29 protein-coding genes, 1 tRNA gene and 2 pseudogenes (1 of these 32 cut by a window edge) are annotated in these 42,768 nt (G+C 48.3%); 19 read left to right on the top strand and 13 right to left on the bottom strand.

Going from position 1 to position 42,768, the window contains the following annotated elements; translation table 11 throughout:
• Both AC2215_RS01865 and AC2215_RS01860 read right to left on the bottom strand, forming a co-directional pair.
• A pseudogene (locus tag AC2215_RS01865) lies at nucleotides 1-130 on the bottom strand (photosystem II q(b) protein); the annotation flags it as partial.
• A 174-nt stretch (nucleotides 131-304) separates the two neighbouring features.
• Nucleotides 305-652, bottom strand: a complete 348-nt coding sequence (locus tag AC2215_RS01860) for a histidine triad nucleotide-binding protein (protein ID WP_486808248.1) — start codon at nucleotides 650-652, stop codon at nucleotides 305-307.
• A gap of 255 nt (nucleotides 653-907) precedes the next feature.
• Between AC2215_RS01860 and AC2215_RS01855 the strand changes: the two genes are divergently transcribed.
• Nucleotides 908-1,438 carry a single-stranded DNA-binding protein gene (locus tag AC2215_RS01855; protein WP_486808247.1) on the top strand — a complete coding sequence of 177 codons (531 nt, stop codon included), beginning with the start codon at nucleotides 908-910 and terminating at the stop codon, nucleotides 1,436-1,438.
• 52 nt (nucleotides 1,439-1,490) lie between these two features.
• Here AC2215_RS01855 and AC2215_RS01850 read toward each other — a convergent pair whose 3' ends face one another.
• Nucleotides 1,491-1,934, bottom strand: coding sequence for a hypothetical protein (locus AC2215_RS01850; protein WP_486808246.1), 444 nt, complete (start codon nucleotides 1,932-1,934; stop codon nucleotides 1,491-1,493).
• Between the two features lie 904 nt (nucleotides 1,935-2,838).
• On the opposite strand from AC2215_RS01850, the gene AC2215_RS01845 reads away from it, so the two are divergent.
• Nucleotides 2,839-2,912 (top strand) — tRNA-Val (locus AC2215_RS01845).
• Between the two features lie 95 nt (nucleotides 2,913-3,007).
• On the opposite strand, the gene AC2215_RS01840 is transcribed toward AC2215_RS01845, so the two are convergent.
• The 6 genes and pseudogenes from AC2215_RS01840 to AC2215_RS01815 all read right to left on the bottom strand — a co-directional run bounded on the left by AC2215_RS01840 (nucleotide 3,008) and on the right by AC2215_RS01815 (nucleotide 11,032).
• On the bottom strand, nucleotides 3,008-3,793 hold the full coding sequence (locus AC2215_RS01840; protein WP_486808245.1) for a helix-turn-helix domain-containing protein: 786 nt from the start codon (nucleotides 3,791-3,793) through the stop codon (nucleotides 3,008-3,010).
• A 102-nt stretch (nucleotides 3,794-3,895) separates the two neighbouring features.
• A pseudogene (locus AC2215_RS01835) lies at nucleotides 3,896-4,084 on the bottom strand (TniQ family protein); the annotation flags it as partial.
• A gap of 55 nt (nucleotides 4,085-4,139) precedes the next feature.
• On the bottom strand, nucleotides 4,140-5,126 hold the full coding sequence (locus tag AC2215_RS01830) for an ATP-binding protein (RefSeq protein WP_486808244.1): 987 nt from the start codon (nucleotides 5,124-5,126) through the stop codon (nucleotides 4,140-4,142).
• A gap of 2 nt (nucleotides 5,127-5,128) precedes the next feature.
• Nucleotides 5,129-7,825 (bottom strand): TnsA endonuclease N-terminal domain-containing protein, encoded by a 2,697-nt coding sequence (locus AC2215_RS01825; RefSeq protein ID WP_486808243.1) that lies wholly within the window; start codon nucleotides 7,823-7,825, stop codon nucleotides 5,129-5,131.
• Nucleotides 7,803-9,119 carry a hypothetical protein gene (locus AC2215_RS01820; RefSeq protein ID WP_486808242.1) on the bottom strand — a complete coding sequence of 439 codons (1,317 nt, stop codon included), beginning with the start codon at nucleotides 9,117-9,119 and terminating at the stop codon, nucleotides 7,803-7,805. Before AC2215_RS01820 ends, AC2215_RS01825 begins: the two co-directional genes overlap by 23 nt.
• Nucleotides 9,119-11,032 carry a DEAD/DEAH box helicase gene (locus tag AC2215_RS01815; RefSeq protein ID WP_486808241.1) on the bottom strand — a complete coding sequence of 638 codons (1,914 nt, stop codon included), beginning with the start codon at nucleotides 11,030-11,032 and terminating at the stop codon, nucleotides 9,119-9,121. Before AC2215_RS01815 ends, AC2215_RS01820 begins: the two co-directional genes overlap by 1 nt.
• A gap of 98 nt (nucleotides 11,033-11,130) precedes the next feature.
• Here AC2215_RS01815 and AC2215_RS01810 point away from each other — a divergent pair, with 98 nt between their 5' ends.
• Complete coding sequence (locus AC2215_RS01810; RefSeq protein WP_486808240.1) at nucleotides 11,131-11,451, top strand: ribbon-helix-helix protein, CopG family; 321 nt, start codon at nucleotides 11,131-11,133, stop codon at nucleotides 11,449-11,451.
• Nucleotides 11,452-11,673: 222 nt separating this feature from the next.
• Here the strand turns inward: AC2215_RS01810 and AC2215_RS01805 are convergent, their stop codons facing one another.
• Nucleotides 11,674-13,212 (bottom strand): DGQHR domain-containing protein, encoded by a 1,539-nt coding sequence (locus AC2215_RS01805; RefSeq protein ID WP_486808239.1) that lies wholly within the window; start codon nucleotides 13,210-13,212, stop codon nucleotides 11,674-11,676.
• A 362-nt stretch (nucleotides 13,213-13,574) separates the two neighbouring features.
• Between AC2215_RS01805 and AC2215_RS01800 the strand changes: the two genes are divergently transcribed.
• The 6 genes from AC2215_RS01800 (at nucleotide 13,575) to AC2215_RS01775 (ending at nucleotide 24,355) form a co-directional block, all read left to right on the top strand.
• Nucleotides 13,575-15,320 (top strand): ParB N-terminal domain-containing protein, encoded by a 1,746-nt coding sequence (locus AC2215_RS01800; RefSeq protein ID WP_486808238.1) that lies wholly within the window; start codon nucleotides 13,575-13,577, stop codon nucleotides 15,318-15,320.
• A gap of 17 nt (nucleotides 15,321-15,337) precedes the next feature.
• Nucleotides 15,338-16,291, top strand: a complete 954-nt coding sequence (locus tag AC2215_RS01795) for an HNH endonuclease (RefSeq protein ID WP_486808237.1) — start codon at nucleotides 15,338-15,340, stop codon at nucleotides 16,289-16,291.
• An 8-nt stretch (nucleotides 16,292-16,299) separates the two neighbouring features.
• Entirely contained in the window at nucleotides 16,300-17,865 is a 1,566-nt protein-coding gene (dndC, locus tag AC2215_RS01790; RefSeq protein WP_486808236.1) for a DNA phosphorothioation system sulfurtransferase DndC, read from the top strand.
• A 60-nt stretch (nucleotides 17,866-17,925) separates the two neighbouring features.
• The gene (dndD, locus tag AC2215_RS01785; RefSeq protein WP_486808235.1) at nucleotides 17,926-19,911 is read left to right on the top strand and encodes a DNA sulfur modification protein DndD; all 1,986 of its coding nucleotides are present in this window, start codon (nucleotides 17,926-17,928) and stop codon (nucleotides 19,909-19,911) included.
• A gap of 521 nt (nucleotides 19,912-20,432) precedes the next feature.
• Nucleotides 20,433-23,321: a SpoIIE family protein phosphatase gene (locus AC2215_RS01780; protein WP_486808234.1), complete on the top strand. Its 2,889-nt coding sequence runs from the start codon at nucleotides 20,433-20,435 to the stop codon at nucleotides 23,319-23,321.
• A gap of 617 nt (nucleotides 23,322-23,938) precedes the next feature.
• Nucleotides 23,939-24,355 carry an acyl-CoA thioesterase gene (locus AC2215_RS01775; RefSeq protein WP_486808233.1) on the top strand — a complete coding sequence of 139 codons (417 nt, stop codon included), beginning with the start codon at nucleotides 23,939-23,941 and terminating at the stop codon, nucleotides 24,353-24,355.
• A gap of 158 nt (nucleotides 24,356-24,513) precedes the next feature.
• Here the strand turns inward: AC2215_RS01775 and AC2215_RS01770 are convergent, their stop codons facing one another.
• On the bottom strand, nucleotides 24,514-24,996 hold the full coding sequence (locus AC2215_RS01770) for a CRR6 family NdhI maturation factor (protein ID WP_486808232.1): 483 nt from the start codon (nucleotides 24,994-24,996) through the stop codon (nucleotides 24,514-24,516).
• 259 nt (nucleotides 24,997-25,255) lie between these two features.
• Between AC2215_RS01770 and AC2215_RS01765 the strand changes: the two genes are divergently transcribed.
• Both AC2215_RS01765 and AC2215_RS01760 read left to right on the top strand, forming a co-directional pair.
• Entirely contained in the window at nucleotides 25,256-25,723 is a 468-nt protein-coding gene (locus AC2215_RS01765) for a Fur family transcriptional regulator (RefSeq protein ID WP_486808231.1), read from the top strand.
• Between the two features lie 75 nt (nucleotides 25,724-25,798).
• Entirely contained in the window at nucleotides 25,799-26,683 is an 885-nt protein-coding gene (locus tag AC2215_RS01760; protein WP_486808230.1) for an ABC transporter permease, read from the top strand.
• Between the two features lie 294 nt (nucleotides 26,684-26,977).
• Here the strand turns inward: AC2215_RS01760 and AC2215_RS01755 are convergent, their stop codons facing one another.
• Nucleotides 26,978-27,607 carry an alpha/beta hydrolase gene (locus AC2215_RS01755; RefSeq protein ID WP_486808229.1) on the bottom strand — a complete coding sequence of 210 codons (630 nt, stop codon included), beginning with the start codon at nucleotides 27,605-27,607 and terminating at the stop codon, nucleotides 26,978-26,980.
• A gap of 477 nt (nucleotides 27,608-28,084) precedes the next feature.
• Here AC2215_RS01755 and AC2215_RS01750 point away from each other — a divergent pair, with 477 nt between their 5' ends.
• Nucleotides 28,085-28,408, top strand: a complete 324-nt coding sequence (locus tag AC2215_RS01750; RefSeq protein ID WP_486808228.1) for a phasin family protein — start codon at nucleotides 28,085-28,087, stop codon at nucleotides 28,406-28,408.
• A 161-nt stretch (nucleotides 28,409-28,569) separates the two neighbouring features.
• A complete protein-coding gene (locus AC2215_RS01745) occupies nucleotides 28,570-29,130 on the top strand; it encodes an FKBP-type peptidyl-prolyl cis-trans isomerase (RefSeq protein WP_486808227.1) in 561 nt (186 codons plus the stop codon).
• 93 nt (nucleotides 29,131-29,223) lie between these two features.
• Here the strand turns inward: AC2215_RS01745 and AC2215_RS01740 are convergent, their stop codons facing one another.
• Nucleotides 29,224-30,813, bottom strand: a complete 1,590-nt coding sequence (locus AC2215_RS01740; protein ID WP_486808226.1) for a GMC family oxidoreductase — start codon at nucleotides 30,811-30,813, stop codon at nucleotides 29,224-29,226.
• Nucleotides 30,814-31,414: 601 nt separating this feature from the next.
• Between AC2215_RS01740 and AC2215_RS01735 the strand changes: the two genes are divergently transcribed.
• The 6 genes from AC2215_RS01735 to AC2215_RS01710 form a co-directional block, all read left to right on the top strand.
• Nucleotides 31,415-32,065, top strand: coding sequence for a response regulator transcription factor (locus tag AC2215_RS01735; protein WP_486808225.1), 651 nt, complete (start codon nucleotides 31,415-31,417; stop codon nucleotides 32,063-32,065).
• Between the two features lie 296 nt (nucleotides 32,066-32,361).
• Complete coding sequence (locus AC2215_RS01730; protein WP_486808224.1) at nucleotides 32,362-32,883, top strand: LabA-like NYN domain-containing protein; 522 nt, start codon at nucleotides 32,362-32,364, stop codon at nucleotides 32,881-32,883.
• A gap of 419 nt (nucleotides 32,884-33,302) precedes the next feature.
• Nucleotides 33,303-34,910: a 2-isopropylmalate synthase gene (locus tag AC2215_RS01725; RefSeq protein WP_486808223.1), complete on the top strand. Its 1,608-nt coding sequence runs from the start codon at nucleotides 33,303-33,305 to the stop codon at nucleotides 34,908-34,910.
• A gap of 375 nt (nucleotides 34,911-35,285) precedes the next feature.
• A complete protein-coding gene (locus AC2215_RS01720) occupies nucleotides 35,286-39,680 on the top strand; it encodes a TIR domain-containing protein (protein WP_486808222.1) in 4,395 nt (1,464 codons plus the stop codon).
• Between the two features lie 433 nt (nucleotides 39,681-40,113).
• Complete coding sequence (locus AC2215_RS01715) at nucleotides 40,114-41,541, top strand: hypothetical protein (protein ID WP_486808221.1); 1,428 nt, start codon at nucleotides 40,114-40,116, stop codon at nucleotides 41,539-41,541.
• 68 nt (nucleotides 41,542-41,609) lie between these two features.
• On the top strand, nucleotides 41,610-42,768 hold the 5' portion of the coding sequence (locus AC2215_RS01710) for a DUF1822 family protein (RefSeq protein ID WP_486808220.1). It continues 179 nt past the right edge of the window; only the first 1,159 of its 1,338 coding nucleotides appear in the window; it begins with the start codon at nucleotides 41,610-41,612; its stop codon lies beyond the right edge, outside the window.

Genomic DNA, 42,768 nt, shown 5'->3' with positions numbered 1-42,768 from the left:
CGGTTAGCAAGCAAGGAATCATCAACACGCCGAACCAACCGACGTAAATCCGGTTTTCGGTGGAGGTGATCCAGTTGCAGAACCGATCCCACACGGAAGCGCTTTCGCGCTGCTGAATGGTGGTGGTCATGATTGCAGGATGATTGCTATGTAGTTTTCAAGGTTCGTTAAGAACAGAGGTAGAAGCAATAAATAAATAAATCTGTTTCCGACCTCATATCTTTACATTAACACAAATATTTCGAGTTGTAAAGTATTTCAACATTTGGCCGGCAAATCTCATCTGGCTCTCTCTGGCTCCGATTTAGCCGGGAGGCCAGGTCATCGATCGTCCGCCGAGCAGGTGGAAGTGCATGTGATAAACGCTCTGTCCGCCCTCTTCACCGGTATTGAGCACCACTCGATACCCATTGCTCAAGCCTTCTTGCACGGCAACCTGCTGGAGAACGATTAATAGATGTCCGAGTAAATCTCGATCGTTCTCTGAAGCCGTGGCGAGGTTGACAATGGGCTTTTTGGGGATGACGAGAATATGAACCGGGGCTTGGGGAGATACGTCTCGAAAGGCAAGTGCCAAGTCATCTTCGTAAACAATATCCGCCGGAATTTCTTTGCGAATAATTTTACTAAAAATTGTTTCTGTTTCGCTCACGATCTTTCAATTTATAATAATTTAAGTACGACAATCGACTCAACCTTCTTTTCAACTCCAAGCGCGACGGTCGCAGCCTTTGAAAACCAACGGAGATAGGAGCCACAGACCTGAGACTCGCGCTTTGGGAACGCACTGATAAAATAGTCAAATTGCAGGGGTTGAATAGCAGGTTCGACTGCACGATTTTTGGCATTCTCGTCTGCTCGGATTGGCAGACGATCTTCAAAAAGTTTACAGCACTCGTCGGAACATATGAATAATTGCATCTTAGTCGCTCAAATCCTTCAAGATCCCCAACTGCGATACACCAGCGATACTCAAATTGAAATTGCGGAAATGCTGGTTCAGTTCGAAGGAACGCGGGAGGGAGAGCCGCCCTCTCGCTTGAAGGTGGTGGCGTGGCGAAATCTGGCTCTTGAGGTTCAAAAACGCTTCCGCCAGGGCGATCGCGTTGCCATCGAAGGGCGTTTGAGCATGAGTACCATCGATCGTCCCGAAGGTTTCAAGGAAAAGCGGGCGGAATTGGTCGCCCAGAGAATTTTTGCCTGGGGCAGCAACGAAGCGCCTTTGAGCAACGAGCCAGCGATGGGAGCCACGGCACCGGCTCCAGTTTCTGCCCCCGCACCCGCCGCCTACGCACCGGCTCCAGCCTCTGTGGGTGTGGCTGCCACTCCAGCGCCTCCCGTTGCTGCGCCCGTACCGCAAGTGCCGACCGCCCCCCCCGCACCACCGATGACCCCTCCACCCCCCAACGAACCATTAGAAGACGATATCCCGTTTTAGCCAGCGAATCGGGCTAGTTTCTTTAGCGCTGGGTTCGTGAGGTTGGCATGGATTATTTGCGAGCCTGTAACACCTCCAAATCTTGACGAATCCGGCGAATGCCCCCTTCGTTGTTACCTTCGGCGTAAAGTTCTCCAGCTTTCACTAAGTTTTCGACAGCCTCGCGATCTTGGTATAGGTTGGCAAATGCTAACCCTCGATTGTGGTAGGCTTCGGCGAGAGAGCCCATTCCCTCGATGCAAGTACTAAAATCTTCGATGGCTTGACGGTACTTCTGCTGTTTGTAAGCATTCATCCCCCGATCGAACTGGCTGACGACGGTAGCATCGATGGTATCTCCTGGAGAACTGTCTTCTCGATCTCGAACGGGCAGGGGATCGGGAAACAGAATCGAAGTACTCCCCGAACCGACATATGCCCAAGTCATCGTTCCAACTCCGATGCCCAGCACCAAAAGCAAGACGATCGAGCCAATAAGAATATCTGCGATCTCCATAATTGTTGAGGAAAAATTCCGTGCGCGTTCGAGTATAGCGCGAGCTGCGATCGCACTTCGATCGGCTCGGGCAACGATCGCATCAAATACCGATGAGGATAAAAACTTTGTGCAGAAAAATCGATCGGCCAGTCTCTTCGTTACTTCAGTTCGCTGGAAACAGATTGAAAATCGATCGAAAATCTCGATTTAAATAACGCTCGATCGAAATGAAGAGATGTAATGAGTTGAAAGGCGATTCCTTTCCTTTATGATGAGTCGTTATCGTTATAGAGCCATAAAGTAAAGTAGGGCAGACGCTAAGCAGCTTTTCTCAAAACCCCAATGGGGACAGAGATATAATGCTGCCAAACGAGCTACCCTGCAACTCATTGACTGTTACCCCTACACCCAATTTGTTAACCCAAAAATAGGGAACTAAAAAAGGGTGCAGATTACCGAGAGTGTAGAAAACGACATATAGTCGTTTCTGGGCCTATGCGAGATTCAAATGAACAAGAAATGCAACCCTGATGGCTCTCAGGAGTCTTAACTCCGTAAACTCACTTAGAGTATAGCATCACTTTCGAGAAATATGCAAGCTTTTTTCGGTGTTTTTACGTAAATCGCTTCAAAGCGCTGTGGTGAGGGTCGATCGAGCGCAATAAATACCTAGTATTTCATACCTCGTTCCCTTTTTAACACTCGAGGATACAAAATGTAGAAGAATTGTGGAGATTTCCGAGTCAAACCACCGATCGGACTTCGCGCGCGCAGGTCTTGGGGCATGAGGCAAGTGTTTCAAACACAAGCGGGCTGGGGACGTGCGAGACTTTATCCCATTGCTAAATCTGTAACGAGACGGCTTTTTTCTCAAAAAGTTTGCCAACCGCGATCGACCCGTGCTACGATAAGAAGTCGTTGCGGACGCATAGCTCAGTTGGTTAGAGCACTACGTTGACATCGTAGGGGTCACTGGTTCGAGTCCAGTTGTGTCCATTTAAATCTCAGGCAAAACAAACCCAGGTAAATGTGACTTTACCCATAAGCCTGCCGTCTTGGTAAGGTTATGCTTCCATTTAAGGCTGGCAAAGTTATGATTCTAGCCCAAGTTCGCACCTAGCAGCATGCAAGCAATCCCTAACACGCCGATAACGGAAAAATCCAGGATGGGACATTAAGCGTGAAACGCGAGCCTCGCTAGGATATTGTCTTTGGGCATATAGGGTAAGAACGGCCTGTCGAATTTCCGTGCAGCAATCTTGAATCGTTTGCTCCAAATTTGATTTTTGCCAATTGCGGCGTTTAAGCACAACAGCACGGCATAGATCGGGAAAATGCTTGGAAATCAGTCTGCGATCGCAACCGAGGCTCTCCGAAATTTGTTTAATAGTCGGAACATCACTTTCCGGTTGAGCTAGGGCGTTGAGCAATGCTTGCTGTACCCGCCAAGAATCAAAGCTTCTCGGGGATAAACGCTTAGGTTTTGCGTGACCGGGGAGAGCTTGGCAGGATATCGTTTTTAAACTCGAAAGTTCAATTTTCTGAGTCACTAAATCAAACAGAGATGTATTGAGTCTCCAAGCAATCTCTAACAAGGAGTCTATCGTAGGGAAGGATTTCCCGGTATACCAACCCCAAAAAGTATTTTTCGGGATTCCAAGAGAGGAAGCCAAGGCAGCCATATTACCATCTGTGAGGATATCTACTGCCAGAACAAGGTTATCCCGAACGATGCTTTTAGATGGTAAAGAATTAAGAACTGGAGATTGAGCTAGCAAATATCCGAAGGAATTAGCTGTCCAGGAATATTTTTCTAATTCGTTTTCTGAATAGCGCTGAATTCCTCCTTGATTCAGGGTGATCTGCGATAAATCCACAAGGAGCTGGTGACATTCAGAGCAAAATCCAGAACGCGAACGCCAACTGAGAAAAAATAGACGTTGCTGACAGTGGGGGCATTGTTCTAGCAAGGTTACACGATGTCTTGGGCAAACCTTGACAGTCTTAATCGACCAAAGCAAAGGCTCATAAATCACACTGCCTGATTCTAGCCATTCATGATAGCAGGCGGAACACCAAGCTTTATGGGTACGTAGCAACCCCTGCCAAGCAAAAACCTTAGACCATGTGAGTAGTGTGAGAAGTCGTAAATTCTGGGAGCAAGTCAGAACTTCAACTGCATCAACAAAGTCTTGAGCAATATCTCCACTTCCATTAATGGTGTTAGCGCGCTTGAATTTCTTTGAGCATTCTTTGACATTGGGAAACTGACCAAGCCCGTCTTTTGAGGTGTTTCAGGGTTACGGTAGTAGCTTCCTCATCTAAAACATCTTTCAGGGCGCGGGTAAGCCAGTTTTTAAGAATTCCCACACAACCAAGAGTCCGTTCATAGAAATACTCCCAGTGAGGAACTAAATCTGGTGTTTCGTGAAGTGGCATTTGGCATTGAAAAGTGAGTAATATACTCTTAAAGGCTTGAACATCATCAGATTCATGAATTTGATAGCGAGGGAAATGAATATCAACACTGCGGCGAGATAATTGACCACTCAGATTACGGAAAGTTAACAGTTCGTACGTTCCTAATAAACAATGTAGGATACCTGTCATATTAGCCAAAGACTTGAGGCAATCCAATTGGTCTTGAAGCTTATGTCCACTAGACATTTTGCCTAAGTGTTGCCCCTCATCAATGAAGAAGACATCAGGATGGCGATGACGAAGCGTACTTTCAAGAGCGCGACGCAGCGCAGGTGCAACAACTTTGGACTCAATGACGATATGACCCAAAGTATCTTGATAGATGCCTCTCACTCCGTAGTCAAATTTTTGTTCGATCGACGGTTCTTCTAGTGCGATAAGCGCGCGGGTATAGTAGTCTTTCCAGTTAAAATTTCTTGATTCTGGTGCTACAGCTTCAATACCTACGACGGGAATACGCCCACGGTCTTTTCCTAACTGAGGTAATGCTTGCTCAATCAGCTTTTGCTCTACTCTCTTACGAAGAGTGGTTTTACCAACTCCACTTGCACCATAAACAAAAATGAAGGATGCTCCTGCGGGTTCTGCTATAGTTCGCATGAGTACTTCATACACTTCACGAAGTTTGGGATGGGCAACAGTAAAAGACTCAAAATAAGCTAATCTATCACTGATAGGAGATTTGAGGAGTTCGATCGGGAAAATAAAAGTATTACTCGTATTACTCATGGTTAAAACTCCTCATAGACAACAAGTTGCTCTGGTGAATTATGTCTAGGTTGTTGTCGTTCAGAGTCGCTCTGGTTATCAGTTTTAGTAGGGTCAAGATTTTGGAATTGATTGAGAACTGTTTTTGAGCTTGACTTTCCTCCTTCAATTAATTGAAAAATATCTGCTGATTCCGTGTCATGTAATCGCTGTTCGAGTAAAATTTCCTCTGCTTCCACAGAGGCGAGGAAATCTGCTAGCTTTTTTGCAGAAATTTTTGATTGCTTATTTTTCCTATAACGGTTACGCAATTCGCTAGTAGCTAGCTTTAATTCTTTCTCAGAACGCCCTTGAAATTCAGCATAGTATTGAGAAATACACTCTACCCATTGACCTTGAACAAAAGCGTAGGCAATTCCAGCATTAAAAGGATCGTATCTCACCGGAACAGAAGTATTTTCCACATCTGGGTTTCTAAACAGATTAGACCAGTAGTAGATATAGTTTATTTTCACTCCTCGACTGGCTTGTACTTTAGCTTTCCCACTACTTGTTGTGGGGAAAGTGAGGATCTTAAAGTTCTCATCATAGGGAATTAAACGGTGAGTTCTTCCACCACTCTGTATAACTCCTGCGGTAAAAGCGTCTCGTGGCGTTTGTCCTAATGCTGGATGATCTTCCGTATCGTAAACGTCATAAGCCCATTGAAAAAGATATTCGCACAAGATTTCTAATGTCCACACTGCCTGATTTTTAGGATTGACTGATTTAGTCACCTGTCTAACATTACGGGTGATTTGGGTATTCCCCATCAGATTGTGAATGAATTGTGTATTGCTCGTTCCGAATAACCGTTCACAAACCGAGCCAAATCTCCCTTTAGCTGCTGGACGGTGCTTTTTGGTGCATTCAAAGGTTGCCAATAATGTCTCAAAATAAGTACTGTGAAACTCTGCACCGTTATCCACAACAATCGTCTGTGGTAAACGTCCGTAGCGTTGCACGCAGAGTCTCAGTACCATCAAACAGGAACGATAAGAAGGCGAGTCAAAAGTGAGATATATCGCAAGGAAACGTCGGGAATAAGCATCAATTAAAAAGGTCGCCCAAGGTCTTCCTAATAGACGACCAGTACGAGAACAAACCAGCTCTACGTCCATCTGAGTATGGTCAATATGACCAATCTCAAAGGGGCGATCGCCATGTCTCGGGGTTGTTCTCTTCAGTTCCCAGTAAAAGGTGCTTTGTTGGTATGCAGCTCTGCGACCCTTGCGTTTCAAGGTTTGTTTGTACCCAGAGCGTCTCTTGATTTCTTTGCTGAAAGTTTTATAACTCGGGGCGATGATACCTTTCCGTTCGCAAGCGTCTACCAAAGAGCAATACACTGACCATTTGGTTTTCTGTTTGAGATTTTCGTAGTCCTCCGTAATGAACTGTTCCATCATTTCCAGCGTTGCGTCAGGTAGCTTGCGCTGACGATTACCTTTTGCTTGACGATGAGATAATAAGCCCAGGTAACCACAGCTATATTTTTGTTGTGCTGCCAGATACTTAGCTTTCCAATCCCTGATTGTACGGGCTGAAGTGGTTTCCTTGTCTCGCGTCTGTCCTTCTAAGTAAGGCTTGATAATTTCATAGCGGCGGAGAGCTTCTGTTTGGTCTTCGGGGCTAGCTTGATAAAATCTGTCCCAGGCTTCCGTGGTAACGATGCTTGAAGTTTTCAGTTCTGTGCTAATGATTTTGCCTTGCCTCACCAAAGCCTCAAACTCGTGTCGTTTTAGCTCAATTAACTCTTCCTGTTCCCCTCGCAGGACAATTTCTGTGGTTCCTACATGAATAATCATCCAAGTTTTCCCATCCCAAGTAATTGATGTTCCCATCGTTAAATTCACTACAGGAGAAACCATTGCTTCTGTAGAAGGGGTAGAACTTACCATCAGGGAATAAGCTTTTGCCGTTTGGCTATTGGGGAAGATAGAACATTGATTGGGTTCAGCTAAAAGGCTATTGCTTAGATCGACATAAATTTGTTCCTTGGCAACGAGGATGTAGATGTAGTCGGCAGTGAAAGAATTTAACAATTCAGTCAACTTTATTCCCGGTCTTTCGGAGATAGCTTTAAGAATTCTGTCTAATTGGTATTTATCTACTTGTAGAGATTCTTCTCGGAGATAATCTTCCAAGAACACTAGATTCCGTTGCAGATTCCAATTAATCTCAGCGTCAGAACGTAAGTGGTAATAGAGTCCAAATTTACTTGCGTAATTCTCTCCTGGCGGGCAGTACCATCTTTTATTTTCAGAAAGAATGTAGCGATGGGGACTCTTTTTGGCAAGTTTTTCAAGTTGTTCTTCGGGTTTACATTCTTCCCAACCCGCAGAGCCTTGTCGAAGAACAAAGAAGTCAGGAGTGTGCAATACACCTAATTTCCGATCGTTCTTACTTTGATAATCGAGCTTAATTGACGGTGGTTGATCGTAGAACTCTAAAACATTTTTATCATGTTCGAGTTGAAAGATAAAAGGGAGTTCAACTTTGTGAGATTCAAACTGGATAGTTACTCCCATCTTACGGCTGGGATAACGACCAAAAACATTTTGACTCCCACCACTCACACTACGAGATGGTTCTGAAGAGCGAATCCGTTCTATGACTTCCTGGGTTTGATGAGATATACCAAGATTCTTACACCAAGCATCAAACTCCGTTCTTGATAGCATCAGAATTTTCCTCCTGATTGTTGTCTGAAACCGGACTAAAGAGTGTCAATTTGCCCTTCTTGTCTCCAGTTCGCTGCCAAGCTATATGATCTGGATCTCGCTGTTTTGACCATTTTGGAAATTGCTTTGGCTGGTTGTACATCACGTTCAAGACTGTTTGTGGCTTAAGTCCTAAGCGTTCTGCAAGCTTTTCAACATTTAATGGATTATTATAAGAATTCAGTTTTTGCAGTCCCTCGGTTTGAACCTCTGGTATATTCGTCACTTCTGCTGAGAAGTCCGAATCCTGGCTTGTATCTTCTGGATGCATGTCATTAGTTTCAGCAGAAATTTCAGCCTCATGCTCGTCCACTGATTTTTCTGGCTGTTCTGTGAGAGGTTCTAACCCTTGTCTCAAATGCTCAACTAACTCTTTGAGTTTCTCCCCTTGATAGAACTTAAGTAGTTTCTCTGCTGCTTTCTTGGGATGATCCATCCGCACGGACTTAGAACGGTCTTTAATCCCCAACAGGTCTTTAACAAAGTGATTTAGCTCTCGACTATAGGCAGGTTCCTTATCCTCGTCTTCAGGAATTGGATTAGTATTTATATACTGTCTGAGTCGGATACCGATTAAGTCTCGCTTATCGACATACTCCCGCTCTTCGGCGGTAAGATTCTCAGGATCTCTGATGTCGCAACCTAATCGAGCAGCAACATCTATGGAGATTAATCCTCTATCAAGTAAGTCCCCGATCTCTGGAATGGCTTCTGCTGCTCGGTTTGCAGCCCGGATACGTTTTTGTTGTGCAGATTTTAGGGCATTTCCTAACTTCGGATAGTCGCTATCCGAAGTTAAAGCATCAAGATCCGTGCGTTCTCCCTGGTGAGACTCATAAATAACTGCCCGAAATTTCCTCTGCACCTCCAAATCTGCTTGTAATACCCTGTCTAACGTTCCCACGCTAGTTTCCAAGCCATTAGGACGTTTTGCAGTGATATAAGATCGAAAGTTCTCAGAATCAGTCCCTTTGGTGTAGCGACAATAAAAGGGAGTTACCACCCCCTTCGCGACATATAGACATTCCCAGGACTTATTCTCAATGATTTCATTGATAAACTGAGGAATTTTGTCAACAAATGCTAAATCTTTACCAATGCCAGAAGCTATGCCGTCAGAGACAAAAAAAGCCCTCACTGCATTGTCATGTTCTTCGTTAGGCAATCGGTCTTTTTCTGAAGTGACCTTCTCGATTATTGCTGTTTCAGGTAACTTACCTTGAGTGGGGTCAATTGTTTTGAATTGTCCTTCCATTACAAATCCTCTGTACCTTTAAGTTGGGCAGCATGAGCAATGCGATCGCAAAGCCATAGATAGATTTTCTCCCACCCTTCATGACCAATAAAGCCATCTAATGGTAATCCATTTCTCTGTTTGGCTTTGTTGTGGATTTTTCCGACTTCTTCCTCTTTGCCTTTCTCACTATCATTGGGGTGTAAAAGGCAAGCTAATCGGAAAACCTTTTTGTTAGCTTCCTTTCGAGCATATTGAGCTTTTTGATCCGGTAACCAACTTGAATATTCAGAAGGAAATCCTTGAGGAACATCTTTTGTAGAGGGAGGACTATGACTACTGCTCGTTTGATTAATGTTTTTTTGATACTCTTGATGCAGTAAATCAAAGATTGCTGGTTCCTGCTGAAGCATTTGTGCTAAATGAGCTGGAGTTTTTCCCCAATGTTTCCAAATCTCTTTGTTCGCTACTGCCCATTCTGCAACATTAGTATATTTATCAGAAATTTCCTCGCCCTCTACAATCTGCATGGCCAACTTCCCAGTAGAAGCGAGTGGTTCAAATGAAGAGGGGAGTGTTTCTCTGTCTTTGTCTACCTCATTATCACTATTCTCATCCCTCAATTTTTCGTCCTCTCTTTCCCGAATCACATGAGCAACTTCATTCATCACGCTTATTGCCAAATCAATGAGTGTGGGGTGTGCAGGAATAAGCGTTTCCACCGCTTCTGGTGAATCTTCTGGAAATTTGCGTAACAAACGCCCCAAATCTTGCATAAAAGATAGAGGGGCGCGAATATTAGTAGCATGGATGCGATATTTGAGGCGATGAATTGAAACGCCTTCACCCAACATTCCCACGCCAACTATCCACGATCTTGCTGTTGTACCTATTTCTGCTGCGAATTGTTCAATACGTTCGCTAGAGTTCTGATTCGAGGAAAAACTAGAGTTTGGGTTGGGGTCATCATCTTTGGAAACAACAACTAAGGCTTCTTCGCCAGTAAGACGACTAATGCGCTCTTTCATCTGGCGAGCAGCTTGAATTGTCGGAACACGAATGTAGGTTGCACACTCTGGTAGTCCTTTAGCACGATCTCGCTTCATGCGCTCATGTGCCCATTCAATTGCTGTTCTGACCCAATCACCTTCAACATAAATTGCTGTATTCAGTGCATCTTTCAGCTCATCTTCGTTTTGAGCATTGGTAAAAGTTTTGCCCTCGTAAATAGCACGACCTCGACGATAGGTGAATTCTCCAGCCATTGTCACAAATGAGAAAGGAGGAATGATTTCCTCATTTAAAGCGTCCGCTAAGGTGTATCGAAAATCTGGTAGACATTCGTAAACATTTTCTTCTACAGAAATATAATTCACCCAATTCCCCAAAATTCTATTATTATCAGAGCGGAAAGGGGTTCCAGAAGTCATTAAACGATGAGAGACAACATGGTTCGGGAAAGCCACTTCACAAGCTTGACCAAATGCAAGGTCTGAACTCGCATGATGCACCTCATCAAGAATGACAAATACTTTCCCCGTCAAAGTTTGATTGAAGCTGTGTTTTAAAGACTCAGCATTACCTGATTTGGTAAGCCAGTGATAGCTGATAACAACACCCTGATAACTCTGCTGGAGTAATTCTTCAGGGGTAGGTAGCCTGCGTAATCTTGTATCTGTTCCAGAGTAATAAAGATTGAGTCCAAAAAGATTAGCAGCGTCTTGAGCATATTGTCTTTTTAAATGTTCGGCAGGAACAACGACAACGACAAAACGCCAGTCAAAACCATCTTTGAGAGAGTCATAAGCGTATAAAGCTCCTCCAGTTTTCCCAGATGAGGTGCAAGCCTCTACCAAAAAGTCTTTCTTTGGGTTGGTCTGATACTCCCGGACAAATCGGTCTTGCCAGTCTCTAGGGACAAATTTCTGGGGCATAGTCATCCTCCATTCGTTACAATTGGTTGGTTGTGCATCTCGTTCGTAGTGCAATCGTATCTCGTATCTCAAACATATCACATCTGTATCTCAAAAGTATGGCGAAAACTGGCAAAGGTAAAACCATATCAATACGTTTGTCTCAGTCAATGCTTGAGGCACTTGATGCTCGCGCTGTACTGGATGAGAAAGACAGAACTCAGGTCATCAGGGAAGCGCTCGCTCAGCACTTAGACCTACCAGAAGAATCTGTTGAAGATAAATTGGTCGTGCTCGAAAGAAAACAACATTCTCTCGAGCGACTTCTCAGCAAGCTTCGCCAAGAACTTCAATGTGAAACCCAAAGAACAGATGCGCTAGAAATTCGTCTAGAGGAACTCAGTCGCATCATGTCTGCTTTTTTAGAGCGCGTAAAATAGAATCATCATTGTACCCATGGCAGACTTATGATTCTATTTTAGCCAGAAGGCAATCTTATGGTTCCGATCGCGCTGATATTCCTTAATGAATCTGACGGAATTATCGGTACTACGCGCTAGGGATTGGCAAGCTTATGGTTCAGCTCGCGGCAAAGTTATGGGTAAAGTTACAGTAAAAAGTGGCCACGGATTTTCCAAATCATTGGCCACTTTCGATCGACTTCACAATATTTCTGGTAATCCCACTTCCTTCGGCTGTACGAATCGCCCTTGGAAACTAATTGCTTTATTCTCAAAGGTTCTGACCTGAGCGAGTGCCTTCCGCAGTTTTGCCCGTTCCATGCGGTCTTCTATGCCACCGAGAAGGTATGCTAACAGGAAAGCTGCCAAATCCCGACCCGCAACCCGTACTCGCCGCTTGTTGGGGTCGTACAGCACACCGTACCACAGCGATTCGGGATACTCCATGCCATCAAATCCACCGGCCTTGTCGTAGCGCCGCAACTTCTCGAAGATCGTCTCCAGGGAACACCCAGAACCCGCCACCAAACTGCCCAACGCCTGGGCGACCGAAATTTGCCCCACAGGACGGAATAAGAGATTGCCTCGACCCTCTTCTTCCTCGAAGCTAAACCGACGCAAGGCTGGGGTTTCTTCCCGTTCTAATGCCCGGTAGCTGGGAAGGCTGGCGAATGCATCGAGTAACTCGCCAAATGCGACGACACCCGCTTGTAACTCTTCATCCTCGGGTCGTCGGGGAATCAAACCCTTGCGGCGATCGCCTTTCCAGTGAGGGTACTGGGGTTCGAGATATCGCGCTGCCATTTCTTTGAGGGCTTGCAGGGTGGTTAAGACCGTGGATTTTGCTGCCACCGTCGCGCTATCCCAATTCACGCGCGGATTGCGTCCTTCTTCTTCTCGCAACAGGGGATGGGTGGCGGCCACCTGCCGGGTGACGATCGAAAACCCATCATCTTCATCCAGCAGCGCCAGTTGTCCTTTACTCAGGGGAACCGCCATCAGGTTGACGTGGACGAAAATCGATCGTACCCGCCGTCTGGCCTCTTCTCGGGTTTCTCCAGGCAAGACGGCTGGGATAAATTCAACCCCGATGGTTTCCTGGGCGAGACGTTGCAGGGACTCGGCATCAATGCCGTATTTTTCGACGATATCTGCCAGGGCGATCGGTTTGCCGACGGGTTTTTTAGACTTGTTGTAGGCTTGGAGTTCTCCCGATCGCAGCAACTGCATCAATCCCTGCACCCCCATCAATCGATGCTGTCCGTCTAGGGCGTAGATTTGCACTTCCGGGGAAACCTCCAGCCAACCGATGCGATCGCCGTCGTCTAGAGGCAGAAACTCTGCTGCCGACTGAGTTGCCCGTCCCTCCCAATTCCATTCCGGCGCGTCCGGTTCGTCCACCCAGGCTGGAGAGAGAACCACCAGTAGGGGGGGAAACTTATGGGCGGTTCGAGTGGCGAGGTATTGGGCAAGGGGGGCTTGGCGAGACCAATCCAGGGGACGCTGGACGATGGATTCGAGGGTGTTTGCACTCCGTTCCACGTTCTGGGTTTGGCGATCGAGGTGGGGTTGGAACAGGGGAAGTTCCGAGGCGAAACCCACGCGGAGATCGAGCCATTCTAGGGTGACGGAACTGAGATAGGCTGCGGTTCCCCCCATTTGCGTCGTTTGGACGAAGAGGCGATTTTCGTCGGCTTGGCGCGGGAGAGTAGCAACGGTCGAGCGGGTTTTGGCGTTCATGGATTCGAGTCAAAGCGCTGGCATCCTTGACTATACCCAGATGTGGCCGGGGCGAGGGCAAGTTTTTAAAAACCTTTAGAATCCGAGGTGGCTTTCCCCACATGTCTCTAATCGAATTCGTGTTCGTTGCGGCATATTCATAGTCACTGGGAAAACCTGCAAATTATAGCACTACGCACATACGTTAGGACACTGTCATCTCCGTCTTCCCCTCTGGGTAATGGACCATTTTTCTGAACGTCCTAACCTAAGCGCGTAGCGCTATATCACAAAATTACCCTTCCCTGGGTTTATGGTGTTAGAATCATAGCTTTGATATTAATTTTTATCTAAAAAATTCGTATTTGACTGGGGAGGGTAAGATGAATCAAGAAAATCTTTCAAACCAAAAACAAAAAATCTTCAAATATAAAGCTGTCCGTATCAAACAAACGAATGCAGGAGATTACTTAGTTCTTTTTGCAGCTTCTGCTCTTGAGATTGAAATGTGGGCTGGAGTTCCACAAAAAAAGAAAATTGGTGAGCAAGAAACTACAGGATTTCAGCGTGAAGAAAATAAAAAAAGAATAAAAGAAATAAAAAGCTTTTATCAAAACGAAAAAAATATCATTCAAAATCCACTACTTTGTGCTTTGAGGAATCCTAACCAAGTGAATGTCGATTTTGAAGCCATTCAACCTTTCGAAACAGATACGGTACAATACGGCTGGCTGAAAATATACTCAGAACCTCTTGAAGATTTAAGCTTGCTGGAACTTATCAAAAAAGTGAAAAGTGATTTAGAGATGCGAGTCCCAGACCTTGCTAGTGGTCAAGTTCCAGATAGTGTGATTCGCAATCTAAAACAGCGTGCTAGATTTTCGTATAACTTTTCTAGTAACGATCTAGAAATTGAAGAAGATTTATTAGAAGAAGAAGACTCTAATTCAGAGACTATAGCATCTTCACTGATTGACGAGTCACATATTGTAGATTTCTGGGAGGAAATAGCAGCTTATAGTGCCATTTTAGAAGACATAAAAAATGATTTTAATGACGATCGATTTTTAGATTATTCCAAAGAAGCTTTAATTTCTTTCCTGCAACCTGTAGTCGTGGTAGATGGACAACACAGATTACGTGCTGCGATCGCATCGGCAAAAGAAATTGTAAGAGAAGATCCCTATAGGGAAAGTTTGGAGAATGAAATTATCAAGAATGATTTAGCTTCAGAAGAGGCTGAGCAAAAGATAGAAGCTGAAGCAGCTCGTCAGCTTCCAGTCTCTCTGCTAATGAATACCGATCCCGCCGAACATGTTTTTCAGTTTGTTGTGGTCAATCAGAAAGCCACACCAATTAAGCCTGCATTGTTAGGAACAATTGTATCGACAAGCTTATCCGATCGAGAACTAGAAAGAGTTGCCGATAGATTAGAATCGGCGGGAATTAATTTAGAAGAATCGAGAGCTGTAACTTTCCTGACACGATATACAAACAGTCCATTTTTCAACTTAGTTGAGAGAGGATTGACCTCAGACACAAAAGATCGTCTCAAATGGAATGTTTTAGCCTCTATTGTCAAAATTTTCAGAGATTTAAAGGGAGGAAAACTTTTTCACGATAATGTAGACTATGCTGATACATGGCGGCGTAAGCATTTGGAGAAGTCCAAAATTCTGACTGGCTGGAGTGACATAGAAGGCTGCGACAGTGAATTTGACTACTGGCATAAGCGGGACGGTGTTTGGCGAGATGTCTTTATTTCGTTCTGGACTGTTGTTAGGGATAAATTTTCCGATCCTGATAATGATGATGCATGGCATTATTGGGGAAATCCAAAGAAATCAAATATTTTCAACCAGACTTCATTAAAAATTATGTCTTCAGATTTTTTTCAATATTTATGTGAACGCAGAATAGGCATCGATAGTATTGAGAAAATTCCTGTATTAGTTAGTGAATGGTTAGAAGATGTAAATACGGATTATTTCAATCGAGACTGGAATTTGCATGGCGTCAAAAAAGATGTGCCTGGAATTCGTAAGCGGTGGTCAAAGCTGTGGGTCGAATATAGAAAAGATCCACAAAGACTACCAAAATCAACCTTATATCGAGATCCATTAGGCTAGGTAAGCTGAGTATATATATGGAAATTGAAGAAATATACTCTTTTTTAAATACCACAGCTGATAAACACACAGCTTGTTGGAATCTAGAGCAGCTCAGTAAAATAGCTAATCAGAGATTTCCTGACTTTATAATGGGGAATCGTAGTACTTTAATAAGAGCTGATACCCATTTACTTTGGACGGAGTGGTTTCTTGATTCAATTTGCGATCCAGAGATTTTTTCTACCAACGAAGATTCAAGTTATGCTCTAATACTTGAGATAGTCAAAGAACGAATATCAACAATTTTTTTCGATATATCTAAGAATCATCGTCAAGAATTAATTAGAGATATTGCAAGATTAATAGACAAAAAAGTTCAACTTCGTAAAAATCGAGAAAGATCTACTTTAAGTAGAGATGAAAAGAAAGAATTATGGGATCTCTCTGGACCAGATCAAAGGTGTTGGATTTGTGGATATAAGTTTACAAATTGGGCAGAACATAAGTTCTTAGGCTCTAAAGGAAATATCACAGTTCCACCTTTACCTAAATTTGTTGATTATATGACTTTCCATGGTTTAAAAGCACGAGATATTGTTATAGATATCGATCATGCTATTCCATTTTCTCAAGGTGGTCGTGACGGAGACAATCTTCGACTAGCTTGTGGGTGGTGTAACTCTCGTAAAAGTAATCGTATATCTTTATATGATGTTTCTGCCAAGCCTCGCACTGTAAAACATCCAAAACTAGGGAGCAAGAGTATACCTCAACCTTTTTGGGTTGTTCGACTTTTATCTGTACGTAGATGCTGCGAACACGAAGAGGGTTGCGATCGAGTCGTTGAAAACTCACAGTTAACCGTTGTGCCAAAGCATCCTCAAGGTGCAATGAATCCAAGTAATGTTAAAGTAACCTGTCTAGACCACGATCCGTTAGGTTCGGATCGCTTTGTAAGTCGGCAAGTCGCAGAAAGGATGCAGACATAGGAAAAGCTATGGCTACAACACAAGTAACGTTAAATACTCAAGAGAAGCGACCTCTCGCAGAACTTCTTGACTCTATTGAGTTTTTAAAAAGAGAAATCAAAGAGCTTTACTGTTTAGATGAAGTGCCATGGGTAATTGGATACTCAGGTGGAAAAGATAGTACGACAGTTCTTCAGCTTATTTGGAATGCAGTTGCCGAACTTCCAGAAGATAAGCGAACGAAAATTATACATGTAATAACAACGGATACTCTTGTAGAAAACCCAATAGTCTCAACTTGGGTCAATAATTCGTTGAAGCAGATGAAGCTGGCTGCTCAAAAGCAAGAAATCCCCATCGAAACACATTTACTACATCCAGAAATCAAAAATACCTTCTGGGTGAATCTTATGGGTAAAGGATATCCTGCACCGCGCGTTCGCTTTCGTTGGTGTACGGAACGCCTAAAGATTAAGCCAGCTAACCATTTTATTCGTAGTATGGTTCGAGATAATGGTGAAGTAATCTTAGTGTTGGGAATGCGTAAGGCGGAAAGTACCAAACGTGCCATAGTTATGGCAAAACATGAGGTAAAAAGAGTTCGAGATCGCCTCAGTCCCAGGTCTAGTCTAATTAACTCTTTAGTGTATACGCCAATCGAAGACTGGCGCGATGACGAAGTGTGGCTATATCTAAATCAGTACGAAAACCCATGGGGACAAAGCAATAAAGACCTCTTCACCATGTATCGGGGGGCAACTGCCGATAACGAATGTCCCCTCGTTGTGGATACCTCTACCCCCAGTTGCGGTGACTCTCGCTTCGGTTGTTGGGTTTGCACGATGGTGAGTCAAGATAAATCCATGGAGGCGATGATTCAGAACGACGAAGAGAAAGAATGGATGCAGCCGCTACTGGATATTCGCAACGAACTCGATAAAAAAGACGATCGCGATCGCCGGGATTTTCGTCGAATATATGGTAGAGTCGAACTCTTCGAGCGGGATGTGGATGGCGAAAAAGAAGTCAAAACCATTCCCGGTCCCTATACTAAAGAGTGGCGGGAACGATGGCTGACGAAAGTCCTCGAAGCGCAAACCCATATCCGCAAAACCGGACCGGAAATGGTGCGGGATCTTGTCTTAATTACTCCGGAAGAACTCAGCGAGATTCGCCGAATTTGGCTGGAAGAAAAACACGAATTTGATGATAGTTTACCGAGGATTTATCGAGAGGTGACCGGAGTTCCTTTTATCGATCCCCGTCCCGGCGCGGGAACTACCTTGCTCGGACTCGACGAGTGGAATGTCTTAGAAGAAATTAGCGATGGGGATGCCATGCATCTGGAGTTGATGGCAAAACTGCTGGATACGGAACGGCAATATCAAACTAAATCTCGTCGGGTGGGAATTTACGAAGAACTGGAAAAGTGTTTTAAAACCAGTTCTCATTCCCAGGAAGAAGCGATTCAAAATGCTCGCGATAAACGAGATTTGAAGAAAGCGGTGGAAGATGGCGATGTAGATACGGTGAAACAGTTAAGTTGGGCAAATTTAAAGTTTGGTTCGGAGGATGGAGATTCGGAAGAAGAATAATCGATCGCAGTTTCTCCCACTCATAAAAGACGTATACCCAAAATTCCCTCAGAATAGAACTTGAAACTCCTCGAACTTCACCTGGAAAATTTTGGTCCCTATGCCGGGAAGCAGGTCATCAATTTACGCCCGCAAACCGATCCGCAAACCCAACCGATTATCTTATTTGGCGGCATGAACGGTGGTGGAAAAACCACCCTAATGGATGCCATTCGTCTCGCCTTATACGGCGCTCGCGCTCAATGTTCGACTCGGGGAACTCTAGGGTATGCTGACTTTTTAACCCAATGCGTTAATCGCCGTACCAAACCGAACGAACAAACGCGCGTCGAACTTTCATTCGAGCATATTGTTTCGGATAGACTCGTAGAATATCGTATTGTTCGGAGTTGGTATCGCAATCCGAAAGATGGGAAAGATACATTAGGAATTTTGGAGACAGGTTTTCACGGTGAGTGGACAGAAGATGCTTTAACAAAAAATTGGGATGAGTATATCGAAAATTTGCTCCCTTTAGGAATTTCGAACTTATTTCTATTTGACGGCGAACAAGTTAAAGAACTTGCCGAACTCGAAACGCCACCGCCACTCGTCTACGAAGCGATTCAATCTTTACTGGGATTGGAGTTAGCCAAGCGCTTATCAGCAGATTTAGACATTTTAGTGCAGCGCAAGCGAAAAGAACTTGCTAGCACCCAGCAACTAGCTAGTATTGAAGAGATTGAAGCTAAATTAAAACAACAAGAACGAGAGTTGCAAGAGGTCACGAAAAAACTAGAAAAGCTTGAACCCAAACTCGATCGCGCCGAACAAAAAGCCAAGCGAACCGCCGATAAATTCCTCTCAGAAGGAGGGAAAATAGCTGCCGAACGCGCCCAACTCGATCTCGAACTCAAAACCGCTCAAGATAATACCGCTCTCATGCGCCACAATCTGCGGGAACTCGCAGCCAATTCAATTCCTCTGACTCTCATCGAACCGCTGCTTACTCAAGCACATCAGCAAGGAGAAAAAGAGCGAAAAATTGCCCGATCGAATATTATTCGAGATGAGGTACTCGATCGAGATCGCCGCTTGTTAGAACATCTGAAAACTCTCAAACTCTCTACCAAAAAAGTCGAGCAAATTCAAGCATTTCTCGAGGCTGAAAACAAAACCCTAGAAACCGGCGACGATCCCCCCATTTTGGGCATGGATGACGAAACCCTCGATCGCCTTGTATTTCTCCTCAAACACGAACTTCCCAACCAATGCCAACTGGCGATCGAACATCGCGAACAGCTGGAAAACTGCTCGCAAGACGCGGAAACCAAGGAACGACTCCTGGCGGCTGCCGCCCCCCCCGAAGCCTATGAAAAGTTAAAAGATGCCGTCACGAAAGCCCAGCAAGAACTCGCCCGAGTGCAAGCAGAATACGAAGCCATCCAACACCGCCAAGCAGAACTCGATCGCACCATCGCCCAAACCAAAAAAGAACTTTCCCGCTACGGCGAAAAAACCATCGACCTGAAAAATGCCAACCACATCATTCAAGCTTCGGCAAAAGTCCAAGAGACGCTGAAACTGTTTCGAGAAAAACTAACCCTCAAAAAACTCAACAAACTCGAAATTGAAGTCACCGAATGCTTTCGGTATCTTCTCCACAAATCTGACTTAGTGCATCGGGTGGTTATCGATACCCATACCTTCCGCCTTTCTCTCTACGATAGCCAAGCCCAACCCGTTCCCAAACACCGTCTCTCTGCCGGAGAAAAGCAACTGCTGGCGATCGCCTTTTTATGGGGACTCGCCCGCGTTTCCGGTCGCCATCTCCCCGTCGCCATCGATACTCCCTTGGGACGTTTAGATTCTTCCCACCGCCAAAACCTGGTAGAACGCTATTTCCCGGCTGCCAGCCATCAAGTGATTTTACTCTCCACCGATACGGAAATTGGCAAAGTGGAATACCAGCAGCTACTCGAACAAAATGCGATCGCCCGGGAATATTGTCTCAAGTACGATGCCAAGGAAGGACAAACCACGGTTACACCCGGATACTTTTGGTAAAGAGTCGGACTGTCGCGATCTAGGTCGTGACAAAATTGAAATTTTAATATTGACTTTTTTTCAATTTCGTGAGTTGAATAGCACCCGATCGACAGACATACACCAATCGATCGCCCCAGAATGTCGTTCTTTACACCATCAGTTTAAATCTATGTTAAATTTTTAACATAATTTTCCGAGCAAGCACATTTCATAGAGTATTATTACCTAAAATTTTCATATCGCTAAGCGCATAGCGTTTAGGACCTATTGAAAACACAGAAGCTAGACACGGCAAGGCTTTTGCTGACAGCCCACAGCTGACAGCTGATTGCTATCCAACTTTTTTCTGAGTAGCCCCTCGGGCGATCTCCTTTTGTCCCATTGAATGGATCCCGATGGGACCCGATTGTCATCGATAAGGAAAGCGCTTCTCATCTCTTTGCGAGAATGAGTCATCTCGTTTACCCCTACGGAGACAATGGAACGGAGACAGCAAAGGGGCAACCCGTGCATCGCGGGCATATCTGGCGAGTCGCAAAATGTTGAGAAAACTTTTTAATTACTTGGGCAACAAGCTGTCTTGCCTCGTTTCCCTGCAAACCTTTTTAATCGTACCCTTTATCATCCAAATTTTTGCTGGAGTTGGAGTGACGGGATGGTTGCTGCTGTACAACGAACAGCAATCGGTGAATGAGATTGCCGCTCACCTGAGTCGAGAAACTGCAGCGCTGATCGAGCAGGAAGTTCAAAGCAATTTGAGAACACCTCACTTGATTGCACGAGCGACGTTTTCTCCCTCTCAACCTCTCTTGTATGCCAGCCCTCCGGTGCCGATTTATACTCAAGCAGGTAGTCCCCTGGGGTTACTCGGGATCGAACTGACTCTACCGCAACTGCGAGATTTTCTCAAAAGTTTAGAAATTAGCCGGTCTGGTCAGGCGCTTATTATAGATCGCTCCGGTCAAATTGTCGCCAGTGCCATCCCCCTACCCGCAGAAGGATGCGATCGCGCATCTGGTCTCATCAATGCCACCACTCAATTTCTGGTTGCCAAATTCGGTAATATCGGTCAACTCGACTCGCCAGTGGACTTATCCTTCGAGTTAGATGGGGCGCGGCAACTGGTTCGGGTGGCCCCGTTAAAAAATACGCGCGGTCTCGATTGGATGACAGTGGTGGTGATTCCCGAGGCGGATTTTATCGAACCCCTGAACGCCGAAACCCACCCCACGCTGTTGCTGGCCCTCAATGCCTTGGGTATGGCGCTATTATTTAGTACGATCGCCTCGCGATGGGTCATCGAACCGATTCGGCAGTTGAATACCGCTGCCAAAGCCCTGACGCGGGGAGAATGGCGACCCACCGAAGATATTTATCGCGCTGACGAACTGGGGGAACTAGCAAAAACTTTCAATAGCATGGCCGAGAGATTGCAAGATTCCTTAGCCACCCTGGAAGCCCAGAATGCCGACTTACAGCGACTTGATGCCCTCAAAGACGAGTTTCTCGCCAATACCTCTCACGAACTGCGCACCCCTCTCAACGGGGCGATCGGGATTGTCGAATCGATGCTCGATGGGGCAACGGGCCCTCTAACCCCCCTGCAGCGCGCCAACCTGTTGATGGTTGCCCAAAGCGGACATCGCCTCGCGAATTTGGTCAACGATATCCTCGACTTTTCCAAGCTCAAACACGAAACCCTCGAACTGCAACTGAAGCCCTTGGGAATGCGGGCAATCGCTGAATTAGTCCTCACCTTAAGTCAACCCCTAGTCGGCAGTAAAGACCTGACGCTGGTGAATGCCATTTCCCCAGAACTTCCCCTGGTGTATGCCGATGAAAACCGATTAGAACAGATTTTGCACAACCTAATCGGCAATGCGATTAAATTTACCGATCGCGGCACGATCGCCATCTCGGCGGTTTTGAGGGGGGACTATCTCGAAATTACCGTGGCCGACACCGGGATCGGGATTCCCAAGGAAAAGTGCGATCGCATCTTCGAACTCTTCGAACAATCGGATGGTTCTACAGCCCGTCGTTATGGTGGCACGGGACTGGGTTTGGCTATTGCCCGACCCTTAGTGGAGTTGCAAGGGGGACGCATGTGGGTGGAGTCAAACGTCGGGTTGGGTTCTCGGTTTATTTTCACCCTCCCCGTGGCTTCGTGCGAGATTTCCGTGTTTCCCCCCCCGAAATCGACCCTCAACTATCGCTTCGATTGGGGATCGCAAATCCCGCACGATCCCGAACCGGAACCGACGATTCTTCCCCCCGAACCCGATCGCGATCGCCTCAAAATCCTGGTGGTGGACGACGAACCGGTGAACCTGCAAGTGTTGGTGAATCACCTATCCGTGGAAAACTTTGACATTACCCAGGCTTCCAACGGACGCGATGCCCTGGCAATTATCCTCGAACAGGGGGTGAAGCCGGATTTAGTGTTACTCGATGTGATGATGCCTCGGGTAACGGGGTTTGAGGTGTGCCAGAAATTGCGGGAGAAATTTTCAGCCACAGAACTGCCCATTGTGATGCTGACGGCGAACACTCAGGTGTCGGAGTTGTTAGATGGTTTGGCGGTGGGGGCTAACGACTACCTCACCAAACCCATTAGCAAAGACGAACTCCTGGCGCGCATCAAAACCCAGATTAATTTGAGTCGCCTGCGGGCGGAAAATATTCGCCTGAGTACGGAGGTGGAGATTACCCGCAAGCTGCAACAGATGCTGCTACCGGAGAGGGGAGAACTCGAGCGCATTGAGGGGTTGGATATTTCCGGATATATGGAACCGGCTGAAGATGTGGGCGGGGACTATTACGATATTCTCGAGCGCAACGGACGAGTGAAAATTGGCATCGGGGATGTGACCGGACACGGTCTTGAAAGCGGCGTATTGATGATTATGGTGCAAACGGCCGTGCGGACGTTATTGCAAAATAACGAAACCAATCCCGCCCGGTTTTTGCAAGCGCTCAACCGCACGATTTACAATAACGTGCAACGCATGAGTTCCGATCGCAATTTAACCTTGGCGTTAATCGATTATCACCAAGGAGAAGTGCGCATCAGCGGACAGCATGAAGAGATTCTCGTCATCCGGGCGAATGGTGCAGTCGAACGCATCGATACCCTTGACTTGGGATTTCCCATCGGCTTAGTGGATGAAATTAGCGAGTTTGTGGCACAAGAAACCGTGCGCTTAAATCCTGGAGATGGTATGGTTCTATATACCGATGGAATTACCGAAGCCGAAAACCCGCATCGGCAGTTTTACGGCATAGAGCGATTGTGTGAGGTAGTTAGCCAAAATTGGCAGCAATCGGCATCGGCAATTCAACGAGCCGTTATCAATGACGTGCGACAACACATCGGTACGCAGAAAGTTTACGATGATATCTCGTTGCTGGTACTCAAACAGCAATGATACTCGTAGGAAATGATGCCAGAGGCAACAAAATCTAACTTGGGTTCTTATTCAGTTTTTATTCGGGAAGCGTCTACGACTCGATAGCCTGAAGCTTCTTTCAGAGGAGCGCTCTTCTTTTGGAGAGTGCAACACCGATCTCCAGTCTGTTGGCGATCGGCAACTCTCGTGCGACTTATTACACTAAAATCGGGAAAATTCTGTCAACGAGGATACATTCATGTCTATCTTTAAATAAGCTTTAAACAAGCTTGAAGTTTATGTGAAGGGTGACTCGGAAAAGAAAACCTTCCCGCGATCGGGAAGTACACTATATTTCGAGCAGCAAAACAAAAAGCCCCTACCGGAGCAAACGGGTAAGGGCAGGTGTCAAGCAAGCAACTAGTAAGTGTGTGTAGGTTTTCGTAATACGTAAAAATTGCTTTGAAACGTGGTTAGCGAGAACCTATTCACACCGACTGATCGGTATATTAACAGAAGTTTGTCCATTTTGTGAAGGGTAAGCGGTCAGATCCTTCAAAAATCTTTTCAAAACTCAACGTTTTGCACCAAAACTCGGGGAATCTTAAGATAATCCAAAGAATCCCACCGGGTACGTCACTTGAGCTCTCGTTTCCATGGTCGATTCGTCGATTTATACCCGCAGGATTTATTTTCGAGATACCGATGCGGCTGGTGTTGTTTACTTTGCAAACCTACTGGCAATTTGCCACGAAGCCTACGAAGGAGCTTTAGTCGCCAGTGGGATCGAGTTGCGATCGTTTTTTAGAAATTCCACCACCGCCATTCCCATCGTCCATGCCAGCGTTGATTTCTTTCGTCCTCTGTTCTGCGGGGATGCGATCGAAGTCCACCTCAAACCCAAACTTTTAACTCCGAGCGAGTTTGAAATCGCCTACACCATTCTAGAAGCAGAGTCCGCCCAACGAAAAGTCGCAGTTGCCCTCACTCGCCACGTTTGCATTGACCCCCAGCAACGCTGCCGGCAAGAACTACCAGATGAAATAATGCAATGGTTGCAAAGTGCAGTTTGAAGTGGGGTTGATGGGACGTTCGTTGATGGTTCATGCCGGGGGAGACAACGATTCCGATACAGGGGTCTTTGGTGAAGGGAAACTGGGGGAGATAGACTCGCGTCAATTCAGACCGTCCTAACTGTTTTGGCTACAGCCAAAACTAACCCTAAGCTAACTCACCCCAAACCAACCCAATCGAAAAATCCGTCGTCCAACTCGTAGCCCAGCATTTGCGCCATAGATTGGAGGCGAGATTTACTAGGAAGACTCTGCTGTTGCAACCAAGGGGCAATGGCAAAAATTTTGTGCATCAAAAAGATTTCCAACGCTTCGGGGTTGTACTGAATTCCTTCCGTGCGATGAAACTCATGGGGCACCAGCATCGCCGCGTACCGGGAAAGTTCTCCCGCTTTCCAGTCGAGCAAAATCGGCAACCACGGATAACTTGCATCCAAGCGGATAAACCACAAACGCACCTCGGGAATTTCCGAGAGTTCGCGGGGATCGTTTGGTTCGCGGGGGTAATCGATTTCAAATTGAATCGATTGTTCCGATTCGGCAATCCTCCCCTCCTCGAGAATGGGATCGATGGCGTTGCGGGCACCAGACAAATCGAGGGCGTGCAGGGAATTTCGATCGAGGCGAATGGTAATCGTCATCTGAAATAGAGTCAACGGTGGGGGTGCGTTGCCGATCGCGAGCGCGGGTCAACGCTCCTAGGAATCCTACGGTAGAATAGTCAACAAGGCAATGCCATTAGCAAAAAGAAACGTCTCGATCTCAGACTGAGATCGGTATTGAGTCAAAAAAAATTTGTGTTCTCCTGGCGTATCGATCGCCTTTTGGTTAGCATCAAACATACTTATCAAAAAAGTTTCAAGTAACATTCAGTCACTGATGAAAAATGAGGCGGTTATCGTGAAACCCATTCGTTCTTTAGAAGATGCTCTCAATAAGTGTCAGTCTCTAGGGATGAGGCTTAGCCGTCAGCGCCGTTTCATTCTCGAACTCTTGTGGGAGACGGGAGAACACCTATCGGCACGAGAAATTTACGATCGCCTCAACCGTCAAGGAAAAGAAATCGGCCACACCTCCGTCTATCAAAATCTAGAGGCACTTTCGAGTCAGGAAATCGTCGAGTGTATCGAAAGAGCAGACGGTCGACTCTACGGTCACATCAGCGACTCCCACTCCCATCTCAACTGCCTCGATACGGGACAAATTCTCGATCTCCACATCACACTTCCCGACGATTTACTCGCCCAAATCGAGCAAAGAACCGGCGTGCGAATTACAGACTACCGGATCGATTTCTTCGGCTACCATCAGAACGGTTCGCCATCGGGTTCGGTATCCGCCGACGATCGATCGGGAGTTTCTTCCTAAAGCGCCGCACCCGCGTACGATAGGCGCGTACAATAGGCAAATACTCGCAAATCATCATTCCCTATTGGCGCGATCGTGGCTTCGAGCAAACTTCGACTTCCTCAACTTTGGCGATCGGGCGATCGTCCCAGTCTCTCGATGCAAATGACGGGGATCGGACTGGCGATTACCCTGGGCTTCGTTCTATTCGCCCTGTTTGCCCCCCTCTTGCAAAATTGGGGATGGATCCAAAATCCAACGGAACTGCTGAGCAATCCCATCCACGATCCCCCCTCCCTGCGTCATTGGTTCGGCACGACTCGCCAAGGCTACGACGTATTTTCCCGCACCCTTTTCGGTACGCAAGCGGCATTGCAAGTGGTGGTGATGGCGACGGCATTGAGTGCGTGTATCGGCGTTCCCCTGGGTTTAGCGAGTGGGTATTTAGGGGGAAAGTTCGATCGGGTTCTCATCTTTTTAATGGATACTCTATATACCCTGCCGGGGTTGCTGCTATCCTTGACGCTGGCATTTGTGGTGGGGCGGGGGATTTTCAACGCGGCGATCGCCCTGAGCATTGCCTACGTGCCTCAATACTACCGCGTCGTTCGCAACCACACCACCAGCGTCAAAACTGAGTTATTTGTCGAGGCAGCCCAGGCTATGGGGGCTTCTACATGGCGAGTTCTGTCTCGCTACCTGTTCCTGAACGTGATTCAAAGCGTTCCGGTATTATTAACCCTCAACGCCGCCGACGCGATTTTGATTTTGGGAGGGTTGGGATTTTTGGGATTGGGATTGCCCGAACAAACACCAGAGTGGGGGAACGATTTGCGTCAAGCCCTCGAAGCCCTGCCCACGGGCATTTGGTGGACGGCCTTTTTTCCGGGATTGACGATGACGCTGATGGTGGTGGGGTTATCGTTATTGGGAGAAGGGTTGAATGAGTTCGTGAATCCGAAATTGCGGCAGCGGCGGTAATTTTAAGTAATAATGATTACTTATTCAGCAATAAGTAATCAGCCACTTTGGCTTTCGATAAAAAGAATAGATACGGTAAGTTTTTATCTGTAAAAACGGTTATCAAAAAAAGTATAAAATGGGATAATTTTATCTCGTATTCTTTTTATTGATTTATTTCAATTTTGGATAAGACTAATATTCGACTGATTTACACAACAAAACCCAGTTGGTTTTTCATTGGCTTGACTGCAATCGAATCGGAATAGTAGCTTATCCAAAACTCGATATTATGAAGCTAAATTATTTAGCGTTCTATTTTTTCGGTGCGCTTTCAGTAGTCGGTTCTGCCCCTTCGTCGACGCCCAAGAAGTCAGCAATTTCATTGACGATATCCGTCAACCCACTGGCATCGAAAGAAAGAATCTTGAGGGGATGGCGCTCGATTAACTCCAGTACGGAAATAGCATTATCATCCTCGATCGAACGTTCCACTGCCGCCCGAATAAATTGCAGATCGCCGCGTTCTTCAGACCCCACTAGAATTTGCTTGAGTTGCACCAGAACAAAATCACCGGCAGGACTATCGAGAAACCCTTCTACCCCATCTTGCAGGCGGGGGCTAATATCGAGTTCGGCAGTCAGTCCGTCTTGAATTAAGGACATCACATCCTCAACAGTAGACTCCAAAAACTCCACTTCCCCTTCGAGAAACTCCTGCAACTCGGGGAAAGAACCCGTGAGGGCAAAGTTTTCCAAATCCGCCATATCGATGAGAATTTCTTCCTCGTTATATTCGAGGACGATGCGTTGAGCCGCAGATGCTGGGACTCCCCAACACAAAAAACTGGCCCCCATACCGAGCAAGAGACTGGGACGCCAAAACGGCTTGCGAGAAGCCAGTCGAGTTAGGGATTTGAAGCAAGATGTAAATTCGATCGGCATAATCTTATCGGACGTAGATAATAAAGGATTTTGAGCTAACTTACCATGAATGGTATCGCGGTCAACTTGTTCCGATCTTGGACATCAATTGAGTCAAGCAATCGATCTTCGAGTGAGGAAAACTCTAATGCATCTTTCCCGTATTGGTGCGTATTGCGGTATTACTCGAGTCAATTTAGCTTTGAGGGATAACTTTCCCCATCTCCCCATCTCCCCTAAATTGTCCTTAACGAGTCTGAAATAGCGATATTCCCTGCCGAACGCCTATCGATCGGTAATCCCCAAATTTCAGACCCAAACCCAACACGCTAAGATTCGAAGTAGATGCGCGATCGCACATTTTTATCGGTCTCATTTTTTCAGAGCGCGCCCAACGAGATCGCACTTAACCCATGTGCCCTCACAGCCACTCTAACGAACCCGACGTGCCAGATTCGCTCGCCATTTCAGTGAGATATTCCTTTACGAGAACGCTTCATGGATAGTAACGATATCATCAAACAACTGCTCATGTTCGGCATTGGTACCACGTCTTTGGTCGCTGATAAACTGCGAGAAGTCAGCGATCGATGGGTTAGAGAAGGAACGCTAAATTCCGAACAAGCCACCAGTTTTGTGGACGAGCTCATGGGGCAAATCGAATCCGAACAGGGAAACGTCAAAGAGTACGCAGAACAGCAGCTTCGCAATGCCATGCAGGACTTAGGAGTCTCCCGTCAAAGCGAAGTGGATGAATTGCGCGGTCGGATCGATCGCCTCGAACGGCAAGTACGGGAATTAGAAAATAAGCGTTGGCGATAAACCCCTCCATCGGCATTCAACATTGAGAAATCGGCGCGTCACGCTCTCAACGAGATCGATCCCGAGCCCCTTACCGGGTAACCGCCGAGTGCCGATAGCTCAATGCTGGGGTTGATGGTACGATGATTTCTCATTGCTCGACTCACGAAGGAGGATCGGTTTTGCGAACCATTCTAATCAGTTTGGCGGTGATGCTTGTCTGTGGTTTATTCGTCCTGTTCGCGCAGGTGAACGGCCAAAAACAGGCGACCATCGCCACCGAAAATTCATCCATGACCCAAACGGCAACTCAAACAACCGAGGCATCCCCCAGCGACATTGCCTCTGAGCCTGCATCATCCACCACCGCCTCAGCAGAGGAAACCGATAGCGATATGGAAGAAGTTATTACCACCGATTCTGGCCTGCAGTACGTCAAACTCGTTGAAGGAGATGGCGCAACCCCTCAAACCGGTCAAACCGTTTACGTTCACTACACCGGGACTCTTGAAGACGGGACGAAATTTGATAGTTCTCGCGATCGCAACCGACCGTTTTCCTTCCCCCTCGGTACCGGTCGGGTGATTAAAGGTTGGGATGAAGGGGTGGCACTGATGAAAGTGGGCGATCGCTTCAAACTGATTATCCCCCCAGATTTAGGCTACGGCTCGCGGGGAGCGGGTGGCGTGATTCCCCCGAATGCGACGTTGATTTTCGATGTCGAACTGCTCCGAATCGCATAGACGACATCGTTATTAACAGCCCCAATTGCCCTGCGCGATCGCCATGTGCGATCGCGTTTTGCTTTTCATCCCACACCCGATCCGCGTTGACCGTTACGATCGATTGTCGCCAATAATCGTATCCGCAGCCTTTTCCGCGATCGCGATCGTGGGTGCGTTAGTATTCCCACTGACAATAGTTGGCATTATCGAGGCATCCACCACCCGCAACCCTTGCGTGCCGAGAACTTGCAATCGATCGTTCACCACTGCCATGCGATCGCTCCCCATCTTGCAGGTTCCCACGGGATGGTACAACGTTTCGGTATGAGCGCGAACGTACTCGTCGATGTCCGCATCGCTTTGGACTTCGATCCCCGGCAGAAATTCGGCTCCTCGAACGCCATCGAATGCCGCAGCCTGAAGAATTTTTCGGGATAAGGCAATTCCCGATCGCACCACCTGCAAATCCGCCTCCGAACTCAGATAGTTGGGTTGAATCGTCGGCGCTGAAAAAGGGTCGCGAGAGCGTAAATCGATGTAGCCGCGACTTTGAGGGCGCAACGGTGTCGAGCCCAAGGTAAACCCATTTCCTTTGGGTTGGGTAAACCCGTGATTGACAAAGTAGGCTGGGGCAAAATGGAGTTGTAAATCTGGAACCGTCAAATCCGATCGCGTTTTCACGAATCCTCCCGCTTCTCCCACGTTTGAGGTGAGCGGTCCTCGCCGAAATAGAAAGTATTTTAGAGTATTGACAAGGGTTTTGGCCCCATCGAGAGAAATTGGCTGGGTACACTCGCACACAACCCCCGTCACCGAATGGTCTTGCAGATTTTTCCCGACTCCAGGTAAATCCACCACAACCGGAATTCCCAGTTCCTGTAAGCGATCGCCCGCCCCCACTCCCGACAGCAAAAGCAGTTGGGGAGAATTCACAGCTCCCCCACAGAGGATAACTTCCCGCCGGGTGCAGACCCGTTCGATCGAACCACCCTGACGCTGGAATTCCACCCCCACTGCTCGCGTTCCGTCCCATAGCAGGCGAGTGACCCGAGTGCCCGTTCGCACCGTCAAATTCGAGCGGTGGCGGCAGGGTTGAAGATAGGCACTCGCACTGCTGTGGCGGCGACCGCGTTTTTGCGTGACTTGGTAATATCCAACCCCTTCCGGTTCTGGGATGTTGAAATCATCGATCTCGGGTAAACCGATCGATCGCGCGGCTGTGATAAATCTGTGGGATAGGGGGTTGGTGTAGGGGCGATCGGTCACGTTGAGCGGTCCGTTAGTTCCGTGGTACTCTGAGGCACCTCGTTCTTGACGTTCGGCTTTTTTAAAGTAGGGTAACAGGTCGGTAAAACCCCATCCTGAGTTACCCAATTCCTGCCAGCGATCGTAATCGCTGCGATGCCCCCGAATGTAAATGCTGGCATTGAGGGAACTACTTCCCCCGAGAACTTTACCCCGAGGCCAATACAGGGTGCGATCGTGTAATTGCGACTGCGGTTCGGTTTCATACGCCCAGTCCCAGTCCGTGCGAAAGAGTTGGGAAAAAGCTGCGGGGATTTGAATTTGAACTGCGGCATCGGTCCCTCCCGCTTCCAGCAACAAGACTGTGGTTTGCCGGTCTTCCGTCAAGCGGTGCGCCAGGACGCAGCCTGCCGATCCCGCACCTACCAGAATGTAGTCGTAGCTAGGGGTTGTCATTGGCGGATGTATATCGCTGTATTCAGTGAGGTTAGGACAATCCGATATCGCAGTCGCCATATCGGGCGCGGACATAAGTGACCGCGGGCAAGGGAGACAAGGGAGGCAAGGGAGGTAGGGGGGGAAAGACCTCGGTCAGACTACACAATTGCTCGGTGTTGTCCTCATCGCTTTGGCGGTTGCTATAGGAATAGGTTTCCGTCGTCCTATGGCGCGAGCTTTCTTCAGACTCTGGAAATTTTTCCGATTTGTTCCCAAGAGTCTTCGATTTACTCGAATTCACTATCTTTATCCAACTCTGACAACAAGAATCGATTGTCTCAACTCGATCTTTAGGATGTCAGGGTTTCGATCTCTACGATCGAAACCGGAACGATCGTAGAAGTGGGTAGGGAAATTTCCAGTTGCAGGAAGTGCCCAATCCTGTTAGATAGACGACCCAACAATTGAGGCCGGTACTGGTAACTGCCATGCTACATCTATCCGCGCAAACTGAGTACAGGGAGACGAAAGCCTAGTTTCACGTCTATAATTACAGAAGTGGGCTATGCTCGAACATTATTTGTACTATTAAGAACCACTACGTACTGAGTGGCAGATTATGAAACAGACCAAGACGAATGTGGCAAATCAAAAACAATTGTTATTGGTTGATGACGATCCAAACTTAATTTTACTAGTCAAAGATTATCTAGAATTTCGCGGTTATGAAGTATTAACTGCTAATAACGGTGTGGAAGCCATCGATAAATTAAAAGATGGAAACATTCCTCATTTGATTATTTGCGATGTCATGATGCCGGAAATGGACGGCTATACCTTTGTGGAGAAACTACGAGAAGATTCGACTACAGAGTGGATTCCTGTCGTGTTCTTATCCGCGAAAGGTCAAAGCAAAGATCGGATTAAAGGACTCGGGATCGGCGGTGATGTTTACATGGTGAAACCCTTCGAGCCCGAGGAACTCGTCGCTCAAGTGGAAGCCACCCTCAAACAAGCATCTCGCGCCCGCAAGCCGGCGGGTTCGGAGAACGCACCGCAACTGTCGGTACGAGCCAATGTGGAGTTAACGCCGACGGAGCAAAAAGTGGTCAATTGGGTCGCTCGGGGAATGGCAAACCGAGAAATTGCGCGGGAAATGAATGTTAGCCAGCGCACGATCGAAAGTCACGTTTCTAATATGTTGGCAAAAACGGGTTTACACAATCGGACGGAATTAGCTCGTTGGGCGATCGAAACCAACATTGCCTAAACGAGATTGCCGCTCGCGAAATTAACCGACATCGCAATGTCTTTTCAATCGCATCGAGCTTAGCATTTTTGCATGCGAGTTCCTTTGGGGTGCGAGGAACTCTGATGCGCGAAGAAAACGATTAATAGATTCCTAGAATTGGCGATCGCACTGCTTATTTCTATCGATTTCCTCTTTCTGGAGTCCCAGTTAGAGTTCTAGTTAGAATCTCAGTTGCTCGAGCAATTTTATCTGTTAAGTTATCAACCTTATTGACATCAAAAAATTTATTAATAGGTATAAGGGTATAAAACCATATGGTAAATTCTCTAAGCCGTCTGTCAATTTTTGTAGACGGTAATAATATGTTCTACGCGCAGCAAAAAAATGGGTGGTTTTTCGACCCCAGGCGCGTTTTAGAATATTTCAGAAACGAACAAAGCCAAACCATGTTGGTCAATGCCTTTTGGTATACCGGACTCAAAGACCACCAAGACCAGCGTGGATTTCGGGATGCTCTCATTAGTTTGGGCTATACCGTTCGGACTAAAATTCTCAAAGAATATTACGATGATAGTTCGGGTCGCTACTCTCAAAAAGCAAATTTAGATATCGAAATTGTGATTGATATGTTTAATACCGTCGAACAATACAATCGCGTGATTTTATTTAGTGGTGATGGAGACTTCGAGCGGGCGATCGAACTCTTGAGATCGAAAAATACTCATATTACAGTTGTCTCAACGGAAGGGATGATCGCGCGGGAATTGCGTAACGTGACCGATCGATATATCGATTTGAATTTAATTCGCGATAAAATCGAAAAAGTTGAGTTTTAGAGTTGAGTTTAAAGCTTAAAAATCCACGGCTTTAAAGGAAGCATAGTTTCTCGCACAGAAAACTAAAAAATATCCAGCGAAGAGAGCTTCATTCGATAATTTCCGAGGCTCTCTTCCGATCGGAAATTAATAGGGCGAGATCGAGGATTGGCTCGAGATTGCGTTTTCACAAAGGAGTCGGGAGTGGTATACATCTATTAAAGTCGGAAAATCTCAATTTGAACGAATTGTAGTCAAGACACCTCACCCAATCGACGATCGTTTCCGCTCCATTTTTTCAAGATATCGCCTCTGGTGTTGTGGGGAAAATCGAACGAACAACGATAAGCTAGAAATTACAAAATTTGCCTTAGATTTGTGCCCAGTGCCCAAAGTTAATCGCTAATTATCGCTACCACACGGCGAAGGAGAACGAACCGATGACACAAAGCCAGGACGATCGCATTATCATTTTCGATACCACCTTACGCGATGGCGAACAGTCCCCAGGAGCCACCCTGAACGTTGATGAAAAGCTCACCATCGCCCGCCAACTCGCTCGACTGGGTGTGGATGTCATCGAAGCCGGGTTCCCTTACGCTAGTCCGGGGGATTTTGAAGCCGTCTCGAAAATTGCCCAGGCCGTGGGAACCGTGGACGGTCCCACCATCTGCGGTTTGGCCCGGGCTGCCAAAAAAGATATCGAAGCCGCCGGCAAAGCCCTACAGGATGCGGCGCGGGGTCGGATTCATACCTTCATTGCCACCTCTGATATTCACCTAGAGTACAAACTCCGCAAAACCCGAGAAGAAGTCTTGGCGATCGTACCGGAAATGGTCGCCTACGCCAAAACCTTCGTCGATGATGTGGAATTCTCCCCAGAAGATGCGGGACGCTCCGATCCCGAATTTTTGTACCAAGTCCTCGAAACGGCGATCGCCGCCGGGGCCACCACCGTCAACATTCCCGACACCGTGGGATACACCACCCCCAGCGAATTCGGGGCACTGATTCGGGGGATTAAAGAAAACGTTCCCAATATCGATCGCGCCATCATTTCCGTTCACGGACACAACGACCTCGGTTTAGCGGTGGCGAACTTCCTCGAAGCGGTGAAGAACGGGGCCCGGCAGCTCGAATGTACTATCAACGGTATCGGCGAACGAGCGGGTAATGCCGCCCTCGAAGAGTTGGTAATGGCCCTGCGCGTCCGGCGACAGTATTTTAACCCCTTCTTAGGACGACCCGCCGAATCGGAAGCCCCCTTAACCCAAATCGACACCCAGCAGATTTACAAAACCTCGCGCCTGGTATCGAGCCTCACGGGAATGTCCGTCCAGCCGAACAAAGCCATCGTCGGGGCTAATGCCTTCGCCCACGAGTCCGGCATTCACCAAGATGGCGTCCTCAAGCACAAGCTTACCTACGAAATTATGGATGCCCAGTCCATTGGCTTGACGGACAATCAAATCGTGTTGGGTAAATTATCCGGTCGCCACGCCTTCCAAACCCGGTTGACGGAATTGGGATTCGAGCTATCGGAAACGGAACTCAATAACGCTTTCTTGAAGTTCAAATCCTTTGCCGATAAGAAAAAAGAAATCACCGATTGGGATTTAGAATCGATCGTCAAAGATGAAATCCAGCAACCCCCGGAACTGTTCCGGTTGGAATTGGTGCAGGTCTCCAGTGGCGATAACGCACGTCCGACGGCGACGGTTACTCTGCGCACGCCTAATGGCGAAGAACTCACCGATGCGGCGATCGGAACCGGACCGGTGGATGCAGTGTATCGAGCGATTAACCGGGTGGTGAACGTGCCCAACGAGTTAATTGAGTTTTCCGTACAGTCGGTGACGGCCGGAATCGATGCTCTCGGGGAAGTCACCATTCGTCTGCGCCATAACGGACGGGTATTTTCCGGTCACGCGGCCAATACCGATATCATCGTCGCCTCGGCCCACGCCTACACGAACGCCCTCAATCGCTTGTACGGGTCGCTTCAGAACGAGTCGGAAAATGGTGCCAAGGTCGAAGCGACGCTGTAGGTGGCTCGATCGATTATCGATATTTAGATATAGCAGTCGCCAGGTTCGTTAGGACAATCAGTGCGAGCATCTTGCTCGCGTTGTCAATCAGCAAAATCACTCGGTGTCCTAACCATGGTGGCGACTGCTATAACCGATAGATAACTGACATTCAATTTGATGTAAGCGGGTTCGATCGACCCGCTTTTTTTCGATCGAGGTGCACGTTATTTTCCCGCACGTCTCTTAGCACTACGCTCGATCGAGCGTTGAGAAATCGTAAAGTTCAAGTATCGATCGGATAGTTTTAGCTAAAATCTAAAAAATCGACAAATATTAATATTTTCTCTCGTACTCAAAATTGCCTGTTACGATCGAGCGCTTGAATGATAACCGATGAAAGATACTTTTTTTTGGGATGCGTTTGTTTCTTACGGACGAGCAGATAGCCTGATTTTCTGTAAAAAACTATACGATCGCCTCCGAGAAACAGGATTGAAGATTTGGTTCGACCAAAATGATATTCCCTTCGGGGTGGATTTCCAGAATGAAATTGACGATGGCATCGAGAAATCTCATAACTTCCTATTCGTCATCGCCCCCCATTCGGTTAATTCTCCCTATTGTTTGAAGGAAATCGAACGGGCCGTTCGTCGCAACAAACGCATCATTCCGCTATTGCACGTCGAGGAAATTACCCGAGAAACTTGGCAGCAGCGAAACCCCCAAGGGACGGACGAGGAATGGGAGGCATACCAAGAAAAAGGGTTGCATTCGAGCTTTCCCAAGATGCACCCAACGATTGGCAAAATTAATTGGGTGTATTTTCGAGAGGGAATTGATGATTTCGAGAAATCCCTAGCCGACTTAATCGAACTTTTGCAGCGCGATCGAGATTATGTAGAACAACATACTCATTTACTTGCCAAGGCTTTAGAGTGGCAGCGCCAGGACAGAAAACACAGTAGTCTGTTAATCGCCGACGAGAAACAACAAGCGCAAGACTGGTTGAAACGCCGCTTCAAAAACCAGCAGCCCCCTTGTCTGCCCACGGATTTGCATTGCGAATATATTACCGAAAGTATCAAGAATGCCAATAACTTGATGACTCAGGTATTTATTGCCTATGCCGATGACGATAAGGCGACGATGGAGAAAATCCGCAACAGCTTGCGCCGAGAAAGTATTACCGTTTGGACGAATACGACGGATATTCATACCGGGGAAACCTTCGAGACGGCGATTCAACGGGGCATCGAACAGGCGGATAATATGGTTTACCTGCTCTCCCCCGATTCGGTCAACTCCTATTCAGCGCGCAAAGAATTGGAGATGGCTTTGTCGCTCAACAAGCGAATTATCCCCGTTCTCGTGCGAGAAACTCTCTCCCGACAGATTCCAGAGGGAGTGCGAGATTTACGGTATATCGACCTCACCGAAAACGTCAAAGAAGAGGACGATCTGCTCGATGAAAGCCAACTCTTGAAGACATTGCGCCGGGATGAAGCTTACTATCGCGAGCATAAGGTCTTGCTCGCCAAAGCCCTCAAATGGCAGCGACAAAGCGATAACCCGAGTATTTTGCTGCGGGGGTACAACCTGCGCAGTGCCGAAGCCTGGTTGAAGGTTGCCCCAACCCAAGCCAAAACCAAGGGGCTACGTCCGCCGACGGCGTTAATGGCAGAATTTATCGAGGCGAGTTTGCAGCAACCCCCGGCAGCATCTCTCGATGTGTTTGTGTCCTATTCTCGGGCGGATTCGGACTTTGCTCGGAAGCTCAACGACGAATTGCAACTTCAGGGAAAGACGACCTGGTTCGACCAAGAGAGTATTGCCACGGGGACGGATTTTGCTGCGGAGATTCGCCAGGGAATTCGCGCCTGCGATAACTTTTTGTTCGTCCTGTCGCCCCGTTCGGTGCAGTCGCCTTATTGCAAGGATGAGGTGGAGTATGCCGCATCGTTGAACAAGCGCTTCGTGACGGTACTGCATCGGCGGGTGGAAAAGGCTCATTTGCACCCTGAGTTAGCCAAGGTGCAATGGCTCGATTTTCAGGCCAACGATCGCGATTTTGATGCCAATTTTCGCCAATTGAGGCGCACCCTCGAAACCGATCGCGAACACCTGCGCAGCCATACGAAATGGACGCAGAGGGCGCTGGAGTGGGAGCAAAAAAATAAGACGAAAGATTTGCTCTTGCGCGGCAGCGAGTTGGTGGTGGCCCGAGATTGGTGGCGAGAGACGCAAGAGCAGAAGAAACAGCCTGCTGCGACGGCGTTACAGAAAGCGTATATTGCCAAAAGCGGCGGGCTGCAACGCCGCAATCGGCTGTTGCTGACGGGGGCAGTGGTAGGGGTGCTGGGGGTCGTGACGTTTTTGTGGTTGGACGCGCGACGGCAAGCCACCCAGGCCATCCTGCGCGAAAATGCCGCCCGCGTTCGGTTGTTGCTCCCCCTCGAACCCACAGAAGCCATGGTGCGGGCGATTCAAGCAACGGGCAAGAGTCGATCGTCTTTGTTTACTTCGCACGAGGTTCTCCCCCAGGTGCAGTCTAGTTTGCGCGATGCAATTGAGGTTGCGAGGGAACGCGATAGGCTCCCAGGGCATGAGGGTGGGGTCCTCTCCGTCTCCTTTAGCCCCGACGGCAACTACATCGTCAGTGGCGGTGGTGACGGGACCCTGCGGCTGTGGGACCGCCAGAGCAATGCCATCGGCGACCCTTTCATCGGGCATGAGGGTGGGGTCAGCTCCGTCACCTTTAGTCCTGATGGCAACCGCATCCTCAGTGGCGGTATTGACGAAACCGTGCGGCTGTGGGACCGCCAGGGCAATCCCGTTGGCGACCCTTTCAAAGGGCATGATTCTGGGGTTGTCTCCGTCGCCTTTAGCCCCGACGGCAGCCGCATCCTCAGTGGCGATATTTACGGAACACTGCGGCTGTGGGACAGCCAGGGCAATCCCGTTGGCGACACCCTCCAAGGGCATGGGGTTGTCTCCGTCGCTTTTAGCCCCGACGGCAACTACATCGTCAGTGGCAGTGGTGACGGAACCGTGCGGCTGTGGGACAGCCAGGGCAATCCCATCGGCGACCCCCTCATGGGGCATGAGTATGCGATCTACTCCATCGCCTTTAGCCCCGACGGCAACTACATCGTCAGTGGCGGTGGTGACGGGACCGTGCGGCTGTGGGACCGCCAGGGCAATGCCATCGGCGACCCTTTCAAAGGGCATGATTCTGGGGTTGTCTCCGTCGCCTTTAGCCCCGACGGCAACCGCATCCTCAGTGGCGATATTTACGGAACACTGTGGCTGTGGGATGCCCAGGGCCATGCCATCGGCTCTCCTTTCAAAGGGCATGATTCTGGGGTTGTCTCCGTCGCCTTTAGCCCTGACGGCAACTACATCCTCAGTGGCGGTCGTGACGGAACGGTGCGGCTGTGGGACAGCCAGGGCAATCCCATCGGCTCTCCTTTCATCGGGCATCGGGGTGTGGTCTTCTCCGTCGCCTTTAGCCCCGACGGCAACCGCATCCTCAGTGGCGCAGAAGACGGAACCGTGCGGCTGTGGGATGCCCAGGGCAATCCCATCGGCTCTCCTTTCATCGGGCATCGGGGTGTGGTCTTCTCCGTCGCCTTTAGCCCCGACGGCAACCGCATCCTCAGTGGCGGTATTGACGGGACGGTGCGGCTGTGGGACCGCCAGGGCAATGCCATCGGCGACCCTTTCAAAGGGCATGATTCTGGGGTTGTCTCCGTCGCCTTTAGCCCCGATGGCAACCGCATCCTCAGTGGCGGTGGTGACGGAACCGTGCGGCTGTGGGATGCCCAGGGCCATGCCATCGGCGACCCTTTCATCGGGCATCGGGGTGTGGTCTTCTCCGTCGCCTTTAGCCCTGATGGCAACTACATCCTCAGTGGCGGTCGTGACGGAACCGTGCGGCTGTGGGACCGCCAGGGTCATGCCATCGGCGACCCCCTCCAAGGGCATGAGTATGGGGTCAGGTCTGTCACCTTTAGCCCCAATGGCAGCCGCATCGTCAGTGGCGCAGAAGACGGAACGGTGCGGCTGTGGCGGGGTGGCACTTGGCAGAGTTGGATGGGGGTGGCGTGCGATCGATTAATCGCCCATCCGGTCTTGGTTACTCCGGAAACGCTGTTGGGTGAGGATTCTGAAACCCTGAAAATTGCCCGAGATGCTGCCCAAATCTGTCAAAATTCAGTGTGGAACGATACCCAAAATGCCGAATTCCTGGCGAGTCGAGGTCGAGCGATCGCCCGAGAGGGAGATGTCCGGGGGGCGATGGCACAGTTCCGAGAAGCCCGAAAACTATCTGCCAGCATTGACGTGCCATCGGAAGAGGAAGTGGGATGGTGGGCTGCTGGCGGTCTGGCGAACAAAGGCGAGCAACTCGTCCGGGACGGTAACGTTGGGGAAGCCTTAGAGGCTTACCGCGAGGCGCAAGCTTTAAAACCCACCTGGAAACTGTACGCCAAATCTTGGAATACCCTCTGTCGGTATGGCAGTTTGCACGGAGAACCCGCCGAGGTGATGTTTGCTTGCGAAAATGCCCTCGAACTCGCGCCCAACAATGGTGACTTTCGGGAGAGTCGCGGGCTGGTCAGGGCGCTAACGGGGGATACGGCTGGGGCGATCGAGGATTTTCAGGCGTATATTGACTCGACGGATTCGGAGGAGGGCAAAAAACAACGGCAAGACTGGATCGAGGCTCTGAAGAAGGGCGAGAATCCGTTTACGGAGGAGGCGATTGAGAGCTTGTTGCGGGAACGATGAATAATTAACGCCATGTGCAACTTGTTGATCCAAAACCTAACAATAGGAAGGGAACGGGGAACGGGGAATGGGGAACGGGGAACGGGGGATTTTTCGACTCGCTTGCCATATGATTTGACCTAAAGTTGCACACCGCGTAATTAACAATGAATAATGGCTCGGTTGCAACGCGATGTCCCCTTGTATCCGAAGAGGGCAAAGCATTTGGATTTGTTAAGTTTCGTTTTACCCAGAATTTATCGCTCAAATGCTTGTGCCCCTACAAGCTGCCCTATTTTTAATTGTTCGTTACTCTTCCCCTTGTCCCCTTGTCCCCTTGTCCCCTTGTCCCCGTTCCCCATTCCCCATTCCCCATAAAAAGTGCATAAGTCCCGATCGCCCAGAAATACGTACTGAGTGAGGGATGAGATAATCGAAGCGAAAAATGCTACTAGTGCAACGTGACATAGATATGGGAACTGCATCGAAATATTGGACGCTCGTGAGGCTCGATGCTTCGGGAGGATGCAGAACGGAAGACGTGCGGTCGGCCAAAGACTTTTTTTTCGAGCAATTTCCGCAATGGGGACAATCCCAAACGGAATCCCCAGAGCTGTCGGATCTCCAAATCCAACGCCACCTGCTCGACGAAGCGCGAGTTGGCAACTCTCTGATGGCTCAATGGTGTTTGCGCTGTTTTATCTCCCATCAAATTCACCGCGTTTGCCAACAACTCGCCGAGCAATTCGGTCGAGAGCGCGGGTTTGGGGAGCGCGACTTGTTGCCGTTGGTTCTCGATGATGTCCCGCCATCCTTCCAATCCAACAGTTCCTATCGATCCCTTGCCGCTCGGATTTTACAGACCTTTCAACCCGAACGTGCCGGGTTATCCACCTGGACGGCGAGGTTGGTGAAGCGTCACCCGGAACTGACTCGATTTTTGCTCGATCGAGGTATCTATCTGATTAGCGATTGGGCGATTTTAAATGATACGAAGCTGACTCAATTGCGGCGCATTTTTGCGGACTTTTACAATTTATCCAAAATCGAAGTCCAAGATCGCTGCAATCTCCTCGATTGCTATCACAACGTTTATCGATTGCAACGTATCGAGCAACGTCAGTCTGGTTTATGTCTACCCCCCACCCGAGTTCAGTTAGAGGAAATGTGCGATCGACTCGATCGCGCTTTCGGACAACGAAAATCTCCAGAAGAGGTGATGGAGCGATTGCAGAAAATGGCTCAGGGACTGCGACAATATCGAATTTACGTTCGTGTCGGTAAGCCCAAAACAGATTCCTTGGATCGATCGGATATTAACTGGCAAGTTCGGGCGATACCCACCCAGGAGGTTGACAATGGGGCAAATCGAGAGCGAAATGCATTTTTAAGCGCCTACCGCACTGATTTCGAGGGCTGTTTGGATCGAGCGGTCGAACAAGTCGTTCAAGCTCGCCTCGGTCGCAAACCGCGCAAAAACGCTCCCACCCCCGAACAGTTCGTCACGGCATTGCACATGTTTCACTGCGAGGGAAAATCCATGAGCGAAATTGCCGAGTCCGTCGGTCTCGACGCTCAGTATAAGGTGTCGCGAATGCTCAAGCTGAAAAACTTTCGAGCGGACGTGCGCCAGCAAATGTTGGTGAAGTTACTCAAACAAGTACTCGATCGCGCGAGCATTTATACCGATGCCGATCGACTTTCGGCAGCCGAATCCCAGGTGGAGGGAGTTTTGAGCGAACAAATCGACACCCAAATCGAGCAAGCGGCCAAAGAAGCCAGCCTTCCCCACGCTCGCCCGACGAAAAGCTTATTTGCTCGTCGCCTGTGCCATTACCTCAAACAAATTGACGCTTGCGAATCCCAACGCTGCGAGTGTTAGCATTCGACGCACGATAATTTCCGACCTCAGACCCGATTTTCACAGCCACGACGACGGAGTTACCCCAGATGATGTTCCACAGTACTCGCCACGACGATTTGTTATTCGATTTCGAGACCTTTTCTGAAGCGCTATCTCTAGCCACCATCGACTTCGAACCCAAGGAAATCGATCGCGCCGCTCAACAGAGCCGATCGATTGCCGAACCAGATGCTCGGTGGCAAACTTATCTCAATGCTTTAGCCCGTTGTTCCGTCGAACAATGGTTGTTGGAAAGAGCGCCGGAATTATCCCTCGAATTCGATACTCGGTTCGAGCCGGAATATACCCCGTTGCTCTCGTCGGCGAGTTACGGGCGAGTGGGTGACTTTACCCTTTGCGTTCTGGCAATGGGCAACTCCATCGATGAAGAAATTTCGATTCCCAGAGCCGCCATCGAACTGCCGGAATTTGCCGCTCATTTCTACATTGCCGTCGAAGTTTGCGAAGAATACGAACAAGCCATCGTCCGGGGGGTTTTACAAGGCGATCGATTGCAAAGCTCTCAGTGGAGGGAGGGTGTAGAACTCGAAGAAGATTGGACGTACTCCCTACCCCTGTCGGAGTTCGATCTCGATGGCGATCGCCTGTTGCTGAACCTGCGCTGTTTGGAACCGACGGCGATCGCTCTGCCAGAAGTCCCCCAGCGTCGCACGCTCCATCCCCGCCAGCGCGCTCAACTCGTCCGCATCGCCTCGGAATTGCCCGCGAGCGATCGACCCTGGTGGCAGATTCTGAATTGGGAAGATGCGATCGCCCTACTTACCTATCCAGATGTCTTAGTCCCCGTTTCTACCGTGGCTGCCGAGACCCCTCGGGTGTCTGCCGAATCGCCGCTCGTCAATGTAGCCGCATGGCTGCGGGACGAACTCGATCGATGGGCTCAAGAGGCGGCCTGGGTGCTGTTACCCTCTCTGACCCTTTCCCCAGCCCCGATGCTTCGTTCTCAGGCTCTGATGCGCGATGCCGTCTCGGATTTAGAATCGATGCTGCAAACCCTGCAACGGGAGAAACGAATGGCGATTTCCCCTCAAGCTCGCGGCGCTTATCAGGATTTCCAACTGGCGGATGTTTCCGTACGCTTGTATGCCGTCACCTGGGAAATTCCCCTGAATACTGGAGAGTCGGAATGGGCGCTACTGTTAATTTTGGCGGGTCAACCCAATACAACCTTGCCCCAGGGCGTAA

Source organism: Zarconia sp. (genome assembly GCF_057467645.1).
This window is presented reverse-complemented; position numbering and strand designations above follow the sequence as displayed.

What these genes read in the sequence shown, in the direction of transcription:
- AC2215_RS01770 (WP_486808232.1), bottom strand. Translation starts at nt 24,996, where the DNA reads ATGACGATTACCATTCGCCTCGATCGAAATTCCCTGCACGCCCTCGAT.
- AC2215_RS01810 (WP_486808240.1), top strand. Translation starts at nt 11,131, where the DNA reads ATGGCGAAAACTGGCAAAGGTAAAACCATATCAATACGTTTGTCTCAG.
- AC2215_RS01825 (WP_486808243.1), bottom strand. Translation starts at nt 7,825, where the DNA reads ATGCTATCAAGAACGGAGTTTGATGCTTGGTGTAAGAATCTTGGTATA.
- AC2215_RS01820 (WP_486808242.1), bottom strand. Translation starts at nt 9,119, where the DNA reads ATGGAAGGACAATTCAAAACAATTGACCCCACTCAAGGTAAGTTACCT.
- AC2215_RS01730 (WP_486808224.1), top strand. Translation starts at nt 32,362, where the DNA reads ATGGTAAATTCTCTAAGCCGTCTGTCAATTTTTGTAGACGGTAATAAT.
- AC2215_RS01795 (WP_486808237.1), top strand. Translation starts at nt 15,338, where the DNA reads ATGGAAATTGAAGAAATATACTCTTTTTTAAATACCACAGCTGATAAA.
- AC2215_RS01740 (WP_486808226.1), bottom strand. Translation starts at nt 30,813, where the DNA reads ATGACAACCCCTAGCTACGACTACATTCTGGTAGGTGCGGGATCGGCA.
- AC2215_RS01720 (WP_486808222.1), top strand. Translation starts at nt 35,286, where the DNA reads ATGAAAGATACTTTTTTTTGGGATGCGTTTGTTTCTTACGGACGAGCA.
- AC2215_RS01850 (WP_486808246.1), bottom strand. Translation starts at nt 1,934, where the DNA reads ATGGAGATCGCAGATATTCTTATTGGCTCGATCGTCTTGCTTTTGGTG.
- AC2215_RS01855 (WP_486808247.1), top strand. Translation starts at nt 908, where the DNA reads ATGAATAATTGCATCTTAGTCGCTCAAATCCTTCAAGATCCCCAACTG.
- AC2215_RS01830 (WP_486808244.1), bottom strand. Translation starts at nt 5,126, where the DNA reads ATGAGTAATACGAGTAATACTTTTATTTTCCCGATCGAACTCCTCAAA.
- AC2215_RS01725 (WP_486808223.1), top strand. Translation starts at nt 33,303, where the DNA reads ATGACACAAAGCCAGGACGATCGCATTATCATTTTCGATACCACCTTA.
- AC2215_RS01755 (WP_486808229.1), bottom strand. Translation starts at nt 27,607, where the DNA reads ATGCCGATCGAATTTACATCTTGCTTCAAATCCCTAACTCGACTGGCT.
- AC2215_RS01735 (WP_486808225.1), top strand. Translation starts at nt 31,415, where the DNA reads ATGAAACAGACCAAGACGAATGTGGCAAATCAAAAACAATTGTTATTG.
- AC2215_RS01815 (WP_486808241.1), bottom strand. Translation starts at nt 11,032, where the DNA reads ATGCCCCAGAAATTTGTCCCTAGAGACTGGCAAGACCGATTTGTCCGG.
- AC2215_RS01750 (WP_486808228.1), top strand. Translation starts at nt 28,085, where the DNA reads ATGGATAGTAACGATATCATCAAACAACTGCTCATGTTCGGCATTGGT.
- AC2215_RS01780 (WP_486808234.1), top strand. Translation starts at nt 20,433, where the DNA reads ATGTTGAGAAAACTTTTTAATTACTTGGGCAACAAGCTGTCTTGCCTC.
- dndC (WP_486808236.1), top strand. Translation starts at nt 16,300, where the DNA reads ATGGCTACAACACAAGTAACGTTAAATACTCAAGAGAAGCGACCTCTC.
- AC2215_RS01800 (WP_486808238.1), top strand. Translation starts at nt 13,575, where the DNA reads ATGAATCAAGAAAATCTTTCAAACCAAAAACAAAAAATCTTCAAATAT.
- AC2215_RS01775 (WP_486808233.1), top strand. Translation starts at nt 23,939, where the DNA reads ATGGTCGATTCGTCGATTTATACCCGCAGGATTTATTTTCGAGATACC.
- AC2215_RS01805 (WP_486808239.1), bottom strand. Translation starts at nt 13,212, where the DNA reads ATGAACGCCAAAACCCGCTCGACCGTTGCTACTCTCCCGCGCCAAGCC.